This is a genomic window from uncultured Algoriphagus sp. (assembly GCF_963974835.1).
In the GTDB taxonomy this organism is placed as follows: domain Bacteria; phylum Bacteroidota; class Bacteroidia; order Cytophagales; family Cyclobacteriaceae; genus Algoriphagus.
In genome coordinates this window covers 229,064-286,734 of record NZ_CAXBET010000001.1, presented here as the reverse complement: position 1 = coordinate 286,734, position 57,671 = coordinate 229,064, and the positions used below count along the sequence as shown (strand labels likewise).

37 protein-coding genes (2 of these 37 running past the window's edge) are annotated in these 57,671 nt (G+C 40.3%); 21 read left to right on the top strand and 16 right to left on the bottom strand.

Annotation, left to right across the window (positions count from 1 at the left end; genetic code table 11):
• The 7 genes from AACZ73_RS01300 to AACZ73_RS01270 all read left to right on the top strand — a co-directional run.
• On the top strand, window positions 1-3,220 hold the 3' portion of the coding sequence (locus tag AACZ73_RS01300) for a carboxypeptidase regulatory-like domain-containing protein (RefSeq protein ID WP_339874709.1). The gene continues 143 nt to the left of window position 1, outside the view; 3,220 of the gene's 3,363 nt are visible here — the last part of the coding sequence; the start codon falls outside the window, past its left edge; its stop codon occupies window positions 3,218-3,220.
• Between the two features lie 112 nt (window positions 3,221-3,332).
• A complete protein-coding gene (locus tag AACZ73_RS01295) occupies window positions 3,333-4,397 on the top strand; it encodes a DUF481 domain-containing protein (protein ID WP_339874707.1) in 1,065 nt (354 codons plus the stop codon).
• A 193-nt stretch (window positions 4,398-4,590) separates the two neighbouring features.
• Window positions 4,591-5,376, top strand: coding sequence for an alpha/beta hydrolase (locus AACZ73_RS01290; protein WP_339874706.1), 786 nt, complete (start codon window positions 4,591-4,593; stop codon window positions 5,374-5,376).
• 109 nt (window positions 5,377-5,485) lie between these two features.
• On the top strand, window positions 5,486-6,568 hold the full coding sequence (locus AACZ73_RS01285; protein WP_339874704.1) for an efflux RND transporter periplasmic adaptor subunit: 1,083 nt from the start codon (window positions 5,486-5,488) through the stop codon (window positions 6,566-6,568).
• 1 nt (window position 6,569) lies between these two features.
• Window positions 6,570-9,632 carry an efflux RND transporter permease subunit gene (locus AACZ73_RS01280; RefSeq protein WP_339874702.1) on the top strand — a complete coding sequence of 1,021 codons (3,063 nt, stop codon included), beginning with the start codon at window positions 6,570-6,572 and terminating at the stop codon, window positions 9,630-9,632.
• The gene (locus AACZ73_RS01275) at window positions 9,632-10,978 is read left to right on the top strand and encodes a TolC family protein (protein WP_339874701.1); all 1,347 of its coding nucleotides are present in this window, start codon (window positions 9,632-9,634) and stop codon (window positions 10,976-10,978) included. Before AACZ73_RS01280 ends, AACZ73_RS01275 begins: the two co-directional genes overlap by 1 nt.
• Window positions 10,979-11,099: 121 nt before the next feature.
• Window positions 11,100-12,494: a transporter substrate-binding domain-containing protein gene (locus tag AACZ73_RS01270; protein WP_339874699.1), complete on the top strand. Its 1,395-nt coding sequence runs from the start codon at window positions 11,100-11,102 to the stop codon at window positions 12,492-12,494.
• Here the strand turns inward: AACZ73_RS01270 and AACZ73_RS01265 are convergent.
• The 3 genes from AACZ73_RS01265 to AACZ73_RS01255 form a co-directional block, all read right to left on the bottom strand.
• Entirely contained in the window at window positions 12,491-12,964 is a 474-nt protein-coding gene (locus AACZ73_RS01265) for a RidA family protein (protein ID WP_339874697.1), read from the bottom strand. The genes AACZ73_RS01270 and AACZ73_RS01265 overlap by 4 nt on opposite strands.
• Window positions 12,965-12,989: 25 nt before the next feature.
• On the bottom strand, window positions 12,990-14,303 hold the full coding sequence (locus tag AACZ73_RS01260; protein ID WP_339874695.1) for a gluconate:H+ symporter: 1,314 nt from the start codon (window positions 14,301-14,303) through the stop codon (window positions 12,990-12,992).
• A 198-nt stretch (window positions 14,304-14,501) separates the two neighbouring features.
• A complete protein-coding gene (locus AACZ73_RS01255; RefSeq protein ID WP_339874693.1) occupies window positions 14,502-16,814 on the bottom strand; it encodes a T9SS type A sorting domain-containing protein in 2,313 nt (770 codons plus the stop codon).
• Window positions 16,815-16,855: 41 nt separating this feature from the next.
• Between AACZ73_RS01255 and AACZ73_RS01250 the strand changes: the two genes are divergently transcribed.
• The 3 genes from AACZ73_RS01250 (at window position 16,856) to AACZ73_RS01240 (ending at window position 20,936) form a co-directional block, all read left to right on the top strand.
• Complete coding sequence (locus tag AACZ73_RS01250) at window positions 16,856-18,043, top strand: DUF4105 domain-containing protein (protein ID WP_339874692.1); 1,188 nt, start codon at window positions 16,856-16,858, stop codon at window positions 18,041-18,043.
• Between the two features lie 187 nt (window positions 18,044-18,230).
• A complete protein-coding gene (gene uvrB / locus AACZ73_RS01245) occupies window positions 18,231-20,273 on the top strand; it encodes an excinuclease ABC subunit UvrB (RefSeq protein ID WP_339874691.1) in 2,043 nt (680 codons plus the stop codon).
• A gap of 27 nt (window positions 20,274-20,300) precedes the next feature.
• Window positions 20,301-20,936: an ATP-binding protein gene (locus AACZ73_RS01240; RefSeq protein ID WP_339874689.1), complete on the top strand. Its 636-nt coding sequence runs from the start codon at window positions 20,301-20,303 to the stop codon at window positions 20,934-20,936.
• Here AACZ73_RS01240 and AACZ73_RS01235 read toward each other — a convergent pair.
• Window positions 20,920-21,843 carry a pyridoxal-phosphate dependent enzyme gene (locus AACZ73_RS01235; protein ID WP_339874687.1) on the bottom strand — a complete coding sequence of 308 codons (924 nt, stop codon included), beginning with the start codon at window positions 21,841-21,843 and terminating at the stop codon, window positions 20,920-20,922. The two genes, AACZ73_RS01240 and AACZ73_RS01235, sit on opposite strands and share 17 nt — an antisense overlap.
• A gap of 58 nt (window positions 21,844-21,901) precedes the next feature.
• Here AACZ73_RS01235 and AACZ73_RS01230 point away from each other — a divergent pair, with 58 nt between their 5' ends.
• Both AACZ73_RS01230 and AACZ73_RS01225 read left to right on the top strand, forming a co-directional pair.
• Window positions 21,902-22,936 carry an RluA family pseudouridine synthase gene (locus AACZ73_RS01230; RefSeq protein WP_339874685.1) on the top strand — a complete coding sequence of 345 codons (1,035 nt, stop codon included), beginning with the start codon at window positions 21,902-21,904 and terminating at the stop codon, window positions 22,934-22,936.
• Window positions 22,937-23,989: 1,053 nt separating this feature from the next.
• Window positions 23,990-28,333 carry a hypothetical protein gene (locus tag AACZ73_RS01225; protein WP_339874683.1) on the top strand — a complete coding sequence of 1,448 codons (4,344 nt, stop codon included), beginning with the start codon at window positions 23,990-23,992 and terminating at the stop codon, window positions 28,331-28,333.
• A gap of 243 nt (window positions 28,334-28,576) precedes the next feature.
• Here AACZ73_RS01225 and AACZ73_RS01220 read toward each other — a convergent pair whose 3' ends face one another.
• From AACZ73_RS01220 to AACZ73_RS01190, 7 genes are all read right to left on the bottom strand, one after another.
• Window positions 28,577-33,610, bottom strand: a complete 5,034-nt coding sequence (locus AACZ73_RS01220) for a glycine-rich domain-containing protein (RefSeq protein WP_339874681.1) — start codon at window positions 33,608-33,610, stop codon at window positions 28,577-28,579.
• A gap of 251 nt (window positions 33,611-33,861) precedes the next feature.
• On the bottom strand, window positions 33,862-35,472 hold the full coding sequence (locus AACZ73_RS01215; RefSeq protein WP_339874679.1) for a hypothetical protein: 1,611 nt from the start codon (window positions 35,470-35,472) through the stop codon (window positions 33,862-33,864).
• Window positions 35,473-35,925: 453 nt separating this feature from the next.
• The gene (locus tag AACZ73_RS01210) at window positions 35,926-38,121 is read right to left on the bottom strand and encodes a hypothetical protein (RefSeq protein ID WP_339874677.1); all 2,196 of its coding nucleotides are present in this window, start codon (window positions 38,119-38,121) and stop codon (window positions 35,926-35,928) included.
• Between the two features lie 260 nt (window positions 38,122-38,381).
• A complete protein-coding gene (gene rho, locus AACZ73_RS01205) occupies window positions 38,382-40,166 on the bottom strand; it encodes a transcription termination factor Rho (RefSeq protein ID WP_339876323.1) in 1,785 nt (594 codons plus the stop codon).
• 205 nt (window positions 40,167-40,371) lie between these two features.
• On the bottom strand, window positions 40,372-41,061 hold the full coding sequence (gene recO, locus AACZ73_RS01200) for a DNA repair protein RecO (RefSeq protein WP_339874675.1): 690 nt from the start codon (window positions 41,059-41,061) through the stop codon (window positions 40,372-40,374).
• 135 nt (window positions 41,062-41,196) lie between these two features.
• Window positions 41,197-41,781, bottom strand: a complete 585-nt coding sequence (locus AACZ73_RS01195) for a thymidine kinase (RefSeq protein WP_339874673.1) — start codon at window positions 41,779-41,781, stop codon at window positions 41,197-41,199.
• A gap of 9 nt (window positions 41,782-41,790) precedes the next feature.
• Window positions 41,791-42,117: a 2Fe-2S iron-sulfur cluster-binding protein gene (locus tag AACZ73_RS01190; protein ID WP_339874671.1), complete on the bottom strand. Its 327-nt coding sequence runs from the start codon at window positions 42,115-42,117 to the stop codon at window positions 41,791-41,793.
• Between the two features lie 33 nt (window positions 42,118-42,150).
• Here AACZ73_RS01190 and AACZ73_RS01185 point away from each other — a divergent pair, with 33 nt between their 5' ends.
• The 3 genes from AACZ73_RS01185 (at window position 42,151) to AACZ73_RS01175 (ending at window position 44,588) form a co-directional block, all read left to right on the top strand.
• Complete coding sequence (locus tag AACZ73_RS01185) at window positions 42,151-43,275, top strand: hypothetical protein (RefSeq protein WP_339874670.1); 1,125 nt, start codon at window positions 42,151-42,153, stop codon at window positions 43,273-43,275.
• A gap of 151 nt (window positions 43,276-43,426) precedes the next feature.
• Window positions 43,427-43,987 (top strand): Pycsar system effector family protein, encoded by a 561-nt coding sequence (locus AACZ73_RS01180; RefSeq protein ID WP_339874669.1) that lies wholly within the window; start codon window positions 43,427-43,429, stop codon window positions 43,985-43,987.
• 25 nt (window positions 43,988-44,012) lie between these two features.
• Window positions 44,013-44,588 carry an HD domain-containing protein gene (locus tag AACZ73_RS01175; protein WP_339874667.1) on the top strand — a complete coding sequence of 192 codons (576 nt, stop codon included), beginning with the start codon at window positions 44,013-44,015 and terminating at the stop codon, window positions 44,586-44,588.
• On the opposite strand, the gene rodA is transcribed toward AACZ73_RS01175, so the two are convergent.
• From rodA to AACZ73_RS01150, 5 genes are read right to left on the bottom strand one after another with little or no spacing between them, the layout of a single operon-like run.
• The gene (gene rodA / locus AACZ73_RS01170) at window positions 44,585-45,859 is read right to left on the bottom strand and encodes a rod shape-determining protein RodA (protein ID WP_339874665.1); all 1,275 of its coding nucleotides are present in this window, start codon (window positions 45,857-45,859) and stop codon (window positions 44,585-44,587) included. The genes AACZ73_RS01175 and rodA overlap by 4 nt on opposite strands.
• Window positions 45,859-47,661 carry a penicillin-binding protein 2 gene (gene mrdA / locus AACZ73_RS01165; RefSeq protein ID WP_339874663.1) on the bottom strand — a complete coding sequence of 601 codons (1,803 nt, stop codon included), beginning with the start codon at window positions 47,659-47,661 and terminating at the stop codon, window positions 45,859-45,861. The genes rodA and mrdA overlap by 1 nt, the downstream gene beginning before the upstream one ends.
• On the bottom strand, window positions 47,661-48,182 hold the full coding sequence (locus tag AACZ73_RS01160) for a rod shape-determining protein MreD (protein WP_339874661.1): 522 nt from the start codon (window positions 48,180-48,182) through the stop codon (window positions 47,661-47,663). The genes mrdA and AACZ73_RS01160 overlap by 1 nt, the downstream gene beginning before the upstream one ends.
• Window positions 48,172-49,008, bottom strand: coding sequence for a rod shape-determining protein MreC (gene mreC / locus AACZ73_RS01155; RefSeq protein WP_339874659.1), 837 nt, complete (start codon window positions 49,006-49,008; stop codon window positions 48,172-48,174). Before mreC ends, AACZ73_RS01160 begins: the two co-directional genes overlap by 11 nt.
• A 7-nt stretch (window positions 49,009-49,015) precedes the next feature.
• Window positions 49,016-50,044 (bottom strand): rod shape-determining protein, encoded by a 1,029-nt coding sequence (locus tag AACZ73_RS01150; RefSeq protein WP_091695686.1) that lies wholly within the window; start codon window positions 50,042-50,044, stop codon window positions 49,016-49,018.
• Between the two features lie 318 nt (window positions 50,045-50,362).
• Here AACZ73_RS01150 and AACZ73_RS01145 point away from each other — a divergent pair, with 318 nt between their 5' ends.
• The 6 genes from AACZ73_RS01145 to AACZ73_RS01120 form a co-directional block, all read left to right on the top strand.
• Window positions 50,363-50,839: a ribosome maturation factor RimP gene (locus tag AACZ73_RS01145; protein ID WP_339874657.1), complete on the top strand. Its 477-nt coding sequence runs from the start codon at window positions 50,363-50,365 to the stop codon at window positions 50,837-50,839.
• A gap of 5 nt (window positions 50,840-50,844) precedes the next feature.
• Window positions 50,845-52,089 (top strand): transcription termination factor NusA, encoded by a 1,245-nt coding sequence (nusA, locus tag AACZ73_RS01140; protein ID WP_339874655.1) that lies wholly within the window; start codon window positions 50,845-50,847, stop codon window positions 52,087-52,089.
• A gap of 63 nt (window positions 52,090-52,152) precedes the next feature.
• Window positions 52,153-55,047 carry a translation initiation factor IF-2 gene (gene infB, locus AACZ73_RS01135; RefSeq protein WP_339874653.1) on the top strand — a complete coding sequence of 965 codons (2,895 nt, stop codon included), beginning with the start codon at window positions 52,153-52,155 and terminating at the stop codon, window positions 55,045-55,047.
• Between the two features lie 384 nt (window positions 55,048-55,431).
• Window positions 55,432-55,977: a hypothetical protein gene (locus AACZ73_RS01130; protein ID WP_339874651.1), complete on the top strand. Its 546-nt coding sequence runs from the start codon at window positions 55,432-55,434 to the stop codon at window positions 55,975-55,977.
• A 149-nt stretch (window positions 55,978-56,126) separates the two neighbouring features.
• Window positions 56,127-57,068, top strand: coding sequence for a transporter (locus AACZ73_RS01125; RefSeq protein WP_339874649.1), 942 nt, complete (start codon window positions 56,127-56,129; stop codon window positions 57,066-57,068).
• Between the two features lie 67 nt (window positions 57,069-57,135).
• Window positions 57,136-57,671 carry the beginning of a phosphatase PAP2 family protein gene (locus tag AACZ73_RS01120; RefSeq protein WP_339874647.1) on the top strand. The gene runs 943 nt beyond the window's last position, so only the first 536 of its 1,479 coding nucleotides appear in the window; the start codon lies at window positions 57,136-57,138; its stop codon lies off the right edge, out of view.

The following is a 57,671-nucleotide window of genomic DNA, read 5'->3' as shown; positions in this document are numbered from 1 at the left end:
TGTAGTCGCAACTCACGAGCCTTCGGGCACACGTTACGGAGCAGTTTCAAATTTAGATGGGAGGTTTACTATTCCGAACATGAGAATCGGCGGACCTTATACTATTCAGGTGAGCTTCATTGGATATCAAGCCGCAGCATATAGCAACGTAGTCCTTAGATTGGGTGAACCCTATTCACTTTCGGCTACATTGAATGATGATAGCACTGAGCTAGGAGAAGTAATCGTATCAGCATCAAAATCTTCTGAATTTGATTCCAACAAAACTGGTACTTCTACAAGTATTTCAACCAAACAATTGACCGATCTTCCTCAGATCAACAGATCTGTGACTGAGTTTACTAGATTAACTCCACAGGCTAACGGTACATCTTTCGCGGGTCGAGATTCTAGATATAACAACCTTCAGGTTGATGGAGCAAATTTCAATAATGGATTTGGTCTAAGCAGCAATCCACTTCCAGGTGGGAACTCTCAGCCTATTTCTCTAGATGCAATTGAGCAAATTTCGGTAAACATTGCTCCTTTTGATGTCACACAATCTGGTTTCACCGGTGCTGGTATCAATGCTGTAACTCGTAGTGGGACAAACATATTTACGGGTTCTGCCTACTATTTCAACAAAAACCAAGATCTACAAGGTAAGAAGATCGAAGATGCGGAACTAGAGGCAGTTGATGCTGCTACTAATAACTTTGGTTTTAGATTAGGTGGCCCAATCATCAAAAACAAATTATTCTTCTTTGTAAATGCGGAGAGAGAAACAAACACAGGTGCTAATGCTTCTGGAGCAAACTTGTGGAGAGCTTCTACCAACGGTGTAGCTGATCCTGAGAACAATATCGCAAGAACTACTGTGGCTGATCTTGAAGCTGTTCAAAGTCACTTGATCAACCAGTGGGGATACGACCCAGGTAGGTACCAGGGTTTTGCTAATGAAGCTGAGCAGTCAAGCACTAAGTTTTTGGCTAGAATTGACTGGAACATCAGTGACAAGCATAAGCTAGCAGTTCGTTACAACCAAGTTGTAGGTACTTCACCTCAGATTACAAACGGGTCTTCAGGTCCAAGACCTAGAACTCCAAATTCAGCACAAAGAGTTAGTCAAAACTCTATGTCTTTTGAAAACGCAGCTTACGGTTTCGAAAATACAGTACGTTCTGTAACCGCTGAATTAAACTCTTATTTCAGTCCGAAGATTTCTAACCAGTTCTTGGCTACTTATTCTAAAATTCAAGATACTAGAACTACACCAGGTGCAGAATTCCCTATGGTGGATATCTGGGATGGTGGAGGAAGAGGTGACGGTACTTGGAACTACATATCTTTTGGTACTGAGCTATTCTCCTATAACAATGATGTGATAAATGATAATTTCTCTTTTATCAACAACTTGACTTATACTGAAGGACGTCATACGATCACAGGAGGTGCCGCATTTGAAATCCAGAAATTTGGTAACTCTTTCGTGAGAATGGGTACTTCTTATTACAGATATGCTTCTGTTGAAGATTTCTTGACTACTGGAACTCCAAATGAAGTAGCTCCAATTATGTTCGGTCTGACTTATCCATACGAAGGTCAGGAGACTTATGCTAGAGTAAACTTCGGTTTGGCCTCTCTTTACGCACAAGACAAGTTTGCGGTAAATGATCAATTGACTTTGACGCTTGGTTTGAGGGCTGAATTGCCTATTTATTTGAACGATCTCACTCCAAACGAAGCGATCAATGATCTTACTTTATTAGATACAGATTATCAACCGAAAAATTACGATTCAGGAAGCTGGCCAAAATCCCGTGTGATGTTATCTCCACGATTTGGGTTCAACTATGACGTAATGGGTGATAGAAGCTTAATCGTTAGAGGTGGTACAGGTATCTTCTCTGGTAGAGTTCCATTTGTATGGTTAACAAATATGCCAACAGGAGCTGGTGTTCTTCAAAATACGATAGAGCCAGGTGACTATGCAGATGTTGAAGAATGGATCGGAAATGTGAGATTCCAGCCTGAAAAATACTATTATGTAGAGAATCCGCCTGCAGGTGCTGAAAATGTATTCATCAAGAACCCTACTCAAGGTGCGCCTAACTCATTTGCTTTGGTTGACACAGATTTCAGAATGCCTATGGTCTGGAGATCAAGTTTAGGAGCTGATTACCAATTGGGGGATTCTCCATTTATGTTGACTGCTGATCTCCTCTACACCAAAGACATCAATGGTGTATTCCAGTTCGGAGCTAACAGAGCAATCTCTCCAGACAAAATGAATAGTGCAGGCGATGATAGAGAAGTGGTTTTGCCAGCAATACCAAATGTTCGTCCAGCCACTAATATAGCTTATAACTCAGCATTGGGTGCTAATAACGCAACTATCTTGACTAATACGGATGTAAAAGGTCATGCATTTAGCGCCACTTTGGGTCTATCAGTCCCTGAATATAATGGCTTCTCTGGTAGTGTGTTCTACACTTACTCCGCAGCTAAAGAAGTAAGCTCTAATTCAGGATCCAGTGCAAGTTCTGCATGGGGAGCTTCTCCAAACATCAACTCTCCAAATGATCAACGTCTGAATATTTCTGACTTCGCTTTGCCAAATAGATTAGTGGCAAACATGAGCTATAGAATTGAATATGCCAATATGTTTGCAACCACTGTAGGTGTGTACTACTCAGGTGCCAATCAAGGTAGACTTTCTTATACTTACGGAAACGATCTAAATGGTGACGGTATTAATGCCGATCTACTTTATATCCCTGAGAATACCGCAGATTTCAACTTTGTTGATATCGTATCTAATGGCAATGTAGTTTACACTGCTCAGCAGCAAAGAGATGCATTTGATCAGTATGTAGCTGACAATGACCTGGAAGAATACAGAGGCAAATATGTGCCTCGAAATGCTATTGTGCAGCCTTGGTTGAGCAGATTCGATGTGAGGGTTCTTCAGGATATCTTTACAAATATCGGTGAAAGAAGAAACACTCTACAGGTTAGTTTGGATGTAGTGAACTTCGGCAACCTGTTAAATAAGGATTGGGGAATTCAGCAAAGAACTAACGGAGCTCAAAACCTTCTTTCTCGCTCTGGCGCAGTTAGTGCAAACCCTAACTATGTGATGAACCAAGTTTCAGGTCAATTACCAACATCACCTTACCAGAATGTAAGTAATTTCTCTACCACCTGGAGCATGCAGATAGGTTTGAGATATATATTCTAAAAGTATATTTCCTACTAAATAAAAGCATCCCATTTCTGGGGTGCTTTTTTTATTTTATACTGAAATTTTGAGCGTATTTTTTGTATTTTCAAGAGACAAATAAATTTCTATCATGAAAAAAAGTTTATTTTTTTTACTATTTGTTTTCACTGTTTTATCTTATGCTTCAGCTCAGGAAGACTCACTTTTATTAAATAACAGAAACATCGTCGTAGGGGAAATCAAATCCATGGATAAGGGTGTATTGACTATAGAGACTGATTATTCCGACGAGGATTTTAAGGTGACTTGGAATAAAATAAGACGTATTTCTTCCAAGACTAATTTCCTGATTACCCTTACGGATGGGCGTAGATTCAATGGAAAGTTGAATTCCCTTGATTCTATAAATGTGCGTATTGATTATTATGATCCGACAAAGATTTTAAAATTGAAGAAATCAGAGGTCATTGACAAAGAGACAGACTTGATAGAGACAGTTCCATTGAGCTCCGTGGTGTATCTAAATGCTGTGGATGAGGGATTTTGGAGTAGGCTGTCAGCCAACTTTGATATTGGCTGGAGCTTGACTAAAGCTAATAACCTTCAACAATTCAATATTCGAAGTGGTCTGGGATACTTGGCTGACCGTTGGAAAGCTACCGCATCTTATAATTCCATCCGTTCCACTCAGGATGAAGTGAATGATATCAAGCGTACTGATGGCACGTTTGCATTCAATTATTTTCTCCAAAGGGATTGGTACTTACTTTATAACCTTACTTATTTATCCAATACTGAACAGCTTATCAGAAGTCGGTTAGGTAATCAAATCGGTTTGGGTAAATATATTATCCATACTAATAAAACCTATTTTGGCTTTCAGACAGGGATCAACTTGAACTCAGAATCTTACTTTGATGATACACCGTCCAGAAATTCCGGGGAAGTTATGCTAGGCACGCAATTGAATTTATATGACATTGGAGATTTGAATTTATTGACCACCTTGACAGCATATCCATCGTTAACAGAAAAGAATAGATTCAGGACAGATTTTAGCCTGGATGTCAAATATGATTTTTTGGATGATTTCTATATAAAAGTGGGTACGACGATGAACTTTGATAATCAACCGATTGAAGGAGCTACCAGCCTCGATTACGTTTTTCAAACAACGGTTGGATGGGAGTTGTAAAACAAGCTTTAGCTTGCCTTGCTAAAATGGCTCGTTAGCATGGGTGATAACTTGCCTTTTACATAGAGCATCCTGTATTTTTTCCATTAGTAGCGAAGATTTGCCATCAGTAAGTTTTATTCGATTTTACTGCCAATTCCGAGTTATTTTTGTTTTCTAACAACCTTAAGATAAGTCTGTAGGTTAACCAACCATGTTATATTATAAAATATTTTCTCATTCGTTGAGTAAGGAATGGGTAGTGTTTATCCATGGGGCTGGCGGGTCTTCGGCTGTTTGGTTTAAACAGCTTAAAGATTTCAGAGAAAAGTATAATTTATTGCTCATTGACCTGAGGGGACATGGTAAATCAGCTGATATTCCGCAGGCGATTTATAATAAAGAATATACTTTCCAGGGAGTGACTGAAGATATTATTGAAGTATTGGATTATTTGAAAATTCCTCCGGCTCATTTCATGGGTGTATCGCTAGGAACAATCATCGTAAGGCAATTGGCTGAGCTGGAGCAATGGCGGGTAAAATCGCTTGTGATGGCAGGGGCAGTCACCCGTCTCACCGTCCAATCCAGGATTTTGGTTTCTTTGGGAAACGCTTTTAAGCGTGTGATTCCTTACATGTGGTTATATAGATTATTTGCTTTCGTTGTTATGCCTAGAAAGCAACACGCAGAATCTAGAAATCTGTTTGTCCGGGAAGCTCAAAAACTCTGTCAGAAGGAATTCATACGTTGGTTTCGGCTGACGAAGGATATCAACCCGCTCTTGAGGTATTTCAAGGAATCCGATTTGGGAATACCTACATTGTATGTAATGGGGGATCAGGATATAATGTTTTTGGAACCAGTTAAGAAAATAATAAAAACGCATACGAATTCAGTACTAAAAATTTTGAGTAAGTGCGGACATGTGGTAAACGTGGAAAGACCTGAAGAATTTAACAGGCTATCACTCGCATTTCTTCAAAATCAAACCCTTTAAGCCTATTACTTTTCTACATGAAATCGAGCAAAACTCCAACTATCAAAAAATGGGATGAATATCTATCAAGCGAGATTCCATCTGACCATAACAAAGCAATAATCAGCAGATGAAAAAGCAAACTAAGACCATATTGATCATTGCGGTTGTCGTTATTGCAGCCGTTGCATATTTCTACCCAAGAATGGATAGCCGGAAGAGCAATGATACAGGTGTGGCATCTGTAGGTGCGGGGCCAGGTACTCCTGCTAATTTGCCTGTAAAAGTGGTGAAACTTGAGAGAGAGACCTTGAGAAATCAACTCTCAATCACAGGTACTATCATACCAAATGAGTCTGTAGACCTCAGATCTGAGATTTCTGGTCTAATCACCAAAATAACATTTAAGGAAGGGGAGTATGTGAGTAAAGGGACTCCGTTACTTTATCTGAATGACGATGAATTACAGGCGCAATTCCAACGTCTTCAGTATACTCAGAAACTTTTCGAAAGTCAGGAAAACAGACAAAAGCAATTGTTGGCGCGGGAGGCTATAAGTCAGGAGGAATACGATATTGTCTTGAACCAATACAATACCACATTATCTGATCTAAAATTAGTAGAAGCCCAACTTTCCAAAACTATTATCAGAGCACCATTTAATGGGATATTGGGATTGAGACAGGTAAGTGAGGGCAGTGTAATCGGAACTGGTGATATCATCGCAAACTTTGTGAACATTGACCCGATTAAGATTGAGTTTTCTATTCCTGAGCGCTACGCAAATCAAGTGACTGTAGGATCTTCTATCTTTTTTTCCAACGAGTCCTCACCTGAGGAAGTGGTAGGCAAAGTATACGCTTTTGAACCACAGATTGATGCTGCTACGCGTACCTTGAAGCTTCGTGCCGAAAGCCCGAATAAAGAAAGAAAATATTTGCCTGGAATGTTCGTAAGAATTCGTTTTGTACTGGGCGAGACGGAAAATGCCTTGATGGTCCCTTCCGAATCCGTGATACCTGAGTTACAAGGATATAAAGTGTTTATAGTCGGGGCTGATAACAAAGCCGAAGAACGTACCGTAGAGATAGGTACACGTACAGATACCCACGTACAGATCACCTCTGGTCTGGAGGTAGGAGATCTGGTCCTCACCACAGGTGTATTACAAGCAACTACAGGCACTTCTGTAGAATTTACCCAAATCAACTAACATGGCTAGCTTATCCAATATAAGTGTAAACAGGCCTGTACTGGCTATCGTGATGTCACTTGTCATCATGCTTTTCGGTGCCATAGGAATTTCACTTTTGGGGATCAGGGAATTTCCAAGCGTAGATCCACCTGTAATCAATGTGCGTACTACTTACGTTGGCGCAAATGCCGATGTAATTGAAGCGCAAATCACTGAGCCTTTAGAGGAGGCGATCAATGGCATCCAAGGGATCAAATCCCTCACATCTACCAGTAACGATGGGTCAAGCAGTATCACGGTGGAATTTGATGTGGGGGCGGATTTGGAGGCTGCAGCAAATGATGTGCGTGACAAGGTATCCGGAGCACAGCGAAACCTTCCTCCTGATGCAGAGCCTCCGGTAGTGTCCAAAGCTGATGCTGATTCAGAACCCATTGTGTTTTTGAATGTGAAAAGTGACGGGAGAAGCCTGTTGGATCTTTCTGACATAGCAGAGAATGTTTTCAAAGAGAGACTTCAGACAATCCCGGGGGTGAGCCGTGTTCAGATTTGGGGCGAAAAAGAATATGCGATCCGGTTGAGAATGGATCCCTTGAAGATGGCGTCCTATGGCGTGACTCCATTGGATGTACTTTCCAAAGTACAAAGTGAGAACGTAGAATTGCCGTCGGGGAGAATCGAAGGAGAGACCATAGAGCTTTCGGTACGTACCAAAAGTAGACTGAGTACCCCGCAGGAATTCAATGATCTGATCATTAAAGAAGATCAAAACAACATTGTAAGATTTCAGGATGTAGGAAATGCAGAGCTGGCAGCATTGAATGAGCGCAGTATTCTTAAGCGAGACGGTGTGCCTATGGTAGGGGTGGTATTGGTGCCACTTCCCGGATCAAACAGTATAGAGATTGCTGATGAATTCTATAGAAGATTGGAATTTATAGAGAAAGATCTTCCGGAGGATGTAGGTCTGGAGATTGGATTTGACAAGACTAGCTATATCCGAAGCTCTATATCTGAAGTTCAGGAGACTATCATTACAGCATTCGTATTGGTTGTCGCAATTATCTTCCTATTCCTTCGTGACTGGCGTACTACTTTTATTCCGGTACTGACTATCCCAATTTCTTTGGTTGGGGTATTTTTTATCATGTACCTCATGGACTTTTCCATCAACGTGCTGACCCTGTTGGGAATTGTACTTTCAATCGGTCTAGTAGTCGATGATGCGATTGTAGTGTTGGAGAATATTTATTCCCGAATAGAAAAAGGGGAAAATCCACAGGAAGCAGCAGAAAAGGGTTCTGAAGAGATTTTCTTCGCGGTAATTGCAACTACTGTTGCCTTGGCTGCAGTATTCTTGCCGGTAATATTTTTGACAGGAACAATAGGGAGACTTTTCCGTGAATTTGGCATAGTGGTAGCAGGAGCGGTGATTATTTCCTCTTTTGTGGCATTGACGATGACTCCGATGTTGAGTTCAAAATTCCTCAAGAAGCGAGAGAAGCATAACCGATTTTATAATTTCACGGAGCCTGGTTTTGTCTGGATAAATGAAAAATATGACCGCGCCCTTGCCAGCTTTATGCAGTTCCGATGGGTTTCCTTTGTTATGATCATAGTGATGGGTTTTGGCATCTATTGGTTATTCAATGAAATCCCTACTGAACTTGCTCCAACTGAGGATAGGGGAGAAATCGTTATCCGTATGAATGGCCCGGAGGGAGCTACCTTCAGCTACATGGATCAGATCATTGATCAAATGGTAGCGGATTTTAATGCTGATTACCCCAAAGACGAGGTAAGAGGGATGGTATCCGTGACTTCACCAGGATTTGGCTCTTCTAGTACTAATTCTGGCTTCGTGCGATTTATACTTACGGATGCTGAAAATAGAGAAAAGACTCAAGGAGAATATTTTAACGAAATAAACCAGAAGCTCAAGAAATATACAGGAGTGAAGGCTTTTGCCTCCCAAGCTCAATCCATCGGAAACAGTCGTGGAGGCCTACCGGTGCAGTATGTGTTGCAGGCCCCAACTCTGGATAAGTTGAAAGAGGTAATTCCTACCTTTATGGAGGAAGTAGGCAAAAGCCCCGTCTTCATTTTCTCCGACATCAACTTGAAATTCACTAAGCCTGAACTTGAAATTGAGATAGACAGGGCTAAAGCTAGAAATATCGGAGTATCGGTACAGGAAATTGCCCGGACTTTACAGCTTTCCTATTCGGGACAGCGGTTCGCATATTTTATCAAGAACGGAAAGCAGTATCAAGTGGTAGGTGAAATGAGGTTGGAAGACAGAAATGAGCCAATTAACCTAAGAATGCTTTATGTGCGTGCAGAAAACGGTTCTTTGGTTCAATTGGATAACCTGGTCACTGTGACGGAAAAAAGTACTCCGCCTCAATTATATCGTTTTAATCGCTTCGTAGCAGGTACAGTTTCCGCCAACCTTGCCGAAGGCTATACGATTGGGGACGGATTGGAAGAAATGGACCGCATCGCAGCTGAGGTACTCGATGAGTCATTCACTACAGATGTATCAGGACCTTCCAAGGAATTCAGAGAGAGTTCAAACAGTTTGCTTTTCGCATTCATGTTCGCTTTGATCCTTATTTATCTTGTGCTATCTGCGCAGTTTGAAAGCTTCTTGGATCCACTTACTATTATGTTTACAGTGCCTCTTGCACTCTTTGGAGCTTTGTTCACACTATGGATTTTTGGATTTACCCTGAATATTTTCAGCCAGATCGGTATTATTATGCTGATAGGATTGGTAACTAAAAACGGTATTCTTATAGTGGAATTTGCCAATCAGAGAAAAGCCACGGGAATGTCAGTTCACGAGGCAATTTTTGGAGCCGCTGTGGCCAGATTCAGACCGATCTTAATGACCAGCTTATCCACTATTCTCGGGATTTTGCCTATCGCTCTAGGTCTAGGAGCGGGAGCAGAAAGCCGCGTACCGATGGGAGCCGCCGTAATTGGTGGATTGACCTTCGCCACCATTCTAACGCTTTTTGTGATTCCAGCCATATATACTTATCTCACTTCCAAAGAAGGAAGATTAGCCAGAATTTAATGAAGAAACTTAGCCTATTGCTCTTATTGAGCATTATTGGAACAAGCTTATATGCCCAAAGCAATGAATCTCTGGATTTGGAGAAAGCTATTACCATTGGTTTGGATAAAAACCTTGATGTAAAAATTGCTGTGGAAACGGTGAATATTCTGGAGGGCAACGAACGGATTGGTGCAGGTGAATACTTGATGCCTAGCTTGGATGCTGCATATACCAGAAGTTTCAGTAGTGAAAATGTGGAGCAGGTTTTCGCAACAGACCCAGAACCCAGAACTATTGATAACGCAAAGTCAAGATCCAAAAACTTTAGCATGGTGGCTATTTATGGGTTTAGACCTGAAAGTTTTATAGTAATGAAGCGCTTGGGTGTGTTAACTGAGATTTCAGAATTGGACGCTAAAGTTGCCGTGGAGAATACCGTGGCTAATATTTCGTCGGCATATTACAGATTGGTGTTGGAGCTTCAGCGTTACGCTGTGCTTCAGCGAACATTAGAGCTAAGCCAGGCGAGATTGGATATTGCAGAAGCTCAATATTCTCTAGGGGGAGCTGGAAAACGCGACTTTCTTACGGCCGAAGTAGATTACAATTCCGATTTGAGTTTGCTATTAGGTCAGGAGCAGGTCATCCAAAATTCAAGGGTTAATCTTAACGAACTGATGGCCTTGAATCCAGATGAGCAATTCACAGTAAACGATACTATCCTTATTGGAGAACCTTTGCTGCTTCAGGATCTTATAGAAAATGCTTTTCTGGAGAATAAAACATACTTGATTACCCAGAGAGAGGAAAATGTTGCATATCTGCAAATGAAAGAACTACGTGCTTCCAGACTCCCTGTGATTAATTTGAACGGCACTTACTCTACCAATACATCCAATTCTGATGCGGGAATCTTGATACAAAACCAGCGCTCAGGTTTCAACTATGGTGGAAATATTCAGTTGAATGTGTTTAACGGATTTACCCTGAACAGAAGAATACAGAATGCTAAAGTTCAGCAGAAAATCCAAGGTCTTGCAGTTGACCAATATGAGATTCAACTCCGCTCTGATATTCACCGTGCTTTTAATACCTATACTACCAACCGTAATCTTCTGGAAGTAGAGCAAAAGAACTATGAAGTAGCAAAAGAGAGCTCTGAAATAGCTCTGGAGAGATTCCGATTGGGAATTGCTTCCTATTTGGAATTTCGCGATGCACAGGTAAATCTACTTACTGCGGAAAACCGATTAATTACCTCGATTTACAATATTAAAGAGCAGGAAATCGAATTGAGAAGGCTATCAGGTAAGATTTTCTTCCAGAATAGTGCTGAGGAGTTTCAGTTGCCCTCGGAAGATTGATGATAAAAAGAGAGTCTACGTTTTATTAGGAGCTTTTTTCCACGAAAAAGTCATTATTCTTTTGGCATAGCATTTGTCAAAGGGCATTCGTGTAACATCCAGAGTCTTACGGCTCTAGTGAATGAAAAAAGTATTATCTCTCTTTACCACTTTAGTAATCCTCTTCCTTTTTGGTGTTCAATGCACTTTTATAGAGAAGAACTTTGGCTCGATATCCAAAGAGGAAACCTACATTCTTGACCTTCCTGGAATTCAGAATCGTGGATTTATCCGAGCTGCTGTGGATAATAATTCCACTGGATATTATATCTATCGTGGTCGCAGAATGGGATACGAATATGAGTTGCTTCGGGACCTAGCCAAAAGATTAAATGTACAGTTGCATCTGGTCATGGTGTCAGATATTGATAGGGCATTTGATTTTTTGCAGGATGGAAAAGTGGATCTGATTGCTATGAACTTAGAGCAGAATAGGGAGCGTTCCAACAAAGCTTCTTTCTCTATTCCTCTTGGAAAAATGAGTACAGTCCTTGTCGGCAATGAATCTTCCGGGAAAATCACTTCTTGGGATCAGCTCGCTTCAGATACTATCTATGTGCGCGAAGGCGCTGTATATAAAGACCAGCTCTGTCATCTTAAAGATTCATTACAATTAAATTATACAGTTGTCCCTACCCCAAATCATGAGGAAACCTTGATCGATCAGGTGGCGGAGGGAAGTATAAAATGGACAATAGCTGATCAGAACATTGCTAGAGTCAATGCTACTTATTATGGCACTCTGGATATTTCGTGGAAGGTTCAGGAAGAAGGAGATGTTTCATGGGTAGTTCGAGGGAATTCTCCTAAACTTCTTGGTTCTTTAAATACTTGGCTAACCGATAAGCAAAAGCGATTTATCCCAGATTTATATGCTAAGTATTTTCTGAATTCAAAAAACAGCTACTTCAGAAGCACAAGTCCATTTTCATCTCTGGCAGGAAACCAGATTTCAGTTTATGATGAGATTATAAAAACCGGAGCTGAGCAACTTGGCTGGGATTGGAGATTGCTGGCATCTTTGGTGTATAAAGAATCCCGTTTTGATACGGTGGCGACCTCGTATGCGGGTGCAAAAGGTTTACTGCAGTTAATGCCTGTCACACTTGAAAGGTTTGGGGTAGATAATCCAAATGATCCCTCAGAGTCTTTGATGGGAGGTGTCAGATACTTAAGATATTTGGATAAGTTTTGGATGGAGAGAGTCCCTGATACTTCTGAGCGTCTAAAATTTGTTTTGGCTTCCTATAATATTGGGCACGGGCATGTTGAGGATGCCTGGAGATTAACATTGAAATATGGTGAAAACACGCAGGCTTGGACATCCGTCTCAAAGTTTTTGGAGCTAAAAAGTGATCCCGATTACTACCGGGATCCTATTGTCAAGAGCGGTTTTGCCAAAGGACATCTGGCAGTAAATTATGTCAAAGACGTGATGTCAGTATTTGAATCCTATAAGGCGCTGGTGGAGCCTTAAGCTCCTTCATGTAGCTCAAACATAGCTTCTACTTCCACCGGAATATTGTCTGGAAGTGTTCCCATCCCTACAGCCGATCTTACCCCAATTCCGTTTTCTTCTCCCCAAACTTCTGCAAATAGTTCGCTACATCCATTGATGATATAGGGATGGCGCTCAAAAGTGGAAACGCAGTTTACCATTCCCAATACCTTGATTACGCGCTTTACCCGGTTGAGCGAGCCCAGGTTTGCCTTGATGGTAGAAAGCATCGCTAGTCCTACTTGTCTAGCTGCCAGTTTTCCCTCCTCCATATCCAAGTCCTGTCCAATTCTTCCAATGATAAGACTGCCATCATCTTGCACGGTACCATGGCCAGAAAGGTATAGATATTTACCATCTATTAAGCAGGGCTTGTACACACCAAGCGGCTTGGGTGCAGGAGGAAGGTTGAGATTAAGTTTAGAGAAATTGCTTTCTGGAGTTTGCATATTGTATTGTTTTTTGAAAATAAAATTAAACGAAAATATCAAGGATCAGTACGCCGACTAAGCCGGAAACAGCGACTATGGTTTCCATGAGAGACCAGGATTTGATGGTGTCTTTGATGCTAACGTTGAAAAACTCCTTGTACATCCAGAACCCTGCATCATTAAAATGGGAAAACATCAAGCTTCCTGCGCCAATGGACAATACCAAAAGATTTGGATCCACATTCATTGTTGTCACCAGAGGTGCTATGATTCCAGCGGTTGTGAGACCTGCAACTGTAGCTGACCCCACACAAACACGGATAATGGCTGTAATAATCCAAGCCAATATGAGTGGGTGGATATCCCAGCTTTGAAGGCCTTCGGCTATCACTAAACTCACACCGGTGTCAGTAAAGATTTGCTTCAAGGCACCTGCACCTGCTACGATCAGAAGTATCATTGCGATGTCTTTGGTCGCCACTGTGTACAGATCCATGATTTCCTTCATGGAGAAGTTACGATTTAGACCTAGGGTATAAGTTGCTATCAATACCGAAACGAGCATAACAATCCCCGGATCTGCTACGAAAGCAATTAGAGGAGCTAGGCTGCTCTCTGGAGAGATATTTAAATTCAGGGCGGTAGTTCCTACTAGAAGAAATACGGGTAGCAACGCCGTAAAAAAGCTGTTTGAAGTGGACGGAAGCTCAGATTCAGGTTTTGTCTCTGCCTGGAAAGTTTTCAGAGGCTCTGCCTTCATATTCTTTAGCGTTCTGGCGAAAAGCGGTCCAGCAAGAGCAATCGTAGGAATGGCAATCATAAATCCATAGAAAAGTGTCAGCCCCATATTGGCATCAAACTGGGCAACCAAAGCTGCTGGCGAGGGATGTGGAGGCAAGAAGCCATGGGTCACAGAGAGCGCCGCCAAAAGTGGAATACCTACATAGACTGCTGAGATTTTATATTGATAAGCCACAGTGAATGCCAAGGGGACTAAAAGTACAAAGCCCACATTGTAAAATAGAGGGATTCCCACTACCAAACCTGTGATAGACATTGCCCAGGTTATGTGCTTTTGTCCGAATATTTTCATCAAAAACCCTGCGATACGCTGTGCAGCCCCCGATTCCGCCACGAGTTTGCCAAGCATGGCACCCATTACAATGACGATGACCAAGTCGCCAAGAAGCACTCCCATACCTCGTTGTACAGATCCGGCGATTTGATTAGCAGGAAGGCCTAATAGAAATCCAGCGGAAATAGAGGAAATTAAAAAAGCTAAAAATGGATTGAGCTTAGCCCATACAATCAATAGAACAAGGATCGCTATACTAAGAAGTACAAGTAGAATGGTCATGGGAATAGGTTGGGTTTAGCTGGCTAAGATAAAAAACATTGGCAAATTAGGGTTTTACCAATTGATATTGTTGTATAAATGGGAGCTAGCTAAAAAAATGAAAGCTTTTGGTACTCATTTTAACTGATTAGCTTAATTACTGATCAAGGACACCAGATGTAAAGCATAATTAGATTTTTTTTGAGAGTAAGTAAACTATTACCTTTTAATCCATCTGGTTTTGAGAAAGGTTTCAGCATTTGAAAAAGTAATTAAGTACAGCCCAGGATTCAGTGCTTCAAGTTTCTCGGAAAATTCAATTTCATTGTAGCTAAAGGATGATATGGATAGACCTTGAAAAGTATAAATTCTTATTTCTGAATTTTCATAATTGAAATCTTCTGGAAAGACTACGCGGACTTTGCCAGAAAAATGAGGATTGGGCCAAATTGAAAATTGAGTATTTGAAGGACTAGGATCATTTTCCAGTTTAACTACTTCGCTTATAGATTCCTGTCCGAAAAAATTCAAGACCTTGATTTTATAGTAAGTTGTTAGTGGTTTTGAGTAGTCATCATCAATAAATGAATAGATGGAAGGTAACTCAGAATCTCCTTTACTCTCAACTTCACCAACTTTTGTCCAATCTTCTGGTGGATTTTCAGATCTGAGAATCTCAAAGATTTTGTTGTTGTTTTCAGCTGCCACTGACCAGTTAACTTTCTTGATATTGTTGCTGATTTTGGCAGAAAGTGATAACCAAATAACAGGAAGGATGCTCAGCGTACGGTAACTTCCCACAGTAAAGTTTTTGCCAGGCAAATCATCAAAAGTGAGGCTTCGTGTAGCCCAAAGGTTATCTTCATCGAGGTTTTCAATATGTGTCCCTGGAGCTGCATATCCAGTGCAAACCAGCCGAAGATCCTCCGGCTCATCTACAATAAGCTTGTCTGCTGAAATGCGTAATTCCACAGGATTTGAAGAGCTGACTAATCCAGAAAAAGTAAAATAACTGAACAGTCGATAGAGAATAGGAATACCTCCTGTATCTTCAAAACCTGGATTGAAATCTGCGCCTTCATATTCTGTAAAGTTTATGTTGAGATTTCCTCCGACATTGGTTCCAAGTAATTGAACCTTTCTAATTCCACCTTGGTAGCGATCACCAAATGGGAAAGTACCATTGGTTGGGTTGAAAGTAGAAGGAACATTTGCATACGTGAAGGAAGAGAGATTTTCCCAAGAACCTCCTTGATAGTTAAGTGACCCTATATTAGAACTGTTTATGGTTAGGCTATTATCCTGGAAATTCAGTTTACCATTTGTCATAGTTAGATTCCTCAGGACATTTAAATTTTGGTTTAGTCTGACTTCCCCTCCAGATTTGTTTACAGTTAGATCTTGGGGGCTAAGGCCAAATCCGGAAATAGTTTGAACATCAGGTCCTGAGAAATTGATATGCGAAGTATTGGTAAGAAATTGTCCAGTTCCGGATCTTATCATGTCTCCGGTGACAGTTATCGTGGAAGGAAGAGTAATACTTTGGGAGCCTTGAATCTCCAGATCATGAAAAATGAGAGGCAATGTAGAACCTGCATATGATTTTGAAATGAAATTCTGAGTGCCGGAGTTTTTGTTGAAAGTAACTTTCCCATTCAATTGAAAAGAAGCAGCTTCGATTCGCGGCGATGTTCCTTCTAAAATTAATTCCCCTCCGGTCTGCAGGTCGAATAGGGCAGCACTTACAGATCCTGAAATAGATCTTGATATTATGTTATCGTTGCATTCAGATATAAACTTACCGTTTGCTTCAATGATAAAATCTCCAAATGCTCCACCAGGGTTAAAACTCGTTTCTGTATTGAAGGTAATCGAAGAACAAAAATTTGGGATGACCGAAATATCTAATTTTTGTCGTACGATTCCAGAGCGGATAATAAAACGTACAGCCTTTATAGGCTCCTCAATAGTCAATGTAGCACCGATACCAGGATCAAAAATAACGGAATATCGGCTTTGAGTAGAAAAACCGCTCCAGGAGTCTTTAGGTATAATAACTCTTGAGTTCCCCCTGAAAGTTAAAGTACTATTGATAGAATTCCCTATCCAGTTTTGGCTGTTCCAAGTACCTGCAGGAGTACCAGGTGCTGATCCTGAAAACGAATTGAGCGATCCATAAAGATTTAAATTTCTTCCATTTAGGTTTAATTTTTCTCCGGCTCCCGTTTCAGCATTAATAAAGAGACTTTTTACCTCTTCATTGGCAGTTAATGTGACTTTATGAGTTCTATCTATATAGATATCATTGATTGATGTCGGCTTACTGCTAGCAGGGTTCCAGACTAGCCCATCGTAAATTTGCCATATGGCAATATTTCCAAAATTACCAGAGGCAATAGTCCTGTATGCTCCCGTTTCTTGACAGAATGAATTGTTTAAGTAAAGGCAACAAAATGCAACTGCCGAGATTATGAGGTATATTCGGCCCTGAAAAAGTCCAATAGGGGCCAAAATTTTGCCCAGAATCTTCATGATAAAAAATTATTTTAAAAAGCTACTATCAATTTAATAAAATGAATTTTAAGAAAATAATATTTAGTTTATTTTTTTTACTGATATTCAGTGGTTTAGGTTCATTACAGGCACAACAGTATCAAATCAGTCTGCTGACCTGCGATCCGGGGGATGCGATTTACAGTTCCTTTGGGCATAGCGGAATTCGGGTGTTGGAGCTGACTACAGGTAGGGATGTGGTGTATAACTATGGTACCTTTGATTTCGGCGCTCCAAATTTTGTACTCAACTTTGCCGGAGGCCGACTGGATTATTACCTCTCTGTTTCGACGTTTGATCGCTTTCTAGCAGAATACGAGTACTTCCATCGTAGTATGCGTGAGCAGGTATTAAATCTCAATGAAACTCAGAAATTGGAGCTAATCCGGTTTTTGGAAACCAATTATCTGCCGGAGAACCGCGCTTACCGTTATGACTTCTTCTTTGACAATTGTGCAACGCGTGTCAGAGATGCTGTTGATTCGGTATTGGGTGATCAGCTTGTCTGGCATGATGAGGCTCAGGAGAATACTGATAAGTCTTTTAGGGAATTGATAGATGAGATGGTATTATATATGCCATGGTCAGACCTAGGGATAGACATAGCTTTGGGATCCAGGCTTGACCGGGATGCTACCCCGTTAGAAGAGCAGTTTTTGCCCAAGTATATGGAGGAATCATTTGCCAGAGCAGGGATACAAGGCGATGGGCCTACGCGACCCTTAGTGACCGAGAGCAGAGTGATTCTTGATTTTCCGATCGAGAAAGGTTCTTTTGGATTAATGAATCCTTACTTGTTATTTTGGATTGTGGCCATAGTCTTTACAGCCATTACTTTTATAGGCTTTAAGAAAAAAAAGCTTTTTATAGGTTTTGATGTTGCTCTGTTTGGATTGGTAGGTTTGGTAGGATTGGTGATCTTTTTTCTTTGGGTCGATTCAGAAATCCCATCTACAAAATACAATTGGAATATCCTTTGGGCTTTTCCGGGTCACCTATTCTTAGCTATTGCATTAATTAAGAAAACGATCAAGCCTTGGGTTTTGAAGTATTTACTTTTTGCGTTGATTATGGCAGATGCTGCTGTCGTTTTCTGGATATTGGGCTGGCAATCCTTTCACCCAAGTCTAATTCCTCTGCTTTTGGTATTAATTCTCAGAACAAATTATTTGTATTATAACCTAGGCAAATTCAAGCAAGTGGTTTGATTTAATTCCAAGTTTTAAGAATAAGCCTGCTCGGCTGAGAACATTCTAATTCAGATTTTTCTGTCAGAGCAGAGGCGAGAATTATTTATTCCCCAGAGCTATTAAGTCATCTAGTTTAGGGTAATATATTCTTTCCCTTTAAACTTTTGCATAGGGTATTGATGTTGGGTATTTTCGGACTAAGCTTATGGAATTCAAACTTACCTCAGATTATCAACCTACGGGAGACCAACCGAAGGCTATAGAACAGCTCACTGCTGGCGTAAACAATGGCGATCAAGCTCAGGTATTGCTAGGTGTGACAGGTTCTGGGAAAACTTTTACAGTTGCCAATCTTATTCAACAAACACAGAGGCCAACGCTGGTTCTAAGTCATAATAAGACCTTGGCAGCTCAACTTTATGGAGAGTTCAAACAGTTTTTTCCTGAAAATGCGGTCGAATATTTTATTTCTTACTACGATTATTATCAGCCAGAAGCATTTATACCCACTTCCGGCACTTATATAGAAAAGGATCTCTCTATCAATGAGGAAATCGAAAAGCTACGCCTGAGTGCTTCATCAGCACTGCTGACAGGCAGAAGGGATGTGATTGTAGTGGCTTCTGTGTCTTGTATATATGGTATTGGCAATCCTACTGAATTTGGTAAAAATGTAATCAAGCTTCAGGAGGGTGACCGGATTCCCAGAAATCAGTTGTTGTTTAAGTTGGTGGATATTTTATATAGCCGTACACAGCTTGACTTGACTCGCGGGACTTTTCGGGTGAAAGGCGATACTGTTGATATTTTTGTGGCTTATGCTGATTGGGGATATCGGATTTTCTTTTGGGGGGACGAGATAGAAGCGATTCAGCGATTTGATCCGGCAACAGGCAAGAAGCTCAATGACGAAAAGATCATCTCCATTTTTCCGGCAAACCTATTTGTGACTGGAAAAGATACTTTACAGACAGCCATTCATGAGATTCAATATGACATGGTGGATCAGGTTAATTTCTTCGAAAGGGAAGGAAAATTCATGGAAGCAAAACGACTTCAGGAGCGAACCGAGTTTGATTTGGAAATGATGCGCGAGTTGGGCTATTGCTCAGGCGTAGAGAACTATTCCCGATATTTTGACAGAAGGGCTCCTGGCGCAAGGCCGTTCTGTTTGTTGGATTATTTCCCAGATGATTATCTCCTTGTTGTGGATGAGAGTCATGTGACATTGCCACAGGTACGTGCAATGTGGGGTGGAGACAGATCCCGTAAAATCAATTTAGTGGATTTCGGATTTAGACTTCCTTCAGCTTTGGACAATAGACCCTTAAAGTTTGAAGAGTTTCAGGATTTGACAAATCAAGTGATTTATGTTTCTGCTACACCGGCAGATTATGAATTGTCACTTTCAGAAGGTGTGGTAGTGGAGCAGATTATTCGCCCAACTGGTCTTTTGGATCCTACTATTGAAGTGAGACCTAGCCAAAATCAAATCGATGATTTGCTTGAGGAAATAGATCAGACTATCAAGTCTGGGGCGAGAACGTTGGTTACGACCTTGACTAAACGAATGGCAGAAGAGTTGCAAAAATTCCTTGAAAGAGCTGGAGTAAAGTCCCGTTACATTCACTCTGAAGTTAAAACACTAGATCGGGTGGAAATTCTTCGGGAGCTTCGATTGGGTATTTTCGATGTACTTGTCGGAGTGAATTTATTAAGAGAGGGATTGGATTTGCCTGAGGTTTCTTTGGTAGCGATTCTGGATGCTGATAAGGAAGGTTTTTTGAGAAACGAACGAAGTCTAGTGCAGACAATTGGTCGAGCCGCTAGAAATTCCGAAGGTCGAGTAATTATGTATGCAGATAAGATAACAGAATCTATGCAATCTGCGATCGATGAAACTAAGCGAAGAAGAGCGTTGCAGATCGAATACAACAAGGAGCATGGTATTACGCCAACTACTATCTTGAAATCGCATGACAAAATCATGGGACAAACCAAGGTCGCCGACTCAAAGAAAAATGCTAAGTTCTATGCTGAGCCTATGCCAGGTGAAGAAAGCATGGCTGCTGATCCTGTGGTTCAATATCTAAGTAAAGACAAGTTGGAGAAATTGATTGCTCAGACTCAGAAGTTAATGGAGAAAGCTGCGAAGGAACTTAACTTCATGGAAGCAGCACGACTACGAGATGAGTGGCAATCCCAAAAATCCAGATTGGATCAGTTAAACCGCGGAGTGAGCAAATAGGCTTAATCGATCTAAAATACAGTAAAAATGACTCTTCAAGAGGTGAAGTTGCTCGCTGCAAAAGGCGAGGGGCAAAGGATAGAATTTAAGAAGAAAGCGACTTTTCCTGAAAAGATTGTTCGTGAGTTAATCGCCTTTGCAAATACTTCTGGTGGAGATTTACTGATCGGTGTGGATGATGATGGGACCGTAAGTGGTCAGCGATTTATTGAGGAAGAGGTATTTGTGATGGAAAAAGCGATTAAAGAGCTGATTTTTCCCCCGTTAGAATACGAGCTGTTTTCCTTGAAACTTAATGAGAAAAAAGGAGTTGCAGTTTTTAAGGTTGGGTATAGTCCAAATAGGCCACATTATTTAAAAGAAAAAGACAGAAAGCAGGCATTCATTCGTGTAGCTGATCGCTCAGTACAGGCGAGCAGGGAAGTTTGGGAGATATTGAGGCGAGGCAAAAACCCAAGAGATATGGTTTTTACTTATGGGAGAAAAGAAGAGATCTTGATGAAGGCTTTAGGCGAATCCGATAAAATTACACTTAGGGAATTCTCAAAGTTGGCGAATCTGCCAAAGTTTTTAGCCTCCAAAACCTTAGTCCGATTGGTTCTGGCAAATGTGCTTCAAATTCATCCTCAGGAATCAGAGGATTATTTCACTTTGAAGGAATAGGTAATTCTATCCCAGTCCTTTCGGTAAAACCAATATTCCCCTGAAGACCTCCTGAGTGGATCATTAAGATTTTTGAGTCTTTTGGGAAATACCCTTTATTAACCAAATCCCAGATTCCGAAAGCCATTTTTGCTGTATATATGGGGTCTAGAATTACCTCAAAATTTTCATAAAACCACCAGGTAAAATCGATTAACTCTTGTTTATGTTTGGCGTAGCCACCGAAGTGATAATTGGTAAAGATCTCGTAAGACCCTTGGCTTTCGAGGTTGTTTTTCTCGATTAGATCAGCAATTTCTTTGTGAATGAACTCTCCTTTTAATGAGGAAAAACCAAGTAATTTCTGATGCTCTGAAAGTGAAGCATATAGTCCTGCGAAAGTCCCTCCTGTTCCTATGGAGGAGCAGATATGCGTAAACTGATAGTCTTCAGAGTCTAAAATTTCTTGGGTTCCTTTAATAGCTAGGTCATTGGTTCCACCTTCTGGAATCAAGTAAAAATCCCCGAACTTATCTTGTAAAGTAGCTAGAAACTCAGGGTCAGTTTTATTTCTATACTCATTTCTATCAATATAATAGAGCTCCATTCCTAGCTCTTCTGCATGTGCCAAGGTTGAATTGAGAGGCTCTGTTCTTTCACCACGAATAATTCCAATTGAAGCTAGATTTTCAGCTTTAGCAGCTTCCGCGGTCGCGTAGATATGGTTAGAAAAAGCTCCTCCAAAGGTCAGTATCCTGTTTTTTCCTTCATTTTTAGCTTTTTCAAGATTGTATTTCAGTTTAAAAAATTTGTTTCCCGTAACTCCAGAATTGACTAAATCAAGACGCTTAATTGCTAATTCAATACCCTTTTCTTCTAATAAAGAATGTCTAAGAAGCGGAGTAGGAACTGGATTTGGGTGGAGCATTTAGCCTGCTTTTTTACTGAGGTGTCAAAGTTAAGCCTGATAATCCTATTTTTGCAGCATGAGCATGCAACCAGAGGAAGATTTTGATGACGAGGAAATTGAGCTTTACGAACATTTTAAGTTTGTAATCGACAAAGGTCAAACCCCAGTCAGAATTGATAAGTTTTTAACAGGCAAGATAGCTTTTGCCACACGCAATAAAATCCAGCAGGCAATAGATGCTGGTGCAATTCAGGTAAATGGAGAGTCAATCAAAGGCAGCTATAAAGTAAAGCCTCTCGATGATATCCGTGTTATGATGGGTAAGCCACCCCGCGATACGGAAGTAATTCCTGAGAATATTCCTCTCAATATTGTCTATGAAGACCAATACCTTTTGGTGGTGAATAAGGAGGCCGGAATGGTAGTGCATCCTGCACATGGAAACTGGACAGGAACGCTTGTGAATGCTTTGGTGTATTACTTTCAGAATCTTCCAGAAATGAAAGGTAATGAAGGGAGACCAGGTTTGGTGCACCGTATAGATAAGGATACCTCAGGGCTATTGGTAATTGCCAAATCTGAAGATGCGATGACTCATTTGGCTTCTCAGTTTTTCCATCATTCAATCGAGCGAACATACTTAGCCTTAGTATGGGGAGAGCCAGAAGGGGACTCAGGTACGATCACTGGCAATGTGGGTCGCAGCGCTAAAAACCGTAAGGTAATGGATGTATTTCCTGATGGAAGTTATGGCAAACATGCCGTAACTCATTGGAAAGTGCTTAAAAGGCTGAGATATGTGTCACTCATTCAATGCAATCTGGAAACTGGGCGGACGCATCAGATACGGGCTCATATGAAATTTATCGGTCACCCGCTCTTCAATGATGCTATGTACGGGGGTGATAAAATCCGTAAAGGCACCCAATTCTCCAAGTATAAAACATTTGTTCATAACGCATTTGAGTTATTACCTCGACAAGCACTACATGCCATGTCTTTGGGTTTTATACATCCAGTCACAAAAAAGAAATTGAATTTTGAAGCCCCATTGCCTGAGGATTTTCAGTCCGTTTTGGATAAATGGGAAAATTACGTAAACTTAGAATAGAAGGGTTTGATTACCAAAAGGGCAATTATTAAAGCAAATACTTGCATTTTTATCAATAAAACAGCCATTTATAGTTCGTATTGGCAATAATTGGCTTATCCATTGAGAAATACGTAAAATACTCCAGTGATTAGCATGTGTTTTTAATGATACTGTATTTTTCAAACGATTTCATTAAAAATACTGTAATAATTCAGATTTTTTTTTGAATTATTTGCAATAAATAAACTGACCTTCTATATTTGAATCATACAAAGAGAGCAAACAAACGGTAAGCACTCAAAATACATTGAAATTACACTACACTGTAGGATGTTGAAATTGGCAGACAAGCCCTCCTGTCTCGGGGGTGGAGGTCATAGGACAAAGCATTTAGCGAGCTCGTAAATTTGCCTAACTACTCCGTGGAGGTTCGAATCCTTCTCCTACAGCAGGTTATTTTGGGTTTATTGTTAATTGACTAAAACCATGAAATTTTGTTTCATGGTTTTTTTTATGCCCTGTTCATTTAGCCTTTCTTTTTTAATTTGGGTTATTGCACCATTTTCCCAATAAGATTTTGCGAAAATCCATTGCAACTCAATTAATGAAATAGTAATTAGGACGGTAAAATCAGCCTGAATATTATAGTTTAAGTATAAAATTGAATGTAAAAATGGAAATACTGTAAAAAAATTAATTAAATGTTATTAAAATTTTAATAAACGGATGGTATTTCTAATTTTGAGCCAGCAAAATTTAAAACTGTTAAGGAAATATCTTTTGACTGTATTAAATCCTGCTTTAGAACTCTTCGGTTTTATAAAATATTTATATCTGGCATATGGCCGGTTACCAAACACTACAACACTGTAGGATGTTGAAACTGGCAGACAAGCCCTCCTGTCTCGGGGGTGGGGAATCAAGTAAAAAGCGTAATTCAACCGGACTATTGCCTAACTGCCCCGTGGAGGTTCGAATCCTTCTCCTACAGCATTAAAGCAGCACCTATGTGCTGCTTTTTTTAGTTGCAATTGGCCCTAAATGTCTATTTTAGACAAAAATCCGCACAGTATGTCAGAAGAGCTAAGGCAAAAACATTCTAAACATCCTTTCAGAAAGAAAGTGTTACGAGGAGTGATGTTTGTATTCCTTTCCTTACTCTTTCTGGAATTCCTATTTTATTTCGGGTCCAATTTTATACTGGCAGATTGGGCGAGACGAAAAATAAATGATGCGGCTCAAGGTGTCTATTCCATTGATTTTAATCGTGTTAGATTCTCCTTAATCAGAAGAGGGGTATTTTTAGACGGTATTATCATGAAGCCAATAGGGGAGCGAAAGCCGTCCCAGAAGCAGGCATTGTTTGAGTTGACCTTAGATGAATTGGCCCTCAAAAAACTTTGGTTTGATTTCTCAGAAGGAATTTTTTACATAGGAAGTATTGAATTTGACAATCCAAACATCAGTATGGATTTGCCGAAGTCTGACAGCTTATCCCAATCAAATAAACAAGAATCTTCTATAAAAGCCCTGGAAGAAGAATTTAAAAAGATAATAAACCGTGCGAATTTTAGAGGGGTTTATATCTCCGAGTTATCCATCAATAATGCAGACTTATTTTTCCTGAATTTTCTAAGTCATAATTCACTTAAAGCTGAAAATACAAGGCTGCTAGTAAAGGATATTGATTGGACGAAACAGGAGGAATGGACTACACCATTCAATGCAAAGGGTTTTGAGTTTGATCTTAATAATGTTGATTTCCCTCTGCCAGATGGTGTGCATTCTATTCATGCTGATGATGTATACATCAGTTCATTGGATGATGTGATCGATATCAAAGGTTTTAAGCTCTATGCAGATAAGACACGTGATAGCAAAGCGTACTATGAGGTAGACCTTCAAGAATTGCGTGTGGGCAATGTAGCCTTGAATGAAGCATTTATGACTTCGAATGTGGAAATAGATGAGATAATTCTTAACAATCCGGAATTCAGAGTACTCCAAAATATGGAGGCTGCAAAAGATAGCACGGCATCAGGAGATTTGAATGAATTGATTGAAGGATTGCTGGAGTCATTTCAGGTGAAAGAACTTTCTGTGAATAAAGGAAAGTTCATCACTTCAGACGCAGATGATACATTGAAAAACCGGATAGACATTCAAAATCTGGATTTTAAGATGGTGGAATTCTATCTGGGAAAGGATGAATCAAGGAAAGAGAACCAGTTTTTCTATGGGAAAGATGCGGCTATGGAGATTCAGGATGCCGATTTATATTTATCAGATGAGATTCACGTCATCTATGGCGACCGCGTCAGTGTTTCTTCCTTTAAGGATGAAATTATCATTGAAAACGTATTGGTGGAGCCAAGAGAGAAAGCACTTGAAGAACTGCAGCCAAACAATATCGTCAGGATATCATTACCAAAATTAACACTCAATAAAGCCAATTTAAAGAAGCTCTATAGTGAGGGAAAATTGAATATCGATGAGATGTTAATTCAATCCCCAAAAGTAGAAATTACAGAATTAACCGGCGAGAATGTAAGCGGTAATCAAGTACCGGTACGCGAGCTTTTGGAAGGTTACTTAAATGAAGTGGCCATTGGTAGATTTGATCTGCAGGATGGGGAAGTTCAATTCAAAAATGAGGAGGGAGTAAGAAGTAATGACATTGGTTTTGAGAAATTTAGCTTACTGCTGGAGAAAGTATTTCTTCAACCCAATTCTGAAGTAGATGTCAGAAATCAATTCTTGGCCGATGAGATGGTGCTTAGTCTAGATAAGTACAGATTGAAATTGAGGGACAATCTTCATGAATTCGTTGCGGATAGAGTATTGATAGATTCTAAGAATTCACTCGTGGTAGTTAATAATTTCTCACTCAGACCTGAGAATCCAGATTCAATTCAGTACATATTAGACAGTTATGGTAAATCAGTAATTCTGGATCTCAAGATTCCTGAATTCAGGGTAGAGGGAATAGATCTGATGGCAGCGTATAGAGAACAAAAGCTGATGATCAATACCATATTAGTGCCATCTCCGGTTGCTAGCTTTACCAGATTCAGAAAGCAAAAAGCGCTAGGAGGAGTCAATCAAGTGGAATCTTCTGATGAAATCGAGGATTTGCTCACCTCTTATTTTTCCTATATAAAAATAGATTCAGTTAATTTTAGTGATGGTCAAGTACATTACCTAAATCATGCTGCGGCCAAGCAATTGTCTTTGAGTGAGGATAGCTTATCTCTAACTCTGAAAGGGTTTTACCTTGAAAAAGGAAAAGTTTCTGAGCAAGGAAGGACATTTTTCTCTGATGAAATAGAGTTGGTATTGAGGAAATATGATTTTTCAGTAGCCGGAGGTAACTATGAAGTTGATACGGACGGATTAAGATTCAACTCCAAATCAAAGACCATTTCGGTAGATAATCTAAAGTTGAAGCCAAGTAAGTCGATTAAAAGTAAAATTGCCTTATCCTTAAACTTGCCAAGCGTATCCTTCGAAGGAGTTGATATCGAGTCATTTTTGTTTGATAATCAGCTTGATCTCGACAAGTTGGTGGTAGATGGAAGTACAATAGGCTTAGAAATAAATAGGAATTACAAGGCTGGAAGTAGCGAGAAAAAAGGAAGCCCCTTAACCGATAGAACCCTTCCCAAGTCTATTGAAAGGGTTACAATTGATGGAATTGAAGCCAAGAATTCAAGGCTAAGCTTGAATTATAGAATTGGAGAGAATGACTTTGAATCAATCCAGACAGATTTTGACCTGGAAATACTAGGGCTGAATTTGGATTCGGCTACAAATGCAAGACATGATATTGTGGGATTGTTTGATGAGATTAATCTTACGCTAAAGGATTTTTCATACACTTTGCCGGACAGTATTCATACCATCAAATTTTCAGATGTATATGTGGATAATTCCGCTGACGAAACAGTGTTTTCCAATTTTGAAATAGTCCCGCGAAATACTACCGGAAGTCCAGGCTTGCCAATAGTTTCAGCGAAGATTGATAAACTTGGAGTTCGTAATAACAGTCTTCAGGAAATGCAAACTACGGGTACTTTCAATCTGGAACAGTTGAGATTAGGCAATCCCACCATTAAATTATATTTAGACCCGGATAAAAAAGCTGACAGTACCAAGAAGAAAAGCATTGAAGAAAGTGATGGTGGACTGATCGAATCTATTTTGCTTCAGGATTTGCTAATCCAACATGGTGATATTTCTCTTTATACTAAAGGGAGTTCCCAGACCCCGCGTATGATGTTTGAAAATGTAGATTTTGGGTTAAAATCTTTGGATGTGGATTTTTTGAAAAAGGGGCTGGAGCTAAATCCACAACTATTGCTAGAAAAGGACCTGAGCCTTTCTCTTACTAATTATCACATATATACCAATGACAGCCTCAATAAGCTCAAAATAGGTAGGATTAGATATTTGGACAATAACATCTTTTTAGATAGTGTAAGCTATGGGCCAGTTGTGGGACGGTATGATTTTTTACGCCAAAGAGGATATCAGGATGATGCCATTGATGCCTTCGTGAAAAGTGTCAGTTTAAATGATATTGATTTTGAAGAATACTTTAACAATAACAACCTAAAGGCCCACTCGATTATATTGGATGGATTTCAGATGGATGTGTTCCGGGATAAAAGATTGCCATTGAAAGAAGGTGTAATTAAACCTATGCCGCAGGAATTAATGGAAAACGCATCGTTGGATTTAACCATTGATTCGGTGATTGTCAAAGATGGATTGATTAGATATCAGGAGTTCGCACCAAAAGCAATGTTACCTGGTGGTATTCGGTTTGAAGAGTTAGAAACCTCTATTGCGCCATTTGTGATGCGTAAATCGAATGAAAAATTTCCTCTGAAATCGAGTACTATTTTAGCTAAAACAAAATTGATGGGAGAAGGCGAGATAGAGCTGCAAATAGATATGCATTTTGGAAAGCCCTATCCGATGGACGTAGATGTGGAGATGGGAGAATTTGATCTTAGACTTTTAAATAATATGCTGTCCCGAGGGGTATTTGTGAGCGTGGTGGATGGCCGTGTCACCGATGGCAAATGGGATTTCAGAATTGACAATGATGCAGCCGCGGGAAAGATGAACTTTAAGTACGAAGATCTCAAGATAGAATTTCTGGATTCCCTGACATTGGAAAGAGGTAGAGGTAAGTTAGGCCTCATGACTTTTCTAGCCAATATAATAGCTAAGAATAATAATCCGAGGAAATTTTTTAATCACCGTGTGACTTCAGATATTTACTTTGAGCGGGATAAATCAAAGTTTATTTTTGGGGGGTGGTGGAGAGCAACCTTCAGTGGGTTGAAAGGAAGTCTTGGATTGGGCCAGCCTAAAGTGCCTAAGAGAAAAGAAGAGGAAGAGGAGTGATCAGTTGGCAGTTATCAGTTACTGACAGGATGTATATGTAGTAAATAGATGAAAGAAATCAAATCTTTCTAAAGTGAATGAGATAGTTGATGTCTTTAGGTGAAAATTTGAAATCCGGAGCTTTAAAATCTTAGGCTGGTTAGAAACACCTATGATTCAATTTAGGTTTGGTCTAAAATAAATCAGAAAAGCCCTTATGAAATTAATTTCATAAGGGCTTTTCAATGTTATCTGCAAAGGCTTTTACCTTCTTAAGATTTTGAGTTGTTCGCTCTGATTACCCCAAATTAACTGTACGATATGAATTCCTGGTGTTGCGTTATTTAAATAAGTGTTGAGAACTGTACTTACATCTTCTACTGATTTTACAGAATAAGATTCAAACACTCCTCTTGCATCGGATATTTTTATTAAAATTTCCTCATCATTATAGATGCTTCTATTTAGCAAATCCACATTTACATAATCTCTAGGGTTACTCGGATTAGGATAAACTATCCAAGAAGATTGTCCTTTTAATCCTTTTACCTGAATCGATCGAGTAACACTGTAAGCAAATGACCCGTCCGCATCGATTTGTTTCAATCGATATAGAATATTTCCTCCTGCAGCTGGCAGATTTGTGTCTTCAAATTTGTAATCAGTAGGAGAGTCACTGTATCCTTGACCTTTCACTTCTCCGATTTTAGTCCAAGAAGTCAAATCATTAGACGTAGCTCTTTCGATTTCAAATCGGTCATTCTCCCATTCTTTTGATGTCGCCCAAGAAAGCTGGGCTGATCTGGATTCAGCGTTATAGACCGCTTCAAAGTATAGATATTCTACTTGGAGAATGCGGTAATTGTCATAATAGATGTACACCACACCATTTCCACCTCTTCCTCCTGCGAAATAGCCCGCGCCGCCCCCTGACCCAGTTTTATCTGTGCCTTGAATTCCTACCGAATTTGCATCAGTTTGATTTCCGTCGCCTCCAATTTTCACTCCAAATACCACCGTCCCCGATTGACTAAGAACACCCCCTCCGTCACCGTTAAATTTATTGGCACCATTAAAGTTATTTCCAATGCCACCCCCTCCAGCACCGAAATTTATCGTTAATCCTGGAATTATCACTTGCTTTCCGTTACCACCATTTCCCCCTTTTCCTTGGCCTGCTCCAGCACCTGAGCCATTAGTACCTATTGACGCTAGTCCACCACCTCCACCGCCTGCATGTGCTCCATTTCCTGAAGCATCCCCACGTCCCCCAGCAAAGCCAATTCCTGGAAGCGATGTTCCTCCCGCAGACCCTACAGTCGTTGAAGCTCCTCCTCCTCCTCCTCCTGCTCCATTTGTTCCTATAGGATTTCCGCTTGAGGCGCCACCCCCACCTCCAATTGCACTTGCTGAGATAGTTGTTCCATCAATACTACCAGAGATAGAACTCGCGCCTCCAGGTTGACCTTTCAGATTTATAGAAGTAGATCCAATACCACCTTGCCCCACAGCCAAAGTAAACTCTTGACCTGCAGGGAAACCATATGGATTTGAAGTTGAATAATTAAGGCCAGTAAGTAATTGCCCTGCTCCTCCGCCTCCACTTCCTGATCCAGCCCCACCACCTCCGCCAGCTCCACCTACAATCGCCTTAAAGCCGATAAGTCCTTCTGGAGCTGTCCAAGTAGTAGTACAAGTAAATTCGATAATTGTGGTGCCGGTTTTTGCCCCATCATCTATAACTTTAAAGCAAGGACTTATTGGAGGAAGTGGATAGGAAATTAGAACTAGTCCTTGTCCACCAGGTCCTCCGGAGCTATTTCCTTTTGATCCTCCTCCTCCTCCTCCGGGAGCAGTTCCGGCTTTACCAGGGGTATTTCCACTCCCCGATCCACCTGCTCCCCCTGCACCACCTGACCCACCGTTTCCCCCGTTTCCCCCGTTACCAGTTTGTCCGTTCCCTCCAATCGTAGTGTTTCCATATCCAAATCTTACGTTTTGTGGTAGGGTGGCATTATAAGTACCAGCACTAGAACCACTAGCTCCATTTCCACCTTTTGCATATACTAAGGAGTTCGTAATTGAATTAGGAGGGCTTGAATCCCTAGTTGCCCAGCTATCTCCTCCATTTGCTTGAGCGGCACCTCCAGCTCCAATGAATATACCAATGGCCTCCCCTGGAGTTACTGGTATGGTAACAATTGAATATCCTCCACCTGCACCACCTGCACCATTGTTCCCATTTCCACCGCCTCCACCTCCGCCCCAGACTTTGATGGTAATTTCATATATTCCTGCAGGTACATAAAAGGTCCCATTTGAAGCATAGGTAGCAGCTTGGATCCCAAAGAAAGTTATGTTGTTAGCTGACAGCGTTATGGCGCATGCATCAGTTGATTTCTTAATTGTTTTTATTGTGAGTGATGTTAGATCTTCATTGCTTATGGTAGAAGTTGTGAAAGATCCTTTTCCATTTACAATAGAAACTGAAGCTGACAAATTTGTACCAGTATTTGCTAATCCTAAATCGTAGGTAACATTGTAGGTCCCATTGAGTAAAATTGCTGGGTTGCCAGTAATCGATACTGTGGCAGAACCTCCAGTATTTGAAGGGGCAGCTGAGGAAGTGGCAAGTAGGGTATAAACAGGAGTTACTTCAATTGTTCCAGTTGCTGAAATATTTCCACATCCTCCTGTTAATGGAATAGCGTAGTTGTAAAATCCAGGGGTTACAGAACTAGCGATAGTACCACTGATCGTAATAGTATTTCCCGAGAATCCTGCTGATAAACCAGCGGGAAGCCCTGTAGGTGTCCCAATTCCGGCAGACCCGTTTGTAGTATGTGTGAAAGGAGTTATTGTCCCATTTAAACAAACGCTAGCGTACGCTGAGGCTGCGGATGTAGTATTTTTATTCACAGTAATCGTACTGGAGGTTGCTGGAGAAGTAGCTCCACAGCTTACTGCATTTGTATAATTTACACTGACAGATTTACTTCCTGCGGTTAGCCATTTTAAAACCAGGTTTGGACTTCCATTTCCTCCCGAAGTTATGGTATAATCAGCACCTAAAGTTCCAGGTATAGTCCAAACATAATTAGTTTCACCTGTTTGGGTAGAATAAGTTACATCCGTATCGACACAAACAGGACCTGTTGGCTGACTAGTGAAGGAGACTACTGGTAGTGCATTGACAATAAAAGCTCCTGAAGGATTACTTATAGCGGTGGTTCCACATGTACTTGATGTTACCACTACAAAATAATAAAGGGTTCCAGGAGTTGAAGAAGGAGGGGTCAGACTATTTGTGGTCTTACCTGTAAGGAGTATAGCGTTAGGGTCAGAAATGGATGCAATAGCGCTAGTGTTACTATACCATTGGTAAGTGAACCCTTGACGGTTGGCGACAGATATAGGATTAAAGGAAAGGTTTTGACATTTGGATTGCCCTGCCAAACTCGGAGACAGAATAGCTGCTTGCGCATTGACAGTGATTTTACCCGTAGCATTGACCAATCCACATCCACCGGTCAAAGGAATACTATAATTGAAAACTCCGGATGCGGTTGGGGTTCCATTGATCGTAATTGTATTACCTGAGAAAATAGCAGTCACCCCAGCTGGCAGACCTGTCGCTGTACCAATTCCGGTAGCTCCTGTAGTAATATGAGTTATAGCACTTGGCAAAGCAGAATTTATACAGACTATTGGAGAAGAAGATGCAGCGCTTGTGGTGTTATTTGGAGTAACTATAAATGCTCCTGAAACATTACTAGAGACAGAAGATCCACAGGGTCCGGATACCACTACATAATAGTAAAAAGTACCTGCTGTTGAATTTGGAGGCGAAAAAGTATTCGAATTCGTCCCTACAGGAGTTTGAGTCCCTGCTAGGCGATCTCCTGTGGTATTTCTATACCACTGATAGGATATGCCAGTGGCAGACCCAACTGTAACAGAAATAGTATTAAAAGGTGAAGAACTATTTATACAACTGGTTTGCCCTGATAAACTTTCAGAAACTATACTTGGAATAGCATTTATAGTAATTGTACCCGTAGCATTGATAGAACCGCAGCCTCCAGTCAAAGGGATTGAATAATTATAAGTTCCAGCTGTGGTTGGAGTACCTGAAAATGTTATTTGGTTGGATGCCCAGCCAGCAGTAACTCCTGGAGGAAGATTGCTTGGAGTTCCAATGCCTGTGGCTCCAGTAGTTGATTGGGTAACTCCTGCGGGAATTGGTGCGTTCTGGCAAAAAGTATTTGAAGAAATCGTTCCAGCGGAATTATTAGGAGAGACAGTTATAGTGCCATTTATAATTGAACTTGTACAGCTTCCTGTTGGGGTAATTGTATAATTATATGTGCCCGGAGTTGATGGACTGCCAGAAATTGTAACGTCTCCATTATTATAGGTTGCTGTAACTCCCGTAGGTAATCCGGAGAAAGTCGCTCCTGTAGCTCCAGCAATAACATAATTTATAATTCCAATTCCTGAACCTTGACAGACTGATTGATTGTTAGATCCGGCAATTGATGTGAGTGTATTTGAGCATGTCCAGCTTACGATTACCAGTCCTTTTCCACCATCTCCGCCCGAAATTCCAGAGCCACTTTTTCCTCCGCCACCACCTCCTGGAAAACCTCCAATAAAGCCAGATTGATTTCCATTAGAACCCCCATTTCCGCCTGCACCTCCACCGTTTAATCCAATTCCCCCTGTCCCTCCCGTAGAAGTATTAGTGGAAGTTGCTCCCGGGTTACCGTTGCTTACTTGATTCCCTGACGCACCTCCCCCTCCTCCTCCATTCCCATTTGAATTTGAACCGTTCCCTCCTCCTCCTCCATTTCTATTTATTGTGCCACCTGAAGAAGCCCCACCTAGTCCACCTGTTAAATTTACTCCTCCTAATCCTCCGTTGGCAATTGCATTGACTATAGGGGATGGAGCATTTCCAACAAAGGAACTGAGTTGTCCATTTACTGCAGCGTTGGTTGTTGCGCCTAATCCACCATTTCCTACTGTTACAGTAAATGTATTAAATGGAGATACAACAAAGTTAGATAATTGGCTAAATCCACCACCGCCACCACCACCGCCCGGACGATTACCTCCGTTATTTGAATTAAAACCTCCTCCTCCTCCTCCTCCCCATATGCTAACACTTATAGTTGTTACTTTATGGGGTACAGTAAAAGTACCGCTGTTAATAAATGTTTGACTCTGTCCAAAAGCATCCAAACCAATCGAAATCAGCGTAAAAAAAAGAATGCATTTCAGTAGGTGTTTTATCATATAATAACTTCTGGAGAATAAGTTTTTAAACCTAAAAAAATGTATTTCAAATATGAGGCATTTTTTTCTCAAAACAAATAAAGTTATCGCTATCTATTTAAAAATAAATAAGTTCTCTATTTGAGTAACTTAAAAGGACTTCATTTTTTGAGGTCGATTTCATGAAGGTAAAGGTTGAAGTAATAAGCCTTGGAAACATAAGAGCCGGTTTAGTAATAAACCGGCTCTTGATATTTTTAGTTATGGAAACCTTATTTGATTTTTCCTTCAGTATCTGTGAAAGTGCCAGTTATAGATGAACCACTTTGTTGAGAAACAGTGCCAAACACTGTAATGCTATTATTAGATCCTACAAATTCAATTTTCCCCCCACTGTTTAAGTTCAGATTACCATAGATAACCACAGATCCAGAAAGTTTGAGTGTCGAGTTGATGTGCATGGTATTATTGGCGTTCATTTTACCAAATGCCAACGATCCATAAACTTCCGTAATTGATCCACCATTCATATTAAATTGCTCCTGAATCGCTAATGATCCACAGAACAAAAACTTAGAATTGTTATTTAGTCCTTTTATAGAAGTAGAACCGCTGTATGCTTTGTTTTCTCCACCATTCACATTTAGCCAAGCTTCTCCTGAATATGTAGGAAGTCCAGAACATAAAGCTTCCGTTGGATCTGTAGAAACTTTATTGATTTTTAAAATCTGAAGACCGCCGAAACCAGTAGCAACGAATACGAACTCCTCCTCATTTCTTACAAAGTTTGAAGAACCATCCAGATCCAATACGCCAAACTCCTTTATAGCTGATAATTCGGTCACGTCAGATATTGAAATACCTGCAGCGCCATTTGCCATGAATAACAAGTTATCATCCACGGAAACCGCATTAGTGACAATATCCGCTTCATCTACGTCCTCTGGACGAATGGGAATAGCCAGTTTGGTAATAAGACTACCATCAGTCATCTTATAAATTCCAGCACCGTTTGCCCCTTCGGAAACATATAAAGTACCGTTATCAATATCCATGGTTCTTTTTGCACCAGCTACATCTGCTGTCAAAGGAATGTTGAATACCTCAGAAAGACTGTTTGGGTCCAAAATATGAATACCGGAAGTACCGCTTAACACAGCCAGCTTATCACTTCCAAACGCCACAGCTCTTAAGTCTTCCATCTCAACAGAATTACCAGCTGTCTGGTTAAGGTCAAATAGACCTATAACTCCATCATTACCGCTCGTTACAGCCGTATTGGAATTGGTATTGGCTAGGTCAGTTGCCACAAAGCCGGGAAGAGAAGTATAGACAAAATCTGAAGTAAATCTCCCACCTGAAACTGACACAGTAATCAAGTTTGCAGGAGATGTCACATCCGCATTTTCATCAATGTTTACAGCAGTAGCTAAAAATAGTTTACCATCCTTGTACTCCAGAGAGCTAATATCAGTATCTGTGAAAATAGCCTGCTCAGTGATCTTGGGGCTATATGGATTGGTAATATCAAAAATATCAACAGCTCCTAAATAAGAGCTGCCTTCTATATTGTAAGATACATAGGCATAATTACCATCTATATCTACGTGTGTGGCTCTTAGTATTTGTCCTTCAAATTCTGGAGCATCCACTTGAGATACTAAAACTAATGGAAGATCCGTTGCTTCTTCGTTAATTCTACCATCTGGTGCAATAGGATTTAAAAATCCAATCACTCCGGCATTATCCATTTTGATGCGGGTAGAAAGTGCTTCGCTGTCTGAATTGACAAGAATAGGCCCATTATTGATAGGGTTAGATGTGTCATTGCAGGAGTAGAGAGCAATGACAAGAGCCAGGCCAAGTAGTAAGTGTTTTTTCATAATTTAGATAGACATAAACCGCTGTAGTATATAGCGGGAAAATTGGATTTTAAATACTTTAATTTGGAATTTAATACCGTATTAGGTTTTTTTTCAATCTATACTTCTGTTTATTGGTTTAATAACAGGCAAATTTGATATAAAATTTTGATATACATCAATAGTTTAGTTAAAAAAGTCTTTATAATTAATTGAATAGGGGAGTGCAGAGAAAAATGATTTATGGTTCAACTAGTTAGTAAGCACTCATTGATGTTTTTCCTAAAAAAATGATTATCCGCAATAAAGCTAGTCACCTTAAATTATTTGGTTATCAGGTTGGAAGACCGATGTGGCCTCTATTCCTAAGTTTAAAAAATCCTACATAGCTTTTGTCACCTTACTGGTAGAAAAGCGGTTATAAAAAAATAAAAAAAGGAAGGTAGTTTGAAGTGAGGGAGTAGTCTTTGCTGCTTAATTCTTTAATAATTTGATTTGCTCGGAATTATTCCCCCAGCGTATATCCATAATGTACAAGCCGGCATTTTTATAACGCATCCATTCGGAGACCATCCTCGAAACTTCTTCAGGATAAGTTAGGACTTTGGATTCTCCCTCACCAAGCATATTTATCAGGCTGATATAGATAGGCTCGTCTTGATATAGGTCAGGTTGTATAAGAGAGACAGATATTTCGGTGCCATAAGAAATAGGATTAGGGAAGGCCACCCACACCGATTTACCTGCCAGGGAAGGTAATTGTATTGCCTCAGTTTTACTATAGGAGAAGGATGCATCATCATCCACTTGCTTCAATCGGTAAAAGACGTCTCCACCGGCAAGAGGTAATTGGTCATCAGTATAAGTATAGGTTGCAGGTTCATTTGAGTAGCCATTTCCATCAACTCTGGCAATTACCTCCCATTCTTTGATAGAATTAATCGCTCTTTCAACTTCAAAATGCGAATTTCCCCACTCCTGAGCTGTGGACCATTCAAGCAGTGTTTTGCGATTAGCTGATTGGTAGGTAGCCTTGAAATACAAATAGTCTACTGGAAGAATGCGACATCCTCCATAGTAGGCCGGATTTGCTCCCGCACTTACACCACTTGATCCAGCAGCTGGATAAGAACCTGAAACTGATCCTGTGGGTAATCGCTGATCGCATATAACGAGCTGTCCTGTACCTCCTACGCTTACATTACCGCCACTTTTAGTTAGGTTGCTAGTTATTAATACGTCTGAATTATCATTCACTTCAAAAATTGCATTTCCAACATTTGGAAGATTTACATTTCCATCGAATGTAACAAAAGAATTATCGTTCATTCTAATTGGGCTTTCCACTGATGTGTTTCCTCCTACATAAAAATTTACATCGTCATTGATTACTAATTCGCTACCTACATTTGGCATTGTAAGGTTACCATCTAAAGTGATTTTTGAAGAACCTGAAACATACATTGGCTTGTTTAATGTGGTATTTTGCCCTACATGCAAAGTGACATTATCATCTATAGTAAAAGAATTATCCCCGTTGTTTTCCATTATAAGGTTTCCGGCAACATCGATTTTACTATTGTCCTCAGCTGTAATGTGCTTGCTTATCGATGCATTACCGCCAATAGATAATTGTCCATCTCCCTTTAGTTGAAGTCGGACCGGGGAGGCGTTTCCATTATTTCCAACGGTAAAATTATTTCCTGTATCAAATGCCCCTTCAATATTCAATTGAGCTACACCACTTTGAACATTCGTATTATTAGTTACATTGAAAATAGTATTTGCACCTTGATTGATAGTGCTATTTGAACCACCATTATTTTGAAAATCCAAGCTATTGACAGTTAGACTAGTTTTAGGAGTAAGGTTACTGGGGTTCGTAATATTAATAATTGTATTTCTTGACAGAGAGAGGGTTTGATTTACTGTCAAAGAAGCGGATCCATCTATTGTTACTGTCTTGACAGAGTTATTATTTATAAAAGTTAGGTTGTTTTGAAAAGTTGAGGTTCCATTTAAGACTATTTTACCAGACATAGTAACTGAATTGCTAACATTCAAAGTGCCTGTGGAAAAATTTGTAAAGGACATTCCAGAATTATTATTGTCAAATGACAGCGAAGAAATATTCATAATGCCACTGTTTCTTACATCTGCAGCTCCATTAATCGTGATATTACCTGTCTGCAATCCTGAATTATTGAAGGAACTCGAATTCGAAAATGTAATACCTCTATTAATTGTTCCACTGTTATTTACTGAGCCATTTTGGACAGATAATGAACCATTGTTGGTATAAATACCAGAAGAGAATACATTAAATGAACTTGAAGAGTTATTCAAGGTCAAGTTTCCTCTATACTCACCATATACATTTATAGTAATTTTATTGCTTGTATTGTAATTATCTAAATTACCCGAAAAAAAATCACCGGGGCCTACACATATAGTAAGGTTATTTTTATTTCTTAAATCAATTGACCTTGTTCTATTATTAGCATTAATGCATATAACATCCCCATCTTTCAAATTTGTTGGAGTGTTAGTATTGGCTCCGTTGTTATCTATAGTCACATCACAACTGTTACATTGCCCCATCACCTTTCCAGTCCAGAAAAGCTGAGCACAAGAAAAAGCCAGAAAAATAAAAAGTAAATTTTTCTTCATTAAAACAGAATACAAGAATTGCGGCCTAGGGAGACCAACTGAATGCTGATTAAGCTATTAAGGGTATAGCAAATTTAAAGAGACTGAGAAAAATATTATTGCCGCTCATTAAATAATTTACTTTTATATCAAAAAAAGTCCACATAATCATATAGAAATCTCTGTCTTTAAGCTAGTCTTAGCAGATAGTGGTCGCCGGAAAAAGAAAAATCCCCTGAGTCTTTCGAATCAGGGGATCTCTATTTTAATATACAGGGGGATTATCCATTCATACTGATCAGGAATTCAGCATTATCTCTGGTCCCTTTCATTCGCTGAAGTAGGAATTCCATGGATTCCTGAGAGTTCATATCGCTCATTAGCTTACGGAGGATCCATACACGCTGCATTTCTTCCTTATCCATCAATAGATCTTCACGGCGTGTACCTGAATTGAGCACATCGATAGAAGGATAAATTCTTCTATTTGCGAGCTTACGATCTAGGGCTAGTTCCATGTTGCCAGTACCTTTGAATTCTTCAAAGATCACTTCATCCATTTTAGAGCCTGTCTCAACCAGTGCTGTAGCAATAATTGTTAAAGAACCACCATTCTCCACGTTACGGGCAGCACCGAAGAAACGCTTAGGTTTATGAAGTGCATTGGCATCCACACCGCCGGAAAGGATTTTTCCTGAGCTTGGCACTACCGTATTATGAGCTCTGGCAAGGCGAGTGATGGAATCCAATAAGATTACCACGTCATGGCCAACTTCTACCATGCGCTTTGCTTTTTCCAACACGATATTAGAAACTTTCACGTGTCTGTCAGCAGTCTCATCAAATGTAGAAGAAATCACTTCTGCATTTACAGAGCGAGCCATATCTGTCACTTCCTCAGGGCGCTCATCGATCAGCAAGATCATCAAGTGAACTTCAGGGTGGTTTTTGGTGATGGCATTTGCGATCTGCTGCAGCAAGACAGTCTTACCTGTTTTTGGCTGAGCTACAATCATACCTCTTTGACCTTTTCCGATAGGTGCAAATAGATCTACAACTCGCGTTGAGAATTTGTCGCCAGTGGTAGAAAGGTTTAATCTTTCTTCAGGGAAAAGAGGAGTAAGGTATTCGAAGGGAACACGGTCTCTGATTTCGTCTGTAGTTTTCCCGTTAACGGTAGCGATCTTCAAGAGAGCGAAATATTTTTCACCTTCTTTTGGTGGACGAATTGAGCCTTTAATGTGGTCGCCTGTTTTCAGGCCGAAAAGTTTTACTTGGCTTGGAGATACATAAATATCATCCGGAGAAGCAAGGTAATTGTAATCCAATGAGCGAAGGAATCCATATCCTTCCTGCATCATTTCCAATACACCTTCATTTTCTATTACGCCATCGAATTCACGTGGATTAACTCCAGGACGTCGACGGTTTGAATGAGGAACTGTTTCTGCCGACGGAGCCATCACTTCATCTTGTGACTTGAAGTTTCTCCTTTTCGGAAGCTCTACTTCCTGATCTGGTTTAGCAGGTGCAGCAGCGGTTGCTGACTTTTCTTCCTTAGACTCGGAAGTTGTTTCTACCTCTTCGAACACTTTTCGTCTTGGTCTGAAAGTTTTTGGCTCTTCTGATGCTGGCTCAGGATTTTGTTGAGGTTTTCTTTCAGCTTTTTCTGGCTGCGCTTCTTTTTTTGCTTTCCAGTCTGGCTTGGTTTCTTTGGCTTTCGGCTCTGGAGACTTCGTAGACTCTTCTGCTGGAGTTTCTTCGGTTTTAGGAATTGCCGTTACATTCTGTCTTTTAAACTTTGGCTTGAATTCTGGCTCTTCTGCCGATTTAGAAGCGGCTGGTTTTGGTGCTTCTACAGGTTTTTCTGCAACCTTCGCAGGTTCATCGGTTGCTGAAGGTTTCTTTTTTGGTAGGGCTTGCTCTGGGGTGATAGCCTGCTGATCTAGGATAGCGTAGACGAGTTCATCTTTCTTTAGAGATTTGTGGTTTTTGACACCTAGCTCTTCAGCAATTTCCTTCAGTTCAGACAGTAACCTGACTCTGAGTTCTTCTATGTTGTACATAAAAAGGGTATGAAATAAATAAAATGTAGCAAATGCGGTATTTGAGATCGTGGATGATTTTCTGAGCAAAAAAGATCTGCAGGAAATACTCAAGTCAAAGTGGGCTGACTTGCTCATACACGTGATGACACAATATTAACCTATGTGATTGTATTAACCAAATATTTATTCGGTATCCGAAGTTATTTCAAACATTTAACAGCGATTATCCATTTAATTGTCTGAGAATGTCCAAGGATTTCCAATTTCCTGGATTATCGAGATGCTGGCTATAGAAGTCAAGTAAGTGATCCAGAAGTTTTTGACGGAGAGGCTTTCCGATTTTTGTCTCGTTGTCAAAAGACTTTTTCATAAGTGCTGTCAGATAATCTTCTGCTTGAGTAAGCTCTGAAACAGAAAATGGCTGGGACCGGCTTTCTGATAAATATCCCAACGCTTCCTCAGGAGCAAAGCCTAAGTAACTGGCTTTCTCAATCAGAAATATCAATGGAAATTGACCTAGATGTACTTCTTTGCTGTCTAACTTATAGATGCAATTTTGAAGAAAATCAAACAGCAATTCATTTTGATAATTTTCGTAAATGGACTTGCTGATTACTTCAGTCATAAAAAGAGCTATTCCGGTTCTGGTAAAATCAAACGCAATGAGCTGATGGGCGCGGTGCAATTGTGCTTCGGAGATTCTCTGCAATCCTGCGTTGTCTTTATCATAAACGACAAGATCCAAAAGAGTTAACGGCTGATAAAGTGCTGTTTTTGATTTGTTACCCTGAGTACGCACACCATTTACCAAGTAGGATTTGAGACCCAGTTCACGTGTAAAAATCTTTACGATGATACTTGTCTCTTTGTATCGAATGGCACTTAAGACTATTCCTTGGGTTTTTTTTAGCATATTTTATAATAGCTATCTGTGTCTTGCCTGTGTCAGCCTGAGCGAAGTCGAAGGCTTTTTAAACAGCAACTAAAATAATGGTCCTCAACATCACGCCATTGGATACATCCAAAGACATATCAAATTAAAATCCCTCTATTTCTTATCTTCATAAAAGCACTTTCTACAGCGCGCTTCATAGCTTTCTTTTTCTCCAAGCACTACTTTTTCTTTGGTATCTGAAAGCCTCAAAGAGAATGCTGCAAGCCTACCACATTTCATGCAAATAGCGTTTACTTTGGTTACGTACTCTGCTATTGCCATCAGTTGGGGCATTGGGTCAAAAGGATTTCCCTCAAAATCCATATCCAGTCCGGCGAGAATAACGCGCTTTCCCTGATTGGCCAGCTTTTGGGCTACGGAAACTATCTGATCGTCGAAGAATTGAACTTCATCTATTCCTACTACATCACAATCCCCGCTTAAAAGGAAGATATCATCTGCGAAATTTACAGGCGTGGAGCGGATGGATGTTTCATTATGGGAAACGACGTCATTATCGTCGTACCGCTTATCCACGGATGGCTTAAATATCTCTACCTTTTGCTTTGCAATCCTGGCTCGATTCAGTCTGCGAATCAATTCCTCTGTTTTTCCAGAAAACATTGAACCGGTAATTACCTCGATTTGCCCCCTATTACCAGAGGACTTCAGGGTACCTATTGAAGGTTCTATAAACATTTCAGTTTCTTATTCGCTATATTCTATATGTGGGAACTTGTTAAATTTCCCAACTCGGACAATGATTTCTCCTGACTGAAGCTCCGCTTGACAAGCTAACCTTTCTCCGGGTTTTAATCTTCCCTGATTAAGAAAGTCAAGCTCCGCTTTGGTGGGAGGGGAGAGGTTTTCTTCTCCTGATTTCAGGATAATTTTGCAGGTAGTACATCTGCCCTTTTTCCCACAGGCATGCATCCAGTCGATACCATTTTCATGAATAATTTCGATAACTTTACGATGAACGCTAATGGAATCAATCCTCAGATTAAATAGATTTTCTATGACGATTTGGGGCATTTGTTCGTTGACTTTTGTAAACACCACTCTTCAATGACAACTCAAATTAACAGCAATTATTTAGAAAAATACGCAGAAGACTATGCCGCAATTGTTTGCGCGCAGTATTTCTCATCCAGACAATACATGACTGGACAGGATATAGTAAAGCTTACAAACAGTACCCAAGTGAATTTCTTTATTATCAAAAGACTTTTTGAACTATGGAAAGAAGAGCTAAGCAAGCTAAAGAGTAGCCCCTATTTTGATTACCGTGATATTACAGTGCATGAAGCCTTGACGGAATTTATGAATGTACTTTCGAGGAGAATCAAAATAGAGAAAGAGCAATTGCAGCCACTTTTGACTACTGCTGTAGAGCAAGCGGTTCAACTTGCCACAGATCCAGTCGCCTTTTATCAAAACGAGATCACCAAGGCTCCTTCCGGACAAATCAATGAATTTCTGAAGGAAAACCGCAAGTATTACAAATGGCATCATCAAGTAGTTTCATTTTTGATAGACAAGGCCGGTTTTGGGCACGATGAGAATGCCTACTTGCGTGCTGTTTCAGCTAATTACCATACCATAAGCGAATCCCTGGAATCTGTCAATTTACTTTTGGCTACACTGGGAGATGTTAAGCCATTTGATCTGGATGCTTATTTGGTGCAGGAATCTGTAGAACCAACTTTGATTCCTGAGCCTTCTTCCAATACTGAACCAAATCGAGAGGAAGAATCCAAAAGTTCGTTCTTTGACCAAGTGGAAACAGATGAGTCTCAGAGTAAAAATGTTGTGAATGAACCTGTGAATGTGGAAGAGCGATCATATGTCCAGCCTACTCAGAACAATTACAGGAGCAGCCCAGCAGGGAATCTTGATCCGTATAATTTGAAGGCAAAATTTGAAACACTTTCATACAAAGGAATGAAAGGGATTAGGGGTGAGCTTGCTGATAGCTTAGCCATTAATCAACGCTTTATGTTTACCAAAGAGCTATTTGACGGAAATGCTGATTTACTTAGACATGCCTTAAAATCTATCGATAAATGTAAGTCCTTTGACGAAGCAATTGGCCTTGTGAACTCAAGATATGTTGGAGAATTGGGATGGAAAACTGACAACGAGCCAGTTCAAGAATTTCTATTGCTAGTATACAGGAAGTTTGAGGTTTGAAATAAAAAATCATACACTAAATACGAAGAGCCGAATTTTGGCTCTTTTTTCATTTTAAATAATCAAATCCCCTTAATTTATAGGAATTACTTTATTCACCGATTATCTTGTTTTTGCATGTCGGTACTTTTGAGAAAGCCTTTTTAAATCAATGCGTAAGAAAATCCAAGACCTAGAAGATATACCTCCATTGGATCCCGGAATAGATGCCGTGGATAATTATTGGTACCTAATAATGTATTTGCGGGATTTAATAAAAGCTTCTGAAATCAAGGCTGGCCTAGTACTTTCTTTCTATGGTTTGCTTATGAATGTGTTCTTTCAATTTTACGAGCACTTGATCGAGCTGGCATCTTCGGACGTTCTGACTTATGGATTCATGGGCACTTGGTTTATATTCAGCGTTATTTCCATTTATTATAGTTTCAGATGCTTTATGCCGCAGATTGAAACCAATTTTGACAAGAGCGTATTTTTCTTTGGAAATATAATTTCGTCTTACGGTCCGATCAAAGACTATGTGAAAGAATTGGAAAAAGTGAATACCAAGAGACGCCCACTTTTTGATCAGTTGGGAGAGCAGGTATATATCAATGCCAAAATCACTGCGACAAAGTTTAGAAATGTCAATCTCTCGGTCCGATACTTATCATTTAATATTGGTTTAGTGTTTGTCTTTATACTTTATTACGCTATAAAGACGGCATTTTAGCCAACAGCCCTGTTTCATTCATTCCATGCAAGGATATCGCACTCTTCGAAAACAAGTTTTAACTAATCTTGAGGCTAATCTACCCAGCTCATTAACTTACCATGCTTTAGATCATACACTCGATGTGCTAAACGTATGCAATCAGTATATCCGAAGAGAACAGCTTCCAGAAGAAGAAAGATATCTGCTTAGGACGGGAGCTATTGTTCATGATATGGGATTTCTCCAAGGTTCTGCTAATCATGAAGAAGTAGGAGCAGGGATGGCTGAAGTGATCATGAAGGACTTGGGCATAAATAAAAAAGATATTGAACTCGTCAAAGGATTAGTGATGGCAACTAAAATCCCTCAAAATCCTCAAAATCATCTTCAGAGAATTATTTGCGATGCCGATTTGGATTACTTGGGTAGGCAGGATTATCCTGAGATAAGTAAAAGATTATTCACGGAATTAAAGAATATGAATGTGATTTCTACTGCTCAGCAGTGGAAAGAACTACAAATCAATTTTCTGAAAGCACATCATTATCACACGCCATATGCAATTAAAAATCGAGAGCCTCAGAAGCAAATCTGGCTAAAAAAACTTTTGGATTCTTAACTCATCCTTCCCAGCTGAAGAGCTCTGGCACTGTCCATTTTGATGAAGATGAAAAGCAAAATGGTAAATGACCAAAGTGAGGATCCTCCATAGCTAAAGAATGGCAGAGGTATTCCCACTACCGGAAAAAGTCCAATGGTCATGGCTATATTTATCATAAAGTGGAACATTAGAATCGAGATCACACAATAGCCATAGATTCTGTTAAACCTATTTTTTTGACGCTCCGCCATGAAAACCAACCTGGTGAGCAAAGTGACAAAAAGTGCGATCACCACTAAGCTTCCCAGCCAGCCAAATTCCTCTCCCAAGGTACAAAAGATGAAATCCGTATGTTGTTCCGGAACAAAATCGAACTTGGTTTGGGTACCCTGCAAATAGCCTTTACCTGTAAGACCACCTGAACCAATAGCAATTTTCGACTGATTTACATTCCAGCCAACCCCCAGTGGATCAATGTCTGGATTGAATAACACCATTATTCGGTTTTGATGATGCTTGGGAAGCTTTGATACTGCAAAATCAAGACAATAAGTGAAGGCAATTAAAGCTAGCCCGATAACGCTGAATGCAATAATCTGCTGGGGTGTCTTTTTCCCCATCAAAATGAGGATAACAACAATTACTACAATAGCCCCAGCCAAATAAAGATTGTTTTCTATTCCTAGTGCCAGTAAGGCAATTGTAATAAAGCCGATTCCAAGCACATAATATTTTTGGGGTAGACCTTCTCTATAAAACATAATGAACATAGAGAAATAGACCATCGCCGTTCCCGTATCTGGCTGAAGAATGATCAATATTATCGGCAGTAAGAGTACTCCAAAAGCCTGTAATTGATATTTGGTTTTGGAAAGATCAAATGTGGGCCTTTCCATGAACTTGGCTAGAGCAAGGGCTGTCGCAAATTTGGCAAACTCTCCAGGCTGAATTCTAAAGGAACCAAAACCAATAGTAAGTATCTGCCCGTTTACTTCTTTTCCTATAAAAGGAGTGAGTAACAATAATACTAGCATTACCAGATATATTGGGATTGCCAGATTTTCGAAAAGCCGGTAATCTGCCGCCATGATCACGGTGATGATAGCGATGGCAGTTCCTATCCAGACAAGTTGGATTCCCGAATTGATGGAAGTATCAAAGATGCTTTTGTCCACTTGCCCATCATAGACTGCAGCGTAGATGTTGAACCAGCCTATCATTACCAATGCGAAATAGATCATCACGGTGATCCAGTCCACCCGATTTATATTGATATCCTTCTCCCGCATTAATAAATGAAATTTCCAGCGATTACATAATTCTCCAGATCAGGTCTTGAGATGCTGTCTTTGAGGTATTTTTCTATCATAAGTGAGGCAGTACTAGCTGCCGCCCTTCCTCCCCAGCCTGCATTTTCCACGTACACGGCTATGGCTATCTGGGGATTCTCTTTTGGTGCAAAAGCAATAAATACAGAGTGGTCTTCTCCGTGCGGATTTTGAGCGGTACCCGTTTTACCTGCAATCTGTATGTCTTTCATCAGGGCACGCTGTGCGGTACCATATAAGGCTTGAACCATTGCGTCCTGAACCATATCAAAATGAAGGGCATCTACACCTACTTCGTGCTTGGTTTGATATTCTATTGGTATTTTGGTGTTGTCACCATCAATTGCCCTAATCAAATGTGGGGTATAGTAATATCCCTTATTTGCAAAAATGGCTGCGAGATTAGCCATTTGAAGAGGGGTCACTAAAAGTTCGCCTTGACCAATGGAAAGAGAATAAATGGTAGAATATTTCCATCGACCATTTCCATAGTAATGATCATAATAACCACTGTTGGGAACCAAGCCTTTTTTTTCATTTGGCATATCCACTCCTAGAGTACCACCTAATCCAAATTTTAAAACTCTTTCTCTCCACGCGTCTAGTCCGATCTCGGTATCCTTAAAGGTATTACTTGACACTTCCTGATTAATAATTTGACGGAAAGCCTGATGGTAATAGGGGTTACATGAATTTCTTATTGCTCCAAACAAATTGACTGGAGAAGGGTGGTTGTGACATGCTACTAAAGACTTATTGCAAGCAAAAGTAGTTTCAGGAGTCAAAATTCCCTCCTGAAGGCCTATCAGACTTTGGACTATTTTAAATATAGAGCCCGGAGGATAAGTCGCCATGATCGGACGATTGAACAGAGGCTTAGTCTCCAGTTTATTCAGAGCAGTATAGCTTTTGCCAAAATCGGAACCGGTAAGTGTATTTGGATCGTAGAATGGGGCAGAAATCATGGAAAGAATTTCTCCGGTCTTTGGCTCAATAGCGACCACAGAGCCGGTCTTTCCCATCATGAGCTTTTCTCCATACTTCTGAAGCTCCATGTCTATGGAGGAGTTGATGTTATGACCTGCTACGGAGGAGGTATCGTACTCACCATCCTTGAAGGGACCTTTGTCTACTCCCCGTACATTGACCATCTTATATTTTACTCCTTTTTTACCACGCATCTCATCTTCGTAAAAGCGTTCCATTCCGCTGAGACCTACGTAATCCCCTTGTACATAATACCCGGAGCTGTCTCGCTCAAGTTGCCTTCCACTGATTTCGCCTATGTATCCTAATGCGTGGGAGGCAATTGGGTTAGGATAAGAACGGACTGAACGCGTCATGATAAACAGACCAGGATAATCGATCAGAAAATCCTGTATTCTGGCAAATTCATTCGTGGAAATCTGCTTGATAAAAGTCGATGGCTTTACGGATGAGTATTTTCGTGCAGCTTGATAAGATTCGATCAGATGTTCTTTGGTGATTCCAAAAAGTTCTAAGAATCGGGTGGTGTCACCCACTTCAAATTCTTTAGGCACTATCATCAAATCAAAAATAGGATTGTTGTACACGAGTAGCTTTCCTTTTCTATCGTACACTAATCCGCGATAGGGGTGATCTACAATTCTTTGTATAGCATTACGCTCAGCTTTTTTAATAAAGCTGTCGTCCATTACTTGAATCATAAAAAGCTTGGTCAAAAGAACCAACCCTATTAAGAAAACAAAGATGATTATTACTACGGGCCTTTGGTCGTTCATTAGATTCCTCTCCTGCGTTTGAAGAACAGTAGTTGTACAATTATAGCCAAAATGACTGTAAATATCGAGGAGAAAAGGCTTTTGTTTAGAACGCCAAATAATCCTCCGGTGCCCCACTGATCGGCAATGAAAAACATCAGTGAAAAGGCAAAAACTAAAGGTAAAGAGTAGCTGATATACCATCCTATTCCCATTTCAGGAAGAGTCGGATTATTTGAATCATCATAGCCGCCGTTTGGACTCAAAGCTTTTAGCCAAAATGAACGAAGAAATGCCAAGAGTGTGACAGCAGAAGCATGAAGACCTAGCGTGTCGTAGAATACATCTATAAATAACCCAATTCCAAAACTGAGCAATATCAATGGGAAGCTTCTCATATTAATTGGGAAGCTCAATATTCCCAACAAGTAAATAAAGCAGAATGCTACACCAAAAAGCGCTACGTTTTTCAATACTAAAATCTGTACACTACATAGACATATAACCAAGAAGATGAAAGTGATCAGGTTTCTAAAATTCATTTTCTATTAATGATTTGTTCTGGAGAGAATCTATCTCTTCTAATTGGGTATTTTCTACTAGATACACGTAATGAACCTTGCTAAAATCTGTACTCAGATTTACTACGATGTCCAAATAATTAGGATCTTCTCCTTGTTCGACGCTTTCTATAATTCCTACTATAATTCCCTCAGGGAAAACAGCACTGTAACCGGTAGTAACTACAGTATCTCCAGGATTGGCCGTCACGTGACGGGGAACATAAAGAAGCTTCGTTTTACTGGAGTTTTTTCCATCCCATTTTATAGAGCCAAATGAATCATTGCTTTTGATTTTGGAGGATATGCTAAGTTCTGTATTAAGTAAAGAGAATGCCACTGAGAAATTTTCAGATACAGACTTTACCCGACCGACAACTCCTTGATCATTAAATACGCCCATTCCCGGAAACACCCCGTCCTTGGCTCCCTTATTCAGAGTAATGTGGTTTTGTGAAAAGCGAAGAGAATTGCTGATAATTCTGGCTCCCCTAAAATTAAACTGTGATTCTAATGCAGAATCCAATTGGAATGAAACACTATCAGGAACAGCGTTCATCACTTTTAGCTGCTCAAGCAATAAGGCATTTTCGCTGAGAAGAGCTTCATTATCTTCAGCGAGGGAAAAGAAATCCACCACATCCGAGCGGGTCTTCAGAACGGACCCGGTTAATGCATTGGAACTATTGAAGAAGGCTGCACCCTGAGGCGAATTATTGGAGACAATCAAACTTATCGCCAATACTTCAAGCAAAACAAATAATAGAAATGACCTTAGACTGTAAAGGAATTGAAGGATGCGTAGCATTCGGGGTTTAAGTCATCAATACTGTTCGGAAATTCTGTACATTTTTCAAGGCAGTGCCGGTTCCTCTCACTACAGCTCTCAGCGGATCCTCTGCGATGTGAATAGGAAGTTTGGTCTTTTGGTGAAGTCTTTTGTCCAAACCTTTCAGCAAGGCTCCACCACCTGTAAGATGGATTCCATTATCATAGATATCTGCGGAAAGTTCTGGCGGAGAAATTTCCAATGCTTTCAAGACCGCTTCTTCTATTTTAGAAACTGATTTATCAAGTGAGAAAGCAATTTCAGAATAAGAAACTTTAATCACCTTAGGAATACCGGTCATCAAGTCACGGCCTCTGATCTCGTAATCTTCCGGAGGCTCATCCAGCTCAGTCAAGGCAGAACCGATAGCGATCTTCACTTTCTCTGCAGAGCGCTCACCGATTAATAAGTTGTGTTGACGACGCATGTAGTCTAGTATGTCCTTGGTAAACGTGTCACCTGCGACACGGATAGACTGATCGGCGACGATACCTGAAAGTGCTATCAAAGCAATTTCTGTTGTACCACCTCCGATATCCACGATCATGGATCCCATAGGTTTCTCTATGTCGATTCCAATACCAATTGCAGCAGCGATTGGTTCGAAAATCATATAAACTTCTTTGGCGCCAGCATGCTCGGCAGAGTCACGTACGGCACGTTTTTCTACCTCAGTAATGCCGGAAGGAATACAGATCACCATGCGGTGGGACTGTGGGAATAAGCCTTTTTTCTGACCGGGGATCATTTTGATCAAACCTCTGATCATTTGCTCGGCGGCATAGAAATCCGCAATTACTCCATCTTTCAACGGACGGATAGTCTTTATATTCTCATGCGTTTTCTCATGCATGTTCATTGCTTCCCTGCCTACCGCCAAAACGCGGTTGGTAGTTTTGTCAATAGCAATGATAGAAGGTTCGTCTACTACAATTTTATCTTTATGAATGATCAGGGTGTTTGCAGTACCGAGGTCAATTGCAATATCACTAGAGAAAAAGTCAAATAATCCCATTTTTAGGTATTGATTGTATTTACTGGAGTTAAGAGTTTAATATACTATGCTGAGCACTCATATTAAACGGGGGTCGGCAAAATTATTATCTTAATGGGACAAATTTGATAGAATCGGGATATTTTTTGGTAACAAAATCAAATGATTGTCAGGGGGCTTTAGTTTATTGAAGTTTTTTTGATGAAAAGAAAACCTAATTATCTCTAAATCTTGATTTAGTGGCCTCATTGTTTTTACTACAAAAATATTTACCTTTGCGTCGTATTCGAAAGTTTCTGGAGGGGACACCATATGGTCCCCTCTTTCATTATGCATACTATGACTGAATTGAAACAAGCTATCGAAGAGATTGTAGAGAAGCATCTTCCGGATGAGAATCATTTCATTGTAGAGGTAAAGATGTCTGAGAAATCAGGTAAAAAGCTTCTAAACATCCTTTTAGACGCTGATGAAGGTGTAACTATCCAGGCTTGCGCTAAGCTAAGCAGGGCGGTTTCGGAAGAGCTTGAGGCAAAAGAAATGATGCCTGAAGCATATATTCTGGAGGTTTCTTCCCCAGGTCTTGATTTTCCTTTGAGTAGTAGAAGACAATTTCAGAAAAATATTAACAGAGAGCTTAAAGTTTCTTTGACTTCGGGAGAAGAAATTCAAGGTATACTACTTGAAGTTTCGGAAACGGGAGTAAAACTGTTGGTAAAAAAGAAAAAGGGAAAAGGCAAAAAAGCCACCGAGGAGGAAGTTTCGCTTCCTTTTGAAGAGATGAAGAAATCAATTGTACAAGTATCTTTTAAATAAATAAAATGGATGCCAAAGTCTTAATAGAATCCTTCGCTGAATTTGCGAGATCTAAAAATGTGGATCGACCTACGATGATCCGTATCTTGGAAGATGTGTTCAGAGCGATGATTCGCAAGAAGTTTGAAACTGATGAAAACTTCGATGTGACCATCAATGCTGATCAAGGTGACCTTGAGATATTCCGTATCCGCGAAATTGTTGACGACAATTCTGAGGATATTTGGGATTTAGACAAAATCAGCTTTGCAGAAGCACGGAAAATCGAACCTGATTTTGAAATAGGAGAAGAAGTATACGAGAAAATTGAATTGGAAGCCTTCGGAAGACGTGCCGTGCAGATGGCCCGTCAGACATTGATCCAGAGAATCAAGGATCTTGAAAAGGATATTCTTTACACTAAGTATGAAGAATTGGTTGGCGAAATTGTAAGTGCTGAAGTTTATCAGATTTTGGGAAGAGAGATTCTTCTTATGGATGGTGAAGGAAATGAATTGATTCTGCCAAAAGCAGAGCAGATTTCTAAAGACCGCTTCAGGAAAGGTGATACCGTAAAAGCGATTGTTCATAGAGTGGACATGTCTAACGGTAACCCAAAGATTATCCTTTCCAGAACATCTCCTATATTCTTGGAGCGTTTGTTTGAAAACGAAGTTCCTGAAGTCTACGATGGATTGATTACCATCATTAAGATTGTGAGAGAGCCAGGCGAAAGAGCAAAAGTTGCTGTGGAATCTTACGATGACCGCATTGATCCAGTAGGAGCTTGTGTGGGAATGAAAGGATCACGAATTCACGCTGTGGTAAGAGAATTGCAGAATGAAAATATTGATGTTATTAATTACACTGAAAACTTGGATTTATATGTCACTCGTGCATTGAGTCCAGCTAAAGTTTCTTCGATCACTGCGAATGAAGAGACGAAAAGGCTTTCTGTGTTCCTTAAGCCAGACCAGGTTTCTCTGGCTATTGGTAAAGGTGGTTATAATATCAAACTTGCCAGTAGATTGGTAGGTTATGAGATTGACGTTTTCCGTGAATTGAACGAAAGCGAAGAAGAAGATGTCGATTTGATGGAGTTTGTTGATGAAATCGACAGCTGGATCATCGACGAATTAAAGAAGACAGGTTTAGATACTGCGAAAAGCGTACTGAGCTTGACTAAAGAGGACCTGACTCGTAGAACAGAGCTAGAAGAAGAGACTGTCGATGAGATATTCAGGATACTCGGACAAGAATTTGATCAATAAAACCGGGAAAAAATCCCCGAGTAATACCCTAATTATTTAAGATTTCGAAAGAAGTTTTTGCTTATGTCAGAAGAAAAAATGATGCGTTTAGGCCAGATAGCCAGAAAACTCAACGTGGGTACGGCAACCATAGTTGAGTCCTTGGCTAAAAAGGGCTATGAGGTGGAGAATAATCCGAATTCAAAAATCAACATGAGTCAAGTTGAGATGCTGAATAAGGAATTCAAATCTTCTGCCCTGGATAAAGAGGAGGCATCGCACCTCTCTATAGGGAAGCGCCATGAGCCTATCTCTATAGAGCCAGAAACTCCAAAAGAAGAGCCAAAGCCAGCTGCACCAGCACCCGCTCCAGCTCCTGCGCCAAAAGCACAGGAAGTTCCGAAGCCGTCTGCGCCTACACCAGCTCCCGCGCCTGCGCCTAAAGCAGCTGAGGAGAGACCAGCGCAAACTTCTGCACCTACTCCGCCTGCCGATGCGGAAAAGATTTCTACTGATCCTCCAAAATTGGAGGGTATTAAAGTATTGGGTAAAATTGATCTGAGCAAAAATACAAGCTCAGTGCCTAGACATAAGCAGCATGGCCAAAATAAGTATGGCCAGAAGCAAGGGCAAGCCGACACTAGAAAGCCTCAACCAGCCCCACAACATAATAAGCCTCAGCCAAGACCTGCTCAGGAGGAAAGAAAGCCGAATGTGCCACCTACTCCTCAGGTGAAGAAAGAGCAACCTAAGCCTGCTCCACAGCAGCCAAGCACTCCAGTACCGCCAGCGGCAAAGGATCAAGTGATAGCGGCAAAAGCAGATTCACTTAAAGGCCTAACTGTACTTGGGAAAATTGAGCTTCCTGCTGATCGACCTAAGAAAAAAGGAGGGCCAGTCGCTTCTTCTGACGAAAGAGGTCGAGATAAGAAGCGTCCTCGTAAGCGTATTGATAAGCCAGGAGGACCTGGTCAGGGGAATGCGAATCGTCCTGCGGGAGGTCCAGGCAATAGGGCTAATTCTGGAGGAGGTAATCGTCCAGGAGGAAACCAACGCGGTGGAGCACCTGTGAGAGCTCAGAAAGCAGAGCCTACTCAAAAGGAAATTCAAGATCAAATCAAACAGACCTTAGCCCGTCTTCAAGGTAAAAGTGCTGGAGGAAAAGGTAAGAGCAGAAGAGATAAGAAAGCTGAACGAGAAAGAGACGTCGACTTTGAAACGGAAGAGACAAAAATCTTAAAAGTAACTGAGTTTATATCCGCAAATGATTTGGCGGCTTTGATGGATTTATCTGTTAACCAGATCATATCTGCTTGTATGTCACTAGGTATGTTCGTTTCTATCAACCAGCGATTGGATGCAGAAGCGATAACCATCATTGCTGATGAATTTGGATACGAAGTAGAATTTACTAAATCTATTGAAGACGAAATCGAGGTAGAGGAAGAGGATTCTCCGGAAGAATTGGTGGAAAGAGCTCCAATTGTTACCATCATGGGTCACGTCGATCACGGTAAGACTTCCTTGCTTGATTACATCCGTATGTCGAAAGTAACTGCGGATGAGGCTGGAGGAATTACACAGCACATTGGCGCTTATGACGTAATGACTAAGACAGGTCATAAAATTGCATTCCTAGATACGCCGGGCCACGAAGCATTTACAGCGATGAGAGCACGTGGTGCGAAAATCACCGATGTGGCCATTATCGTAATTGCGGCAGATGACAGCATCATGCCTCAGACTAAGGAAGCTATCAACCACGCACAAGTGGCGGGTGTACCAATGATTTTCGCGATCAACAAAATTGATAGACCAAATGCAAACCCAGCCAAGATCAAAGAAGAGCTTGCTAACATGAATCTCTTAATTGAAGAGTGGGGCGGTAAGTATCAGTCGCAGGACATCTCAGCGAAGACAGGTGAAGGTATTGACGACTTATTGGAGAAAGTTCTCCTTGAATCTGAAGTATTGGAACTTACTGCGAATCCAGATAAGAATGCTGCAGGTACTGTAATTGAAGCATCTCTCGATAAGGGACGTGGATATGTATCTACTATCATGGTACAGGCTGGTACATTAAGAATTGGAGATATCATCCTAGCAGGTCAGCATCACGGTCGTGTGAAAGCAATGTTTGATCATAAAGGCAAAAAGCTGAAAGAAGCAGGACCATCTACACCAGTTCAGGTACTAGGCCTTGGTGGAGCTCCTCAAGCAGGTGATATCATTAAAGTGTATGACACTGAGCGTGAAGCTAGGGATATAGCTAACTCAAGAGAGCAGATCCAGAGAGAGCAAAGCTTAAGAACTAAGAAACATATTACGTTGGATGAGATCGGTCGTCGTTTGGCAATTGGATCATTTAAAGAATTGAACATCATCATCAAAGGTGACGTGGATGGATCAGTAGAAGCACTTTCTGATTCACTATTGAAACTTTCCAAGGATGAAGTGAAGGTGAGCATTATCCACAAAGGTGTGGGGCAGATCTCAGAATCTGATGTATTGCTGGCTTCTGCATCTGATGCTATTATTCTTGGTTTCCAGGTAAGACCTTCTTCTAATGCTAAGAAATTGGCTGAACAGGAAGAGATCGAAATCAGACATTACTCCATCATCTACGATGCGATCAACCAGATCAAAGATGCAATCGAGGGTATGCTTGAGCCAGAATTCGAAGAAGTTATCACCGGTAATATCCAGGTTCGTGAAGTATTTAAAATCACTAAAGTCGGTACTGTTGCAGGTTCTTATGTTACAGATGGTTTCATTACCAGAAAGAACAAGATTCGTGTCATCAGAGACGGTATCGTGATCCACGAAGGCGAGATCGATCAATTGAAGCGATTCAAGGACGATGTAGCTGAAGTGAAGGCAGGATACGAATGTGGTATTTCTATCAAGGGCTTCAATAATATCGAAATTGATGATACAATTGAAGGTTACGAAATGAAGGAAATTAAGCGTAAAAAATAATTTTCGCTTAGATATAAAATGAAAAGGAACAGCATTGCTGTTCCTTTTTTAGTTTTACATAATGAAGGAGGCAGTTTTTATTCTTTTATGTGCTTTATTCTTTTTTTGCTTTGTAAGCTTAGTTGCGGGATTGATACGTCCAGTTTTAGTGCTTTGGTTTTTGGATAGAATGAATAGACTAAAAGTCTTAAAAATCTATGGAATAGCTAGTCTAGTGTTGTTTGTCATTATACTTATCGCAGAATATTGTTTTAGATAATCATCAATCTTAAATGATGATTTGGAATAACTGGTTTTTAATAAAATATCTGTAACAAATTTTTAGCTGGGTGTTGGCTTTGCAAATTGAATTTTAATACTTTTCGAATTGTAATAAACCCCGAATTGAAGAAAGCCTTATCTATATTCCTTTTTGCATGTTTTGCCATTTATCATTTTGGCTACTATGCATTTTATTATTCCTATGACCAGCATTTGGAAAATAAGTGGGAGGATAGAATTTTTAGCGAAAATTCAATAAAAGGTCAGGAGACTCTAATAGAGATTCCTCTTTCTGCACCCTATATGGCAAACCAGGAAGAGTTTCGTCCTACAAATACTTCCTATGAAAAAGATGGTAAGTTTTTTCGTGCTATCAAGCAGCGTTATCAAAATGATACTTTACAAGTAATTGTAGTACCGGATACTGCCCGTGGTGTTTTGGACAACACAATCAAAAAATGGATCTCATCTCTTGTGGATGATGATTTTCCAGATGGTCAGGACGACAAGACAAGTGTTAAAATTTTTATTAAAGACTATCTCCTTCCCGAGGCATTTTTATTTCAGTCCAGTCCGCAATTTTCATTAAATGATGGATTGGTTGCTGCTATGACAGCATATACCAATAAATTGGGAGAAATAGATTCCCCGCCTCCCCAGCATTCCTGATTAATTTATTTAATGTGATGATTTCTTTTTCTCAACCTGTAAATGGCTTTGGGAAGAGAAATAATCCTGCAATCCTCTATAGGTCATCTAGTATGATAGTATGACTACATGAGTTTGCTTAACAAAATTGGGAATCAAGACTAAAAACTATGAAAAAATATTTATGGCAGCTTATTCTCCTGATGGGGGGAATAAGTTTGTCGAACCTTAGTTTGGCACAAACTCCAACGGACGGATTGATGATGCCAAAAGGTGATATCTGCTTTCTACTTAACTATGAGTATGGGGAGTTTGATCACTATTGGGAAGGTGAGACCCTTCGAAAAAATGGAACTATAGCCCAAGTACAGCGGAGGACCGCTATGGTAATGGCTGCATATGGAGTTACGAAACGGTTGGATGTTTATGCTGGACTTCCTTATGTAACAACGACCTCGACAACTCCTAATGGAGGAAAATTCGCTGGAACTTCTGGAATACAAGATTTAACTCTAGGTCTGAAATATGAAGTTTTACGAAAAAAGGGCGAAAAGGGTGAATGGACAGCATTCGGTTCTGTCACATTTTCTACCCCGGCTTCAAATTATCTATCTGACTATCAGCCTTACAGTTTAGGTATTGGAGCTCCTCAACTTGCCTGGAGAGGTTTGACTGAGTATGAGTTAAACAATGGTTTCTACTTAAGAGCACAAGGTGGCTATATCTGGAAAGGTTATACTGAGGCAGAGCGCGAATACTATTACAATAATGGGAGCTATTATACTTCTTGGATGGATGTTCCCAGTTCATGGGTTTATGAGGCAGTTCTAGGAAAATGGTTTGCAAACAAATCTTTAAGAGTTGAGCTCAGCTATAACTCATCGAGATCTACATCAGGAGATGACATACGGGCTTATAATGCTCCTCAGCCCACAAATAAAGTGGATATGGATCGTGTCGGAGTATTCGCCCAATATTTCTTTAAAAAGCCAAAAGGCCTGGGTTTGGTAGCATCATATAGCCGTGTTATTGATGGAAGAAATGCACCAGAGATGGCAGCTATAAGTGCTGGTGTGACTTATCAATTTGGCCTTTTCACTCCTAAAAATTGAACAGATGAATATACTTCGACTAATAATAATTTTCCTAGTTACAGCAGTTCTAGTAACTGCTTGTAATATGGACTTAGAAACTGAATTGGAATATAAAAGCTATGAATTCTCAGGAATAGATGAGGATGCAGGGACTTGGAAGCCTATTTTAATTTCCTCTGGAAGCGAAATTTCGATTGACACACCTTCTGGAGCAGAATCTGCTGAGTTTTTGGCGGAAGTAGAAGGAGTAAAGTCGGCTATTTCTTCTATGTCAGGTGACCAACGCAAAAATGTAGATCACTGGACGAACAATGCTGTGCTTCGTTGGAATGAAGTTGCACTTGGTTTGATAGCCAAATATAATTTGATCCCGGGGCCAAACGTAGATGAATCCTACACACTTCCTGATCCTGCAAATCCAGCTGGACCGCCGGTGTTTCCTTTTGCTCATCCTCCTTATGCAAGTAGAGCTTTGGCTTACCTTTCTGTGGCACAGTATGATGGGATGATCTCTGCATGGCACTATAAATTCCACTTCAAAAGACCTGCACCTTATCAGGTTGATATGGATATTGCTCACGCTTACGTGTCTAATAACTTACCTTCCTATCCATCAGAAGG

Coding starts and splice junctions, on each gene's coding strand:
- AACZ73_RS01295 (WP_339874707.1), top strand. CDS start 3,333: ATGAAAAAAAGTTTATTTTTTTTACTATTTGTTTTCACTGTTTTATCT.
- AACZ73_RS01290 (WP_339874706.1), top strand. CDS start 4,591: ATGTTATATTATAAAATATTTTCTCATTCGTTGAGTAAGGAATGGGTA.
- AACZ73_RS01285 (WP_339874704.1), top strand. CDS start 5,486: ATGAAAAAGCAAACTAAGACCATATTGATCATTGCGGTTGTCGTTATT.
- AACZ73_RS01280 (WP_339874702.1), top strand. CDS start 6,570: ATGGCTAGCTTATCCAATATAAGTGTAAACAGGCCTGTACTGGCTATC.
- AACZ73_RS01275 (WP_339874701.1), top strand. CDS start 9,632: ATGAAGAAACTTAGCCTATTGCTCTTATTGAGCATTATTGGAACAAGC.
- AACZ73_RS01270 (WP_339874699.1), top strand. CDS start 11,100: ATGAAAAAAGTATTATCTCTCTTTACCACTTTAGTAATCCTCTTCCTT.
- AACZ73_RS01265 (WP_339874697.1), bottom strand. CDS start 12,964: ATGCAAACTCCAGAAAGCAATTTCTCTAAACTTAATCTCAACCTTCCT.
- AACZ73_RS01260 (WP_339874695.1), bottom strand. CDS start 14,303: ATGACCATTCTACTTGTACTTCTTAGTATAGCGATCCTTGTTCTATTG.
- AACZ73_RS01255 (WP_339874693.1), bottom strand. CDS start 16,814: ATGAAGATTCTGGGCAAAATTTTGGCCCCTATTGGACTTTTTCAGGGC.
- AACZ73_RS01250 (WP_339874692.1), top strand. CDS start 16,856: ATGAATTTTAAGAAAATAATATTTAGTTTATTTTTTTTACTGATATTC.
- uvrB (WP_339874691.1), top strand. CDS start 18,231: ATGGAATTCAAACTTACCTCAGATTATCAACCTACGGGAGACCAACCG.
- AACZ73_RS01240 (WP_339874689.1), top strand. CDS start 20,301: ATGACTCTTCAAGAGGTGAAGTTGCTCGCTGCAAAAGGCGAGGGGCAA.
- AACZ73_RS01235 (WP_339874687.1), bottom strand. CDS start 21,843: ATGCTCCACCCAAATCCAGTTCCTACTCCGCTTCTTAGACATTCTTTA.
- AACZ73_RS01230 (WP_339874685.1), top strand. CDS start 21,902: ATGAGCATGCAACCAGAGGAAGATTTTGATGACGAGGAAATTGAGCTT.
- AACZ73_RS01225 (WP_339874683.1), top strand. CDS start 23,990: ATGTCAGAAGAGCTAAGGCAAAAACATTCTAAACATCCTTTCAGAAAG.
- AACZ73_RS01220 (WP_339874681.1), bottom strand. CDS start 33,610: ATGATAAAACACCTACTGAAATGCATTCTTTTTTTTACGCTGATTTCG.
- AACZ73_RS01215 (WP_339874679.1), bottom strand. CDS start 35,472: ATGAAAAAACACTTACTACTTGGCCTGGCTCTTGTCATTGCTCTCTAC.
- AACZ73_RS01210 (WP_339874677.1), bottom strand. CDS start 38,121: ATGAAGAAAAATTTACTTTTTATTTTTCTGGCTTTTTCTTGTGCTCAG.
- rho (WP_339876323.1), bottom strand. CDS start 40,166: ATGTACAACATAGAAGAACTCAGAGTCAGGTTACTGTCTGAACTGAAG.
- recO (WP_339874675.1), bottom strand. CDS start 41,061: ATGCTAAAAAAAACCCAAGGAATAGTCTTAAGTGCCATTCGATACAAA.
- AACZ73_RS01195 (WP_339874673.1), bottom strand. CDS start 41,781: ATGTTTATAGAACCTTCAATAGGTACCCTGAAGTCCTCTGGTAATAGG.
- AACZ73_RS01190 (WP_339874671.1), bottom strand. CDS start 42,117: ATGCCCCAAATCGTCATAGAAAATCTATTTAATCTGAGGATTGATTCC.
- AACZ73_RS01185 (WP_339874670.1), top strand. CDS start 42,151: ATGACAACTCAAATTAACAGCAATTATTTAGAAAAATACGCAGAAGAC.
- AACZ73_RS01180 (WP_339874669.1), top strand. CDS start 43,427: ATGCGTAAGAAAATCCAAGACCTAGAAGATATACCTCCATTGGATCCC.
- AACZ73_RS01175 (WP_339874667.1), top strand. CDS start 44,013: ATGCAAGGATATCGCACTCTTCGAAAACAAGTTTTAACTAATCTTGAG.
- rodA (WP_339874665.1), bottom strand. CDS start 45,859: ATGCGGGAGAAGGATATCAATATAAATCGGGTGGACTGGATCACCGTG.
- mrdA (WP_339874663.1), bottom strand. CDS start 47,661: ATGAACGACCAAAGGCCCGTAGTAATAATCATCTTTGTTTTCTTAATA.
- AACZ73_RS01160 (WP_339874661.1), bottom strand. CDS start 48,182: ATGAATTTTAGAAACCTGATCACTTTCATCTTCTTGGTTATATGTCTA.
- mreC (WP_339874659.1), bottom strand. CDS start 49,008: ATGCTACGCATCCTTCAATTCCTTTACAGTCTAAGGTCATTTCTATTA.
- AACZ73_RS01150 (WP_091695686.1), bottom strand. CDS start 50,044: ATGGGATTATTTGACTTTTTCTCTAGTGATATTGCAATTGACCTCGGT.
- AACZ73_RS01145 (WP_339874657.1), top strand. CDS start 50,363: ATGACTGAATTGAAACAAGCTATCGAAGAGATTGTAGAGAAGCATCTT.
- nusA (WP_339874655.1), top strand. CDS start 50,845: ATGGATGCCAAAGTCTTAATAGAATCCTTCGCTGAATTTGCGAGATCT.
- infB (WP_339874653.1), top strand. CDS start 52,153: ATGTCAGAAGAAAAAATGATGCGTTTAGGCCAGATAGCCAGAAAACTC.
- AACZ73_RS01125 (WP_339874649.1), top strand. CDS start 56,127: ATGAAAAAATATTTATGGCAGCTTATTCTCCTGATGGGGGGAATAAGT.